This window comes from Pseudomonas sp. App30 (assembly GCF_047947025.1).
Lineage (GTDB): Bacteria > Pseudomonadota > Gammaproteobacteria > Pseudomonadales > Pseudomonadaceae > Aquipseudomonas.
This window is the reverse complement of the sequence record NZ_CP133165.1, coordinates 1,195,783-1,251,618: the sequence shown is the minus strand read 5'-3', so window position 1 is coordinate 1,251,618 and position 55,836 is coordinate 1,195,783. Positions and strand designations below refer to the sequence as shown.

53 protein-coding genes and 1 tRNA gene (2 of these 54 cut by a window edge) are annotated in these 55,836 nt (G+C 61.4%); 12 read left to right on the top strand and 42 right to left on the bottom strand.

Annotation, left to right across the window (positions count from 1 at the left end; all coding sequences use genetic code 11):
* Positions 1–2,180, bottom strand: partial view of an NADP-dependent isocitrate dehydrogenase gene (locus tag RAM80_RS05530; RefSeq protein WP_416425226.1) — the 5' portion only. The gene continues 49 nt to the left of window position 1, outside the view; 2,180 of the gene's 2,229 nt are visible here — the first part of the coding sequence; it begins with the start codon at positions 2,178–2,180; its stop codon lies beyond the left edge, outside the window.
* Between the two features lie 376 nt (positions 2,181–2,556).
* Here RAM80_RS05530 and icd point away from each other — a divergent pair, with 376 nt between their 5' ends.
* On the top strand, positions 2,557–3,813 hold the full coding sequence (gene icd, locus RAM80_RS05525) for an NADP-dependent isocitrate dehydrogenase (RefSeq protein ID WP_416425225.1): 1,257 nt from the start codon (positions 2,557–2,559) through the stop codon (positions 3,811–3,813).
* Positions 3,814–3,952: 139 nt separating this feature from the next.
* On the opposite strand, the gene cspD is transcribed toward icd, so the two are convergent.
* Positions 3,953–4,213, bottom strand: coding sequence for a cold shock domain-containing protein CspD (gene cspD / locus RAM80_RS05520; protein WP_416425224.1), 261 nt, complete (start codon positions 4,211–4,213; stop codon positions 3,953–3,955).
* A 228-nt stretch (positions 4,214–4,441) separates the two neighbouring features.
* Here cspD and clpS point away from each other — a divergent pair, with 228 nt between their 5' ends.
* Both clpS and clpA read left to right on the top strand, forming a co-directional pair.
* Positions 4,442–4,804 carry an ATP-dependent Clp protease adapter ClpS gene (gene clpS, locus RAM80_RS05515; RefSeq protein WP_416425223.1) on the top strand — a complete coding sequence of 121 codons (363 nt, stop codon included), beginning with the start codon at positions 4,442–4,444 and terminating at the stop codon, positions 4,802–4,804.
* Positions 4,805–4,834: 30 nt separating this feature from the next.
* Complete coding sequence (gene clpA, locus RAM80_RS05510) at positions 4,835–7,105, top strand: ATP-dependent Clp protease ATP-binding subunit ClpA (RefSeq protein WP_416425222.1); 2,271 nt, start codon at positions 4,835–4,837, stop codon at positions 7,103–7,105.
* Between the two features lie 165 nt (positions 7,106–7,270).
* On the opposite strand, the gene infA is transcribed toward clpA, so the two are convergent.
* The 3 genes from infA to aat form a co-directional block, all read right to left on the bottom strand.
* Positions 7,271–7,489, bottom strand: a complete 219-nt coding sequence (infA, locus tag RAM80_RS05505) for a translation initiation factor IF-1 (protein ID WP_002553999.1) — start codon at positions 7,487–7,489, stop codon at positions 7,271–7,273.
* Positions 7,490–7,589: 100 nt separating this feature from the next.
* Positions 7,590–8,297: an arginyltransferase gene (locus tag RAM80_RS05500; RefSeq protein ID WP_416425221.1), complete on the bottom strand. Its 708-nt coding sequence runs from the start codon at positions 8,295–8,297 to the stop codon at positions 7,590–7,592.
* Positions 8,298–8,354: 57 nt separating this feature from the next.
* Entirely contained in the window at positions 8,355–9,035 is a 681-nt protein-coding gene (gene aat / locus RAM80_RS05495) for a leucyl/phenylalanyl-tRNA--protein transferase (RefSeq protein ID WP_416425220.1), read from the bottom strand.
* Positions 9,036–9,325: 290 nt separating this feature from the next.
* Between aat and RAM80_RS05490 the strand changes: the two genes are divergently transcribed.
* From RAM80_RS05490 to cysG, 5 genes are all read left to right on the top strand, one after another.
* Positions 9,326–11,740 carry a DNA translocase FtsK gene (locus RAM80_RS05490; RefSeq protein ID WP_416425219.1) on the top strand — a complete coding sequence of 805 codons (2,415 nt, stop codon included), beginning with the start codon at positions 9,326–9,328 and terminating at the stop codon, positions 11,738–11,740.
* A 59-nt stretch (positions 11,741–11,799) separates the two neighbouring features.
* Positions 11,800–12,423: an outer membrane lipoprotein chaperone LolA gene (gene lolA, locus RAM80_RS05485; protein WP_416425218.1), complete on the top strand. Its 624-nt coding sequence runs from the start codon at positions 11,800–11,802 to the stop codon at positions 12,421–12,423.
* Positions 12,424–12,441: 18 nt separating this feature from the next.
* The gene (locus RAM80_RS05480) at positions 12,442–13,767 is read left to right on the top strand and encodes a replication-associated recombination protein A (protein WP_416425217.1); all 1,326 of its coding nucleotides are present in this window, start codon (positions 12,442–12,444) and stop codon (positions 13,765–13,767) included.
* A gap of 316 nt (positions 13,768–14,083) precedes the next feature.
* Positions 14,084–15,364: a serine--tRNA ligase gene (gene serS, locus RAM80_RS05475; protein WP_416425216.1), complete on the top strand. Its 1,281-nt coding sequence runs from the start codon at positions 14,084–14,086 to the stop codon at positions 15,362–15,364.
* Complete coding sequence (cysG, locus tag RAM80_RS05470; protein ID WP_416425215.1) at positions 15,365–16,759, top strand: siroheme synthase CysG; 1,395 nt, start codon at positions 15,365–15,367, stop codon at positions 16,757–16,759.
* 132 nt (positions 16,760–16,891) lie between these two features.
* On the opposite strand, the gene RAM80_RS05465 is transcribed toward cysG, so the two are convergent.
* The 8 genes from RAM80_RS05465 to RAM80_RS05430 all read right to left on the bottom strand — a co-directional run bounded on the left by RAM80_RS05465 (position 16,892) and on the right by RAM80_RS05430 (position 22,775).
* Entirely contained in the window at positions 16,892–17,884 is a 993-nt protein-coding gene (locus RAM80_RS05465; protein ID WP_416425214.1) for a glutathione S-transferase family protein, read from the bottom strand.
* 94 nt (positions 17,885–17,978) lie between these two features.
* The gene (locus RAM80_RS05460) at positions 17,979–18,980 is read right to left on the bottom strand and encodes a glycosyl transferase family protein (RefSeq protein WP_416425213.1); all 1,002 of its coding nucleotides are present in this window, start codon (positions 18,978–18,980) and stop codon (positions 17,979–17,981) included.
* The gene (locus tag RAM80_RS05455; protein ID WP_416425212.1) at positions 18,977–19,312 is read right to left on the bottom strand and encodes a TusE/DsrC/DsvC family sulfur relay protein; all 336 of its coding nucleotides are present in this window, start codon (positions 19,310–19,312) and stop codon (positions 18,977–18,979) included. The genes RAM80_RS05460 and RAM80_RS05455 overlap by 4 nt, the downstream gene beginning before the upstream one ends.
* Positions 19,309–19,581, bottom strand: coding sequence for a sulfurtransferase complex subunit TusB (gene tusB, locus RAM80_RS05450; protein WP_416425211.1), 273 nt, complete (start codon positions 19,579–19,581; stop codon positions 19,309–19,311). The genes RAM80_RS05455 and tusB overlap by 4 nt, the downstream gene beginning before the upstream one ends.
* Positions 19,581–19,940, bottom strand: coding sequence for a sulfurtransferase complex subunit TusC (gene tusC / locus RAM80_RS05445; RefSeq protein WP_416425210.1), 360 nt, complete (start codon positions 19,938–19,940; stop codon positions 19,581–19,583). The genes tusB and tusC overlap by 1 nt, the downstream gene beginning before the upstream one ends.
* Before the next feature lies 1 nt (position 19,941).
* Positions 19,942–20,334 (bottom strand): sulfurtransferase complex subunit TusD, encoded by a 393-nt coding sequence (gene tusD / locus RAM80_RS05440; protein WP_416425209.1) that lies wholly within the window; start codon positions 20,332–20,334, stop codon positions 19,942–19,944.
* A 70-nt stretch (positions 20,335–20,404) separates the two neighbouring features.
* Positions 20,405–21,784: a nucleobase:cation symporter-2 family protein gene (locus RAM80_RS05435; RefSeq protein WP_416425208.1), complete on the bottom strand. Its 1,380-nt coding sequence runs from the start codon at positions 21,782–21,784 to the stop codon at positions 20,405–20,407.
* Positions 21,785–22,103: 319 nt separating this feature from the next.
* The gene (locus RAM80_RS05430; protein WP_416425207.1) at positions 22,104–22,775 is read right to left on the bottom strand and encodes a Bax inhibitor-1/YccA family protein; all 672 of its coding nucleotides are present in this window, start codon (positions 22,773–22,775) and stop codon (positions 22,104–22,106) included.
* Positions 22,776–22,909: 134 nt separating this feature from the next.
* On the opposite strand from RAM80_RS05430, the gene RAM80_RS05425 reads away from it, so the two are divergent.
* Positions 22,910–22,997, top strand: a tRNA-Ser gene (locus RAM80_RS05425).
* A 527-nt stretch (positions 22,998–23,524) separates the two neighbouring features.
* Here the strand turns inward: RAM80_RS05425 and RAM80_RS05420 are convergent.
* From RAM80_RS05420 to RAM80_RS05410, 3 genes are all read right to left on the bottom strand, one after another.
* Positions 23,525–24,403 carry a hypothetical protein gene (locus tag RAM80_RS05420; RefSeq protein ID WP_416425206.1) on the bottom strand — a complete coding sequence of 293 codons (879 nt, stop codon included), beginning with the start codon at positions 24,401–24,403 and terminating at the stop codon, positions 23,525–23,527.
* Positions 24,404–24,784: 381 nt separating this feature from the next.
* Complete coding sequence (gene mobH, locus RAM80_RS05415; RefSeq protein ID WP_416425205.1) at positions 24,785–26,533, bottom strand: MobH family relaxase; 1,749 nt, start codon at positions 26,531–26,533, stop codon at positions 24,785–24,787.
* A gap of 273 nt (positions 26,534–26,806) precedes the next feature.
* The gene (locus RAM80_RS05410) at positions 26,807–27,103 is read right to left on the bottom strand and encodes a hypothetical protein (RefSeq protein WP_416425204.1); all 297 of its coding nucleotides are present in this window, start codon (positions 27,101–27,103) and stop codon (positions 26,807–26,809) included.
* Positions 27,104–27,412: 309 nt separating this feature from the next.
* Between RAM80_RS05410 and RAM80_RS05405 the strand changes: the two genes are divergently transcribed.
* Together RAM80_RS05405 and RAM80_RS05400 are read left to right on the top strand one after the other, a co-directional pair.
* Positions 27,413–27,748 carry a hypothetical protein gene (locus RAM80_RS05405; protein WP_416425203.1) on the top strand — a complete coding sequence of 112 codons (336 nt, stop codon included), beginning with the start codon at positions 27,413–27,415 and terminating at the stop codon, positions 27,746–27,748.
* 167 nt (positions 27,749–27,915) lie between these two features.
* On the top strand, positions 27,916–28,281 hold the full coding sequence (locus tag RAM80_RS05400; protein WP_416425202.1) for a histone-like nucleoid-structuring protein, MvaT/MvaU family: 366 nt from the start codon (positions 27,916–27,918) through the stop codon (positions 28,279–28,281).
* An 83-nt stretch (positions 28,282–28,364) separates the two neighbouring features.
* Here RAM80_RS05400 and RAM80_RS05395 read toward each other — a convergent pair whose 3' ends face one another.
* On the bottom strand, positions 28,365–29,303 hold the full coding sequence (locus RAM80_RS05395) for an ArdC family protein (RefSeq protein ID WP_416425201.1): 939 nt from the start codon (positions 29,301–29,303) through the stop codon (positions 28,365–28,367).
* Between the two features lie 679 nt (positions 29,304–29,982).
* Complete coding sequence (locus RAM80_RS05390) at positions 29,983–30,345, bottom strand: DUF3085 domain-containing protein (protein ID WP_416425200.1); 363 nt, start codon at positions 30,343–30,345, stop codon at positions 29,983–29,985.
* Between the two features lie 418 nt (positions 30,346–30,763).
* On the opposite strand from RAM80_RS05390, the gene RAM80_RS05385 reads away from it, so the two are divergent.
* Positions 30,764–31,117, top strand: a complete 354-nt coding sequence (locus tag RAM80_RS05385) for a hypothetical protein (RefSeq protein ID WP_416425199.1) — start codon at positions 30,764–30,766, stop codon at positions 31,115–31,117.
* A 14-nt stretch (positions 31,118–31,131) separates the two neighbouring features.
* On the opposite strand, the gene RAM80_RS05380 is transcribed toward RAM80_RS05385, so the two are convergent.
* The 24 genes from RAM80_RS05380 to RAM80_RS05265 form a co-directional block, all read right to left on the bottom strand.
* A complete protein-coding gene (locus tag RAM80_RS05380) occupies positions 31,132–32,670 on the bottom strand; it encodes a conjugal transfer protein TraG N-terminal domain-containing protein (protein ID WP_416425198.1) in 1,539 nt (512 codons plus the stop codon).
* 8 nt (positions 32,671–32,678) lie between these two features.
* Positions 32,679–32,984 carry a hypothetical protein gene (locus tag RAM80_RS05375; protein ID WP_416425197.1) on the bottom strand — a complete coding sequence of 102 codons (306 nt, stop codon included), beginning with the start codon at positions 32,982–32,984 and terminating at the stop codon, positions 32,679–32,681.
* Positions 32,981–34,327, bottom strand: coding sequence for an integrating conjugative element protein (locus tag RAM80_RS05370; protein ID WP_416425196.1), 1,347 nt, complete (start codon positions 34,325–34,327; stop codon positions 32,981–32,983). Before RAM80_RS05370 ends, RAM80_RS05375 begins: the two co-directional genes overlap by 4 nt.
* A gap of 32 nt (positions 34,328–34,359) precedes the next feature.
* Positions 34,360–35,358 (bottom strand): TIGR03756 family integrating conjugative element protein, encoded by a 999-nt coding sequence (locus RAM80_RS05365; protein WP_416425195.1) that lies wholly within the window; start codon positions 35,356–35,358, stop codon positions 34,360–34,362.
* Positions 35,359–35,910: 552 nt separating this feature from the next.
* On the bottom strand, positions 35,911–39,192 hold the full coding sequence (locus RAM80_RS05360) for a metallophosphoesterase (protein WP_416425194.1): 3,282 nt from the start codon (positions 39,190–39,192) through the stop codon (positions 35,911–35,913).
* A 1,008-nt stretch (positions 39,193–40,200) separates the two neighbouring features.
* Positions 40,201–42,939 (bottom strand): conjugative transfer ATPase, encoded by a 2,739-nt coding sequence (locus RAM80_RS05355; RefSeq protein ID WP_416425193.1) that lies wholly within the window; start codon positions 42,937–42,939, stop codon positions 40,201–40,203.
* Complete coding sequence (locus RAM80_RS05350; RefSeq protein ID WP_416425192.1) at positions 42,939–43,355, bottom strand: TIGR03751 family conjugal transfer lipoprotein; 417 nt, start codon at positions 43,353–43,355, stop codon at positions 42,939–42,941. The genes RAM80_RS05355 and RAM80_RS05350 overlap by 1 nt, the downstream gene beginning before the upstream one ends.
* The gene (locus RAM80_RS05345) at positions 43,318–44,826 is read right to left on the bottom strand and encodes a TIGR03752 family integrating conjugative element protein (RefSeq protein WP_416425191.1); all 1,509 of its coding nucleotides are present in this window, start codon (positions 44,824–44,826) and stop codon (positions 43,318–43,320) included. Before RAM80_RS05345 ends, RAM80_RS05350 begins: the two co-directional genes overlap by 38 nt.
* Positions 44,816–45,628 carry a TIGR03749 family integrating conjugative element protein gene (locus RAM80_RS05340; protein WP_416425190.1) on the bottom strand — a complete coding sequence of 271 codons (813 nt, stop codon included), beginning with the start codon at positions 45,626–45,628 and terminating at the stop codon, positions 44,816–44,818. Before RAM80_RS05340 ends, RAM80_RS05345 begins: the two co-directional genes overlap by 11 nt.
* A complete protein-coding gene (locus RAM80_RS05335; RefSeq protein ID WP_416425189.1) occupies positions 45,625–46,266 on the bottom strand; it encodes a PFL_4703 family integrating conjugative element protein in 642 nt (213 codons plus the stop codon). Before RAM80_RS05335 ends, RAM80_RS05340 begins: the two co-directional genes overlap by 4 nt.
* Positions 46,263–46,664, bottom strand: coding sequence for a TIGR03750 family conjugal transfer protein (locus RAM80_RS05330; RefSeq protein ID WP_416425188.1), 402 nt, complete (start codon positions 46,662–46,664; stop codon positions 46,263–46,265). The genes RAM80_RS05335 and RAM80_RS05330 overlap by 4 nt, the downstream gene beginning before the upstream one ends.
* A 7-nt stretch (positions 46,665–46,671) precedes the next feature.
* Complete coding sequence (locus tag RAM80_RS05325) at positions 46,672–47,049, bottom strand: TIGR03745 family integrating conjugative element membrane protein (RefSeq protein ID WP_416425187.1); 378 nt, start codon at positions 47,047–47,049, stop codon at positions 46,672–46,674.
* Between the two features lie 18 nt (positions 47,050–47,067).
* Positions 47,068–47,307: a TIGR03758 family integrating conjugative element protein gene (locus RAM80_RS05320; protein WP_416425186.1), complete on the bottom strand. Its 240-nt coding sequence runs from the start codon at positions 47,305–47,307 to the stop codon at positions 47,068–47,070.
* Positions 47,294–47,635, bottom strand: a complete 342-nt coding sequence (locus RAM80_RS05315) for an RAQPRD family integrative conjugative element protein (protein WP_416425185.1) — start codon at positions 47,633–47,635, stop codon at positions 47,294–47,296. The genes RAM80_RS05320 and RAM80_RS05315 overlap by 14 nt, the downstream gene beginning before the upstream one ends.
* 119 nt (positions 47,636–47,754) lie before the next feature.
* Positions 47,755–48,450, bottom strand: coding sequence for a GIY-YIG nuclease family protein (locus tag RAM80_RS05310; protein WP_416425184.1), 696 nt, complete (start codon positions 48,448–48,450; stop codon positions 47,755–47,757).
* Positions 48,451–48,754: 304 nt separating this feature from the next.
* Positions 48,755–49,483, bottom strand: a complete 729-nt coding sequence (locus tag RAM80_RS05305) for a TIGR03747 family integrating conjugative element membrane protein (RefSeq protein WP_416425183.1) — start codon at positions 49,481–49,483, stop codon at positions 48,755–48,757.
* Positions 49,484–49,519: 36 nt separating this feature from the next.
* On the bottom strand, positions 49,520–51,646 hold the full coding sequence (gene traD, locus RAM80_RS05300) for a type IV conjugative transfer system coupling protein TraD (RefSeq protein WP_416425182.1): 2,127 nt from the start codon (positions 51,644–51,646) through the stop codon (positions 49,520–49,522).
* 9 nt (positions 51,647–51,655) lie between these two features.
* A complete protein-coding gene (locus tag RAM80_RS05295; protein ID WP_416427418.1) occupies positions 51,656–52,006 on the bottom strand; it encodes an integrating conjugative element protein in 351 nt (116 codons plus the stop codon).
* Between the two features lie 77 nt (positions 52,007–52,083).
* Positions 52,084–52,638 (bottom strand): transglycosylase, encoded by a 555-nt coding sequence (locus tag RAM80_RS05290; RefSeq protein ID WP_416425181.1) that lies wholly within the window; start codon positions 52,636–52,638, stop codon positions 52,084–52,086.
* Positions 52,620–53,336 carry a TIGR03759 family integrating conjugative element protein gene (locus RAM80_RS05285; protein WP_416425180.1) on the bottom strand — a complete coding sequence of 239 codons (717 nt, stop codon included), beginning with the start codon at positions 53,334–53,336 and terminating at the stop codon, positions 52,620–52,622. Before RAM80_RS05285 ends, RAM80_RS05290 begins: the two co-directional genes overlap by 19 nt.
* A gap of 10 nt (positions 53,337–53,346) precedes the next feature.
* Positions 53,347–54,030, bottom strand: coding sequence for a hypothetical protein (locus RAM80_RS05280; RefSeq protein WP_416425179.1), 684 nt, complete (start codon positions 54,028–54,030; stop codon positions 53,347–53,349).
* Complete coding sequence (locus RAM80_RS05275; RefSeq protein WP_416425178.1) at positions 54,027–54,548, bottom strand: PilL N-terminal domain-containing protein; 522 nt, start codon at positions 54,546–54,548, stop codon at positions 54,027–54,029. Before RAM80_RS05275 ends, RAM80_RS05280 begins: the two co-directional genes overlap by 4 nt.
* A 108-nt stretch (positions 54,549–54,656) precedes the next feature.
* Positions 54,657–55,373 carry a hypothetical protein gene (locus RAM80_RS05270; protein WP_416425177.1) on the bottom strand — a complete coding sequence of 239 codons (717 nt, stop codon included), beginning with the start codon at positions 55,371–55,373 and terminating at the stop codon, positions 54,657–54,659.
* Between the two features lie 60 nt (positions 55,374–55,433).
* Positions 55,434–55,836, bottom strand: the 3' portion of a protein-coding gene (locus RAM80_RS05265) for a JAB domain-containing protein (RefSeq protein ID WP_416425176.1). Its footprint extends 92 nt past the window's final position; the window shows 403 of its 495 coding nt (coding positions 93–495); its start codon lies off the right edge, out of view; the stop codon is at positions 55,434–55,436.

The window sequence follows — 55,836 nt, the reverse complement described above, 5'->3', positions numbered from 1 at the left end:
ACCTTGGCAGCCAGCTCGGCGTTGGCGTGGTAGTAGCCGGCGATGTCGACCGGCTTGCCTTGCACGGCGTTCAGTTCAGCGACGATGGTCGCTTCCTGTTCGGTCAGTGCAGCGGCCAGCGGGGCGAAGCGCGCCTGCAGGGTGGTGTCTTCGGTCTGGGCGGCCAGGGCTTGTGCCCAGTACAGCGCCAGGTAGAAGTGGCTGCCGCGGTTGTCGATGTTGCCGACTTTGCGCGATGGCGACTTGTTGTTGTCCAGGAACTGGCCGGTGGCCTGGTCCAGGGTGGCCGCCAGGACCTTGGCCTTGGCGTTGTCGGTGGTCACGCCCAGGTGTTCCAGGGAAGCGGCCAGGGCCAGGAATTCACCCAGCGAGTCCCAGCGCAGGAAGTTCTCTTCCACCAGTTGCTGCACGTGTTTCGGAGCCGAACCGCCGGCGCCGGTTTCGAACAGGCCACCGCCGTTCATCAGCGGCACGATGGACAGCATCTTGGCGCTGGTGCCCAGTTCCATGATCGGGAACAGGTCGGTCAGGTAGTCGCGCAGCACGTTGCCGGTCACCGAGATGGTGTCCTGGCCCTTGCGGATGCGCTCCAGGGAGAACTTCATGGCGTCGACCGGGGACATGATGCGGATGTCCAGGCCCGAGGTGTCGTGGTCTTTGAGGTAGACCTGGACTTTCTCGATCATCACGCCGTCGTGGGCGCGTGCCGGGTCCAGCCAGAAGATGGCCGGGGTGTTGGAAGCGCGGGCGCGGTTGACGGCCAGCTTGACCCAATCCTGGATCGGCGCGTCCTTGGTCTGGCACATGCGGAAGATGTCGCCAGCCTCGACTTTCTGTTCCAGCAGGGTGCGGCCCTTGCCATCGACCACGCGCACGGTGCCGTCGGCCTTGATGTGGAAGGTCTTGTCGTGCGAACCGTACTCTTCGGCTTTCTGCGCCATCAGGCCAACGTTTGGCACGCTGCCCATGGTGGTCGGATCGAAGGCGCCGTGCTTCTTGCAGTCTTCGATGGTGGCCTGGTAGATGGTGGCGTAGCAACGGTCCGGGATCACCGCCTTGGTGTCCTGCAGGTTGCCTTCGGCGTTCCACATCTTGCCCGAGTCACGGATCATGGCCGGCATCGAGGCGTCGACGATCACGTCGCTTGGCACGTGCAGGTTGGTGATGCCCTTGTCGGAGTTGACCATGGCCAGCGCTGGGCGGGTGGCGTACACGGCTTGCACGTCGGCTTCGATCTGCGCTTTCTGCTCGGCAGGCAGCGACTGGATGCGGGCGTACAGGTCGCCGATACCGTTGTTCAGGTTGAAGCCAACCTGCTCCAGCACGGTGGCGTGCTTGGCCAGGGCTTCTTTATAGAACTCGGCAACCACCTGGCCGAACATGATCGGGTCGGAAACTTTCATCATGGTGGCTTTCAGGTGCAGCGACAGCAGCACGCCCTTGGCCTTGGCGTCTTCGATTTCGGCGGCGATGAAGGCGCGCAGGGCCTTTTTGCTCATCACGGCGCAGTCGATGATCTCGCCGGCTTTTACCGAAGTCTTTTCCTTCAGGACGGTCACGGAACCGTCGGCGGCCAGCAGTTCGATGCGCACGGCGTCAGCGGCTTCGATCAGCGCGGCTTTCTCGCTGCCGTAGAAGTCGCCGTTGCTCATGTGAGCCACGTGGGACTTGGAGTCGGCAGCCCAGGCGCCCATCTTGTGCGGGTGCTTGCGCGCGTAGTTCTTCACCGACAGCGGTGCGCGGCGGTCGGAGTTGCCTTCGCGCAGCACCGGGTTCACGGCGCTGCCCTTGATCTTGTCGTAGCGCGACTTGGCTTCTTTCTCGGCGTCGTTGGCCGGGGTCTCCGGGTAGTCCGGGATGTTGAAGCCCTGGGCCTGCAGCTCGGCGATGGCGGCCTTGAGCTGGGGAACCGAGGCGCTGATGTTCGGCAGCTTGATGATGTTGGCTTCCGGCGTGGTGGCCAGGGTGCCCAGCTCGGCGAGGTCGTCAGCGATGACCTGGTCGGCTTTCAGTTGCTCAGGGAAGCTCGACAGGATGCGGCCAGCCAGGGAGATGTCCCGGGTTTCCACGGCAATATCAGCCGAGGCGGTGAAGGCCTCTACGATAGGGAGCAGGGAATAGGTGGCGAGGGCCGGAGCTTCGTCGGTGAAGGTGTAGATGATCTTTGAGCGGGTGGGCATATTCGGATTAACTCTCTTCTTTGCTAAGCGTGCACAGAATCTCGAGATGCGCAGGGTAGGCGCTTTCGTCCAATGTGATCAATGAGCCGAAAGTCGAGGATTCGTCGCGATGATGTGGGGTGCATCAGTAGAGCGTCAAGCGACCGAGTTGCGGTACAACCGGGTCTTTTCAAGCGTTTTCAAAGGCTTGGTGTCTGGTTGCAGACGCCTCGGCCCCCGGTGACTCGATGGTCACTGCGACAGTATACCACTGGTGATGCGGGATAAATGATGCTCTTCGGCAGATTCACCTGCCAATCGGGTGGTTGCGGTCTAGGGCAGGTGGGTTACGCTCAGGGATAGCCAGGATGTTCAACCCACAAAAACGGAGTCCAGCATGGGATACCAGAAGATTCAGGTACCGAGCGTCGGCCAGAAGATTACCGTCAATGCAGATCATTCCCTCAACGTGCCTGACCAACCGATCATTCCGTATATCGAAGGCGATGGCATTGGCGTGGACGTCACGCCGGTCATGATCAAGGTGGTGGACGCCGCGGTGGCCAAGGCCTACGGCGGCAAGCGCAAGATTTCGTGGATGGAAGTGTACGCGGGTGAGAAAGCCACCCAGGTCTACGACCAGGACACCTGGCTGCCCCAGGAGACCCTGGACGCCGTGAAGGACTACGTGGTGTCCATCAAGGGCCCGCTGACCACGCCGGTGGGTGGGGGCATCCGCTCGTTGAACGTGGCTCTGCGCCAGCAACTCGACCTTTATGTGTGCCTGCGCCCCGTGGTGTGGTTCGAAGGCGTGCCCAGCCCGGTGAAAAAGCCAGGCGACGTGGACATGGTGATCTTCCGCGAGAACTCCGAGGACATCTACGCCGGCATCGAGTGGAAGGCCGGCTCGCCGGAGGCGCAGAAGGTCATCAAGTTCCTCAAGGAGGAGATGGGCGTCACCAAGATCCGCTTCGACCAGGATTGCGGCATCGGGATCAAGCCGGTGTCCAAGGAAGGCACCCAGCGCCTGGTGCGCAAGGCCCTGCAATATGTAGTGGACAACGACCGCAAGTCGCTGACCCTGGTGCACAAGGGCAACATCATGAAGTTCACCGAGGGGGCCTTCAAGGACTGGGGCTACGAGATCGCCCGCGACGAGTTCGGCGCCACCTTGCTGGACGGCGGCCCGTGGATGCAGTTCAAGAACCCCAAGACCGGGCGCAACGTGATCGTCAAGGACGCCATCGCCGACGCCATGCTGCAGCAAATCCTGCTGCGGCCGGCCGAGTACGACGTGATCGCCACCCTCAACCTCAACGGTGACTACCTGTCCGACGCCCTGGCGGCCGAGGTGGGCGGCATCGGCATTGCGCCGGGCGCCAACCTGTCCGACACCGTGGCCATGTTCGAGGCCACCCACGGCACCGCGCCCAAGTACGCGGGCAAGGACCAGGTCAACCCGGGTTCGGTGATCCTCTCGGCCGAGATGATGCTGCGCCACCTGGGCTGGACCGAGGCGGCGGACCTGATCATCAAGGGCACCAACGGCGCCATTGGTGCCAAGACCGTGACCTACGACTTCGAGCGGCTGATGGACGGCGCCACCCTGGTGTCCAGTTCGGGCTTCGGCGAGGCGTTGATCAAGCACATGTAATGGCAGGCAACAAAAAAACCGGCCGTCCTGGCCGGTTTTTCTGTCCCTGACTAGTCAAGAACCTGTGGGAGCTGGCTTGCCAGCGAGCTTTTCAGGTCGCCCCAAAGCTCGCTGGCAAGCCAGCTCCCACAGGTGTCAGTCAGGCAGTAATGGTCTGCTGCACAGCCTGTGGGGCAGTGTGCTGGGCGGGGCTGTCGGTGGCAGCGGAAATGTCGACGGCGTGCAGGCCCTTGGGGCCTTGGATGATTTCGAATTTGACAGGCTGGCCGGCCTTGAGGGTCTTGTAGCCATCCATCTTGATGGCCGAGTAGTGGGCGAACAGGTCTTCGCTTTTGCCCTCTTCAACGATGAAGCCATAGCCCTTGGCGTTGTTGAACCACTTGACCTTACCGTTTGCCATGCTCATATCCCTCTGCAAAGGACTCCATCTCTGGAGTATCATCCACTTCATCCGGCATTCGGACCGATCAAAAAATTTGGTTGACTGCGCGGACCTTTATTCCCCAATGTGGGTTCTATTGTTTGTAACACCGTTTTGCCGATAGTCAAGGTCATGCGGCGGCCGAGCTTACAGTCGGTCACAAGGTCAACACACAACCCTATTCGCTCAACCATGAACCTTCTTTCCATGCATGCATTCAGCCAGATTCGACTAACATTCAATCAGGATCGCCCGGAATCGCATGAGGACGATTCCGCAGGCGTGGCCATACAGGAGGCCAAGCCGGCCTTGAAGGCGCCACCCATGTATAAGGTGGTTTTGTTTAACGATGACTACACACCGATGGATTTCGTCGTCGAAGTGCTCGAGGTGTTTTTCAACCTTAACCGCGAGCTGGCGACCAAGGTCATGCTCGCCGTCCACACGGAAGGGCGAGCCGTATGTGGATTGTTTACCCGCGACATCGCCGAGACAAAGGCCATGCAGGTCAATCAGTACGCCAGGGAAAGCCAGCATCCGCTACTCTGTGAAATCGAGAAGGACGGTTAATCGCCGACCACTTGGGTATGAGGTGAAGCTATGTTAAACCGCGAGCTCGAAGTCACCCTCAATCTCGCCTTCAAGGAGGCGCGTTCCAAACGTCATGAGTTCATGACCGTGGAGCACCTCCTGCTGGCATTATTGGATAATGAGGCCGCCGCCACCGTTTTGCGTGCTTGTGGCGCAAACCTCGACAAACTCAAGCACGACTTGCAGGAGTTCATCGACTCCACCACGCCGCTGATCCCCGTCCACGACGAGGACCGCGAGACCCAGCCAACCCTGGGCTTCCAGCGTGTGCTGCAACGTGCTGTCTTCCACGTGCAGAGCTCGGGCAAGCGTGAAGTCACCGGCGCCAACGTGCTGGTCGCCATCTTCAGCGAACAGGAAAGCCAGGCCGTGTTCCTGCTGAAACAGCAGAGCGTGGCCCGCATCGATGTGGTCAATTACATCGCCCACGGTATCTCCAAGGTGCCAGGGCACGGCGATCATTCCGAGGGTGAGCAGGATATGCAGGACGACGAGGGCGGTGAGTCTTCTTCTTCAGGCAACCCGCTGGATGCCTATGCCAGCAATCTCAACGAACTGGCTCGCCAGGGTCGCATCGACCCGCTGGTAGGGCGTGAGCACGAGGTGGAGCGCGTCGCGCAGATCCTCGCCCGCCGCCGCAAGAACAACCCGCTGCTGGTGGGTGAGGCTGGCGTGGGCAAGACCGCCATCGCCGAAGGCCTGGCCAAGCGCATCGTCGACAACCAGGTGCCGGACCTGCTGGCCAATAGCGTGGTCTACTCGCTGGACCTGGGCGCCTTGCTGGCCGGTACCAAATACCGCGGCGACTTCGAAAAACGCTTCAAGGCGCTGCTGGGCGAGCTGAAAAAACGCCCGCAAGCCATCCTGTTCATCGACGAGATCCACACCATCATCGGTGCGGGCGCGGCGTCGGGCGGGGTGATGGACGCCTCTAACCTGCTCAAGCCACTGCTGTCCTCGGGTGATATCCGTTGCATCGGCAGCACCACGTTCCAGGAATTCCGCGGCATCTTCGAGAAAGACCGGGCCCTGGCGCGGCGTTTCCAGAAAGTCGACGTCAGCGAGCCTTCGGTGGAAGACACCATCGGCATCTTGCGCGGCCTGAAAGGTCGTTTCGAACAGCACCACAGCATCGAGTACAGCGACGAAGCCCTGCGCGCCGCTGCCGAGCTGGCCTCGCGCTACATCAATGACCGGCACATGCCGGACAAGGCCATCGACGTGATCGACGAGGCGGGTGCCTACCAGCGCCTGCAACCGGTGGAAAACCGCGTCAAGCGCATCGAAGTGCCACAGGTCGAGGACATTGTCGCCAAGATCGCGCGCATTCCGCCAAAACACGTCACCAGTTCCGACAAGGAGCTGCTGCGTAACCTGGAGCGCGACCTGAAGCTGACCGTGTTCGGCCAGGACGCGGCCATCGACTCGCTGGCCACCGCCATCAAGCTGTCCCGTGCGGGCCTGAAATCGCCAGACAAGCCAGTGGGTTCGTTCCTGTTCGCCGGCCCCACCGGCGTGGGCAAGACCGAGGCTGCGCGGCAGTTGGCCAAGGCCCTGGGCGTGGAGCTGGTGCGTTTCGACATGTCCGAGTACATGGAGCGGCACACCGTCTCCCGTCTGATCGGCGCGCCTCCGGGCTACGTCGGTTTCGACCAGGGCGGCTTGCTGACCGAGGCCATCACCAAGCAACCGCACTGCGTGCTGCTGCTCGATGAAATCGAGAAGGCCCATCCAGAAGTCTTCAACCTGCTGCTGCAGGTGATGGACCACGGCACCCTGACCGACAACAACGGGCGCAAGGCGGACTTCCGCAACGTGATCCTGATCATGACCACCAACGCCGGTGCCGAGACCGCGGCGCGCGCTTCGATTGGCTTCACGCACCAGGACCACTCGTCCGATGCCATGGAAGTCATTAAGAAGAGCTTCACGCCGGAGTTCCGCAACCGCCTGGATACCATCATCCAGTTCGGCCGGCTCAGCCACGAAACCATCAAGAGCGTGGTCGACAAGTTCCTCACCGAACTGCAGGCCCAGCTCGAAGACAAGCGTGTGCTGCTGGAAGTGTCGGACGCGGCGCGCAGCTGGCTGGCAGCCGGTGGCTATGACGCCACCATGGGTGCCCGGCCAATGGCGCGGCTTATCCAGGACAAGATCAAGCGGCCGCTGGCCGAGGAGATCCTGTTCGGCGAGCTGGCCGAGCACGGCGGCGTGGTGCACATCGATGTGAAGGACGGCGAGATGACCTTCGACTTCGAAACCACGGCGGAAATGGCGTAACCGCTGTAGCCGCTGCCGGCAGGCTGCGCTGGCCCCTGTGTTCGCTGGAGATCTCCGGTGGGGCATAGGGCCAGCGCAGCCTGCGGCAGCGGCTACGGATTCGCTACAAATGTAGCGCCCACACAAAAACGCCCGGCATGCGCCGGGCGTTTTCGTTTGTGTCGCTTAGCGAGCGCGGTAAGTGATGCGCCCTTTGCTCAAATCGTAGGGCGTCAATTCAACGCGCACCTTGTCACCGGTCAGAATACGAATGTAGTTCTTGCGCATCTTGCCGGAGATATGCGCGGTAACGACGTGCCCATTTTCCAACTCCACGCGAAACATGGTGTTCGGCAGGGTGTCGACGACAGTGCCTTCCATTTCGAAGCTGTCTTCTTTCGACATGCAGTAAAGCCCTCGGTGTCCAGTTAATGGCCCGGTGCAACTGCGCCAGGCAAAAGCGGCGTGCATTGTGCCTGAAAAAGGGGCGTTACGCCAAGGCCCTTCAGTTGAGTGTCACCCAGCGCTGGTTAATCAGCAGTTCTATGGGCCGGTATTGGGTCTTGTAATTCATCTTTTTGCAGTTCTTGATCCAGTAGCCCAGGTACACCGCACCCAGTTCCAGGCGCAGCGCCTCGCCGATCTGCCACAAAATCGCGAAACGGCCCAGGCTGCGGCGCTCCTCCGCGGGTTCGTAGAAGGTGTACACCGCCGACAGGCCGTTGGGCAGCAGGTCGGTGACCGCCACCGCCAGCAACTGGCCATCGCGGCGGAATTCGTAGAAGCGCGAGAACGGCAGGTCGCGCACCAGGAAGGTGGAAAACTGATCGCGGCTGGGCGGGTACATGTCGCCGTCGGCATGGCGCTGCTCGATGTAGCGCTGGTACAGGTCGAAGTATTCCTCGCTGAACGCAGGCTTGGTGGAGGTCACCAGGATGTCGGCGTTGCGCTTGAGAATGCGTTTCTGCTGGCGGTTGGGGCTGAAGCTGGCCGCCGGGATGCGCGCCGGCACGCAGGCGTTGCAGCGCTGGCAGTGGGGGCGGTACAGGTGATCGCCGCTGCGCCGAAAACCCATTTCCGAGAGGTCGGCGTACACGTGCACGTCCATCGGCTGGCTGGGGTCGAGGAACAGGGTGGTGGCCTGCTCCTCGGGCAGGTAGCTGCACGAATGGGGTTGAGTGGCATAGAACTTCAACCGCGCCAACTCAGTCATGATCAACCCTCGGATCGAAACCTTTGAATAAGTGTAAGCCAGCTGCGCCCAACTCGCCTAACAAACCCAGGTGGCGGTGTTGGCCTGGTCGAGGTAGGTGCGCAGGTGCCAGGCGAAGTCTTCGCGGCTGATGGAGCGCGCGCCCAGGCTGAGCAGGTGCTCGGTAGGCATCTGGCAGTCGATCAGGGCGAAACCTGCAGCCTGCAGGTGGCCCACCAAGGCGGCGAAGCCGACCTTGGAGGCGTTGTCAGCGTGGCTGAACATGGATTCGCCGAAAAACAGCTTGCCCATGGCCAGGCCGTACAGGCCGCCGACCAGTTGCTCGCCTTGCCACACCTCCACCGAGTGGGCCAGGCCGTGCTCGTGCAGGTGGATGTAGGCCGCCTGCATGCTGCCGGTGATCCAGGTGCCGTCGGCATAGGCCCGCAGGCCTGCGCAGGCGCGGATTACCGCGGCGAAGTCGGTGTCGAAAGTGACCCGGTAGCGCTGCTGGCGAATCACCTTGGCCAGGCTGCGCGACACGTGCAGCTCGGCGGGGAACAGCACGGTGCGCGGGTCTGGCGACCACCACAGGATAGGTTGGCCGTCCTGGTACCAGGGGAAGCAGCCATGGCGGTAGGCCTGCACCAGCCGCTCGGCGCTCAGGTCGCCGCCAGCGGCCAGCAGGCCGTTGGGGTCGCGCAGGGCCTTGTCCAGCGGCGGGAAGGTGAGCTCGTTCTTTTTCAACCAGGTCAGCATGGGTTCTTTCTGGCAGGGGAGGGGAGGGCGGCGCTTCATCCAGTATTCAGGATAAAAACCCCGTCCTGCAACTCTACGGTCATGTCGCGGTCGTAAACCTTCGGGAATGTAATTGAAAAGCCTGCATAAGCCTTTGTCACAAAAGGCAATGCGTGCTCCAATTGAATCGTGCCAGACGCTCTGGGCTATGCTGTGGCGAACCCGTACAATGCTCCGTTCATTACCCTGATTTTTTATTGTTTGGTCCATCATCCGTTGTTGGCGCCCATGGGCGCAGGAAAAGACTTGTTTTGAAGAAATCCACCGCGACACCCAATCCCGTAGTGCCCCTGTGGCGTCAGCAAATGCACTACCGGCTCAAGGAAGGTGCCCTGATTGCCATGGGTGCCCTGTGCCTGTACCTGTGGATGGCGCTGCTCACCTACGACCAGGGCGACCCGGGCTGGAGCCACACCAGCACCGCCCATGAGGTGCAGAACGCGGCCGGCCGCGTGGGGGCCTTCGCCGCCGACATCCTGTTCATGGTGCTGGGTTATTTCGCCTACATCTTCCCGCTGCTGCTGGCGGTCAAGACCTGGCAGATCTTCCGCGAACGCCACCAGCCCTGGCAGTGGAGCGGCTGGCTGTTCTCGTGGCGACTGATCGGTCTGGTGTTCCTGGTGCTCTCGGGTGCCGCGTTGGCGCATATCCACTTCAAGTCCACCAGCCTGCCGGCCTCGGCGGGCGGCGCCCTGGGCGAAAGCCTCGGCGACCTGGCCTACAACGCGCTGAACGCCCAGGGCAGCACGCTGCTGTTCATCGCCCTGTTCCTGTTCGGCCTGACCGTGTTCACCGACCTGTCGTGGTTCAAGGTCATGGACCTGACCGGCAAGATCGTCCTCGACCTGCTGGAGCTGGTGCAAGGCGCCGCCGGCCGCTGGTGGGCGGCGCGCAACGAACGTCGCCAACTGGTGGCGCAACTGCGCGAGGTGGACGTGCGCGTGCACGACGTGGTCGCGCCCATTACCCCGGACCGCCGCGAGCAGGCCAAGGCCCGCGAGCGCATCATCGAGCGCGACCAGTCGCTGACCAAGCACACGGCCGAGCGCGAGAAGCAGGCGCCACCGGTGATCATGCCGGCCCCGGCCATGGCCAAGCCGCCAGAGCCGAGCAAGCGCGTGCAGAAGGAAAAACAGGTGCCGCTGTTCGTCGACAGCGCCGTGGAAGGCACGTTGCCGCCCATTTCCATCCTCGACCCGGCCGAAAAGAAGAAGGTCAACTATTCGCCTGAATCCCTGGCGGGCGTGGGCCACCTGCTGGAAATCAAGCTCAAGGAATTCGGCGTCGAAGTGTCGGTGGACTCCATCCACCCCGGCCCGGTCATTACCCGTTACGAAATCCAGCCGGCCGCCGGCGTCAAGGTCAGCCGCATCGCCAACCTGGCCAAGGACCTGGCGCGTTCGCTGGCCGTGACCAGCGTGCGCGTGGTGGAAGTGATTCCGGGCAAGACCACCGTGGGTATCGAGATCCCCAACGAGGACCGCCAGATCGTGCGGTTCTCCGAAGTGCTGTCGTCGCCGCAATACGACGAAGCCAAGTCGCCGGTCACCATGGCCCTGGGCCACGACATCGGCGGCAAGCCGGTCATCACCGACCTGGCGAAAATGCCGCACCTGCTGGTGGCCGGTACCACCGGTTCCGGTAAGTCGGTGGGCGTGAACGCCATGATCCTGTCGATCCTGTTCAAGTCCAGCCCCGAAGACGCCAAGCTGATCATGATCGACCCGAAGATGCTCGAGCTGTCGATCTACGAAGGCATCCCCCACCTGCTGTGCCCGGTGGTCACCGACATGAAGGACGCCGCCAACGCCCTGCGCTGGAGCGTGGCCGAGATGGAGCGCCGCTACAAGCTGATGGCGGCCATGGGCGTGCGCAACCTGGCCGGCTTCAACCGCAAGGTCAAGGACGCCGAGGAGGAGGGCACGCCGCTCACCGACCCGCTGTACCGCCGCGAGAGCATGGACGACGAGGCGCCGCTGCTCAAGACGCTGCCGACCATCGTGGTCATCGTCGACGAATTCGCCGACATGATGATGATCGTCGGCAAGAAGGTCGAAGAGCTGATCGCCCGTATTGCCCAGAAGGCCCGTGCTGCCGGTATCCACCTGATCCTGGCCACCCAGCGCCCGTCGGTGGACGTGATCACCGGCCTGATCAAGGCCAACATCCCCACCCGCATGGCGTTCCAGGTGTCGAGCAAGATCGACTCGCGCACCATCATCGACCAGGGCGGCGCCGAGCAGCTGCTGGGCCACGGTGACATGCTGTACATGCCGCCGGGCACCAGCCTGCCGATTCGCGTGCACGGCGCCTTCGTCTCCGACGAGGAAGTGCACCGCGTGGTGGAAGCCTGGAAACTGCGTGGCGTGCCGGACTACAACGAGGACATCCTCGCCGGCGTCGAAGAGGCCGGCAGCGGCTTCGAAGGCGGCGGCGGTGGCGGTGGTGGCGACGAGGACAGCGAGTCCGACGCGCTGTACGACGAGGCCGTCAACTTCGTGCTGGAAAGCCGCCGGGCGTCCATCTCCGCGGTGCAGCGCAAGCTCAAGATCGGCTACAACCGCGCCGCGCGCATGATCGAGGCGATGGAAATGGCCGGCGTGGTCACGCCGATGAACACCAACGGCTCGCGCGAAGTCATCGCGCCCGGGCCGATGCGCGACTGATTGAACTGCCGGCCGCCGAATCGTCGGTGGCCGGTCCCATTCTTTGTACGAGGATTCCCATGCGCCTGATTCGCATGCTGTTGGTTTCTGCCCTGGCCTTCTCCACGCTGCCGGCCCACGCCGACGACGCCGCCGTGAAAAGCCTGACCCAGTTGCTGGAAAAGTCCCAGACCCTGGCGGCGCACTTCTCGCAACTGACCCTGGACGGCAGCGGCACCCAGCTGCAGGAAACCTCCGGTGAAATGACCCTGCAGCGCCCGGGCCTGTTCTACTGGCACACCGCCGCGCCGAACGAGCAGACCATGGTTTCCGATGGCCAGAAGGTCAGCCTGTACGACCCGGACCTGCAACAGCTGACCGTCAAGAAGCTCGACCAGCGCCTGACCCAGACCCCGGCGCTGCTGCTGTCCGGTGACATCTCGAAGATCAGCCAGAGCTTCGACATCAGCGCCAAGGAAGCGGGCGACGTGATCGACTTCATGCTCAAGCCCAAGACCAAGGACACCTTGTTCGACTCGCTGCGCCTGTCGTTCCGCAAGGGCCTGATCAATGACATGCAACTGATCGACAGCGTCGGCCAGCGCACCAACATCCTGTTCACCGGCGTGAAAGCCAATGACCCGGTGGACAAGAGCAAATTCACCTTCGTGGCGCCCAAGGGCACCGACGTCATCCAGGAATAAGAGGTAGCCCCGCCCGTCATGGACCTGTTCCGCAGTGAGCCCATCGCCCAGCCCCTGGCCGCCCGCCTGCGGGCGCGCAACCTGGACGAATACGTTGGCCAGGAGCACCTGCTGGCCCGCGGCAAGCCGCTGCGCGAGGCGCTGGAGCAGGGTGCGCTGCACTCGATGATCTTCTGGGGGCCGCCTGGCGTGGGCAAGACCACGCTGGCGCGGCTGCTGGCGGAGGTTTCCGACGCCCATTTCGAGACCGTCTCGGCGGTGCTGGCCGGGGTCAAGGAGATTCGCCAGGCCGTCGAGGTGGCCAAGCAGCAGGCCGGCCAGTACGGCCGCCGCACCATCCTGTTCGTCGACGAAGTGCACCGCTTCAACAAGTCCCAGCAGGACGCCTTCCTGCCCTACGTGGAAGACGGCACGCTGATATTCATCGGTGCCACCACCGAAAACCCTTCGTTCGAGCTCAACAACGCACTGCTGTCGCGCGCCCGCGTGTACGTGCTCAAGAGCCTGGACGAGGCGGCGCTGCGGCGCCTGGTGGACCGCGCGCTGACCGAGGAGCGCGGCCTGGGCAAGCGCCAGCTGCGCCTGGGCGACGAGGCCTTCGGCATGCTGCTGGCGGCGGCCGACGGTGACGGCCGGCGCATGCTCAACCTGCTGGAAAACGCATCGGACCTGGCCGAAGACGGCGAGGAAATCGCCACCGAGCTGCTGCAAAGCCTGCTGGGTGACACCCGCCGGCGCTTCGACAAGGGCGGCGAAGCCTTCTACGACCAGATCTCGGCGCTGCACAAGTCCGTGCGTGGCTCCAACCCGGACGCCGCGTTGTACTGGTACGTGCGCATGATCGACGGTGGCTGCGACCCGCTGTACCTGGCCCGGCGCGTGGTGCGCATGGCCAGCGAAGACATCGGTAACGCCGACCCGCGCGCCCTGGGCCTGTGCCTATCGGCGTGGGACGTGCAGGAGCGCCTGGGCAGCCCCGAAGGCGAGCTGGCGGTGGCCCAGGCCATCGTCTACCTGGCCTGCGCGCCGAAAAGCAACGCCGTGTACATGGGCTTCAAGCAGGCCATGCGCGAAGCCACCGAGTACGGCTCGCTGGAAGTGCCGCTGCACCTGCGCAACGCCCCCACCAAGCTGATGAAACAGCTGGGCTACGGCGAGGAATACCGCTACGCCCACGACGAGCCCGACGCCTACGCTGCCGGCGAAGACTACTTCCCCGAACAGCTGGAGCCGCGCGCCTACTACCAGCCGGTGCCTAGAGGCCTGGAACTGAAAATCGGCGAAAAGCTCAAGCACCTGGCCCAACTGGACCGCCTCAGCCCGCGCCAGCGCCGCAAGCCCTGAAGGGCTGGCACGTTGCAACAGGCTGCGGCACCCATGACGCGGCCTGCGGCCGTTGCTACGGAGGGGACGTAGCCGCTGCCGCCAGGCTGCGCTGGCCGGTATGAACCCTGGAGATTTCCAGTGAGGCACGCGCATGTCTTGATTGTCAGGGTGTCGTCGAGATCTCGCGCTGCCAGCCTTGTTTGGCCGGTTCTGCAACACGCAACTGGAAACAGCCCTTCTATCCCGGTACGCTGGCCGTTAATATGGTCGGCTGCCCGGTGTCCTGCCCGCAACAAGGGCTGACCAAGACTTAATTTGATAACGAGAGACCGACATGCTCGATCCCCTGATTTTGCGTACCAAGCTCCACGAAACCGCGGATCGCCTCGCAGCCCGTGGCTACAGCCTGGACGTGGCGCGCCTGGAAGCGCTGGAAGCCCAGCGCAAGACCGTACAGACCCGCACCGAGCAACTGCAGGCCGAGCGTAACGCCCGCTCCAAATCCATTGGCCAGGCCAAGCAGCGCGGCGAAGACATCGCGCCGTTGATGGCTGACGTCGACCGCATGGCCGGTGAGCTGGCCGAAGGCAAGGCCGAGCTGGACAAGCTGCAGTCCGAGCTGGACGCCATCGTGCTGGGCATTCCCAACCTGCCGCACGAGTCGGTGCCGGTCGGTGAAGACGAAGAAGGCAACGTCGAAGTGCGCCGCTGGGGCACCCCGGCCGACTTCGGCTTTGCCGTGAAAGACCACGTGGCCCTGGGCGAGCAGTTCGGCTGGCTGGACTTCGAGACCGCCGCCAAGCTGTCCGGCGCACGCTTCGCCTTGCTGCGCGGCCCGATTGCCCGCCTGCACCGCGCCCTGGCGCAGTTCATGATCAACCTGCACGTCACCGAACACGGTTACGAAGAGGCCTACACCCCGTACCTGGTCCAGGCCCCGGCGCTCAAGGGCACCGGCCAGCTGCCCAAGTTCGAGGAAGACCTGTTCAAGATCAGCCGCGAAGGCGAGGCCGACCTGTACCTGATCCCGACCGCCGAAGTGTCGCTGACCAATATCGTGGCGGGCGAGATCCTCGACGCCAAGCAGCTGCCACTGAAACTGGTCGCCCACACCCCGTGCTTCCGCAGCGAAGCCGGCGCATCGGGCCGTGACACCCGCGGGATGATCCGCCAACACCAGTTCGACAAGGTCGAGATGGTGCAAGTGGTCGAGCCGTCGAAATCCATGGAAGCCCTGGAAAGCCTGACCGCCAACGCCGAGCGCGTGCTGCAGGCCCTGGAGTTGCCGTACCGCGTGCTGGCCCTGTGCACCGGCGACATGGGCTTCAGCGCCGTGAAGACCTACGACCTGGAAGTGTGGATCCCCAGCCAGGACAAGTACCGCGAAATCTCCTCGTGCTCCAACACCGGTGATTTCCAGGCCCGCCGCATGCAAGCGCGTTTCCGCAACCCGGAAACCGGCAAGCCGGAGCTGGTGCACACCCTCAACGGTTCGGGCCTGGCCGTGGGCCGCACCCTGGTGGCCGTGCTGGAAAACTACCAGCAGGCCGATGGTTCCATCCGCGTGCCGGAAGTGCTGAAGCCGTACATGGGCGGCATCGAGGTCATCGGCTAAATGGAATTCCTGCCGCTGTTTCACAAGCTCAAGGGCAGCCACGTGCTGGTCGTGGGCGGTGGCGAGATTGCCTTGCGCAAGTCGCGCCTGCTGGCCGATGCCGGCGCGCTGCTGCGCGTGGTGGCCCCGGCCATCGAAGCGCAGTTGGATGAACTGGTGCGCAGCAGCGGCGGTGAAGCGGTGCGCCGCGGTTATCAGGAGAGCGACCTGGACGGTTGCCAACTGATCATCGCCGCCACCGACGACGAAGCCCTCAACGCCCAGGTGTCGGCCGATGCCAAGCGTCGTTGCGTGCCGGTCAACGTGGTGGATGCGCCGGCCCTGTGCAGCGTGATCTTCCCGGCCATCGTCGACCGCTCGCCCCTGGTGGTGGCGGTGTCCAGCGGCGGCGATGCGCCGGTGCTGGCACGCCTGATCCGCGCCAAGATGGAAGCCTGGATTCCGGCCGCCTACGGCGAGCTGGCCGGCTTGGCGGCGCGCTTCCGTGCCCAGGTCAAAGGCCTCTACCCCGACGTGCAGCAGCGCCGCGCGTTCTGGGAAGAGGTGTTCCAGGGCCCGATTGCCGACCGCCAACTGGCCGGGCAGGGCGCCGAAGCCGAGCGGCTGCTGGTGGAGAAAATCAACGGCCAGCCGCCCCACGCACCGGGTGAAGTCTACCTGGTGGGGGCCGGCCCCGGTGACCCCGACCTGCTGACCTTCAAGGCCCTGCGCCTGATGCAGCAGGCCGACGTGGTGCTGTACGACCGCCTGGTGGCCCCGGCCATCATCGAGCTGTGCCGCCGCGACGCCGAGCGCATCTACGTCGGCAAGCGCCGCGCCGACCATGCCGTGCCGCAGGACCAGATCAACCAGCAACTGGTGACCCTGGCCAAGCAAGGCAAGCGCGTGGTGCGGCTCAAGGGTGGCGATCCGTTCATCTTTGGCCGTGGTGGCGAGGAAATCGAGGAGCTGGCGGCCCATGGCATCCCGTTCCAGGTGGTGCCGGGCATTACCGCGGCCAGTGGTTGCGCGGCCTACGCCGGCATCCCGCTGACCCACCGCGACTACGCCCAGTCGGTGCGCTTTATCACCGGCCACCTCAAGGACGGCACCAGCGACCTGCCTTGGGCAGACCTGGTGGCGCCAGCCCAGACCCTGGTGTTCTACATGGGCCTGGTGGGCCTGCCGAGCATCTGCGAGCAGCTGATCAAGCACGGCCGCGCCGCCGATACCCCGGCAGCGCTGGTGCAGCAGGGCACCACCGTCAACCAGCGGGTCTTCACCGGCACCCTGGCTGACCTGCCGCGGCTGGTGGCGGAGCATGAAGTGCATGCGCCGACGCTGGTCATCGTGGGTGAAGTGGTGCAACTGCGCGAGAAGCTCGCCTGGTTCGAAGGCGCCCAGCAAACCGTGTAACCCCTGCCCGTAACGGCGGCCCATGTGGGAGCGGGCTCTGCCCGCGAAAAGAACGCCGCGGAACCTCTGGAACCGCGGCGTTCTTTTCGCGGGTAGAACCCGCTCCCACCACTGGCGGCCGCTGCTACAGGTTTACGCGATGCCTTTGCCGGGCAGGCGCGCGCGGTCGTGGGGCAGGGTGAAATCCTGCGCCGGGCCTTTCGGCACCACTCCCGTCGGGTTGATGGTGGCGTGGCTGGCATAGTAATGATGCTTGATGTGCTGGAAATCCACCGTCTGCGCCACACCCGGCCACTGGTACAGCTCGCGCAGCCAGTTCGACAGGTTCGGGTAGTCGGCAATGCGCCGCAGGTTGCACTTGAAGTGCCCGTGGTACACAGCGTCAAAGCGAATGATCGTGGTAAACAGGCGCACGTCCGCTTCGGTCAGGTACTCGCCGGCCAGGTAACGCTGCTCGCCCAGCAAGCGCTCCAACCGATCCAATTCAGCGAACACATCATCGAACGCCGCCTCATAGGCTGATTGCGACGTGGCAAAGCCTGCGCGGTAGACGCCGTTGTTCACCGCCGGGTAGATCGCCTCGTTCAGCGCGTCGATGGTGCCGCGCAGCGCCTCGGGGTACAGGTCCAACGTGTTGCCGGTCAGGTCGTTGAACGCGCTGTTGAACATGCGGATGATCTCCGCCGATTCATTGCTGACGATGCGCCCCAGCTTCTTGTCCCACAGCACCGGCACGGTGACGCGCCCGGTGTAGTCCGGCGTCTCGGCGGTGTAGCGTTGGTGCATGAATTGCAGGCCGTCGAGCTTGTCGCCAGTGGAGCCGAGCGTTGTGTCGAAGGTCCAGCCGTTCTCGCGCATCAGCCAGCTGACCACCGACACGTCGATCAGGCTTTCCAGGCCCTTGAGCTGGCGCACGATGAGTGTGCGGTGCGCCCAGGGGCAGGCCAGTGACACGTACAGGTGGTAGCGGCCGGCCTCGGCCTGGAAGCCGCCTTCGCCGCTGGGGCCCGGGCGGCCGTCGGCGGTCACCCAGTTGCGACGCTTGGCCGCTTCGCGCTGGAACGCGCCGTCTTTGGCGCTTTCGTACCACTGGTCATGCCAGCGTCCTTCAATCAACAGGCCCATGGGCTGGACTCCTCGCAAACTCTATAAGCGTTGGAGCCCAGTGTACGGCCATCAGTTCGAATAAATAGCGCAAAAACCCCGACCAACCTATCGGTTAAATCGATCTGTCACGGGCGGCCCAGTATTCACGGGCGGTGGCAAAGGCCTCGTCACGGGGCTGGCCCAGGCCGCGCAGGGCCAGGGCCATGGTCGAGATCAGGGCCATTTCGCCGTAGCTGTCCTGGGCCTCGCCGCGCCACACCGCCAGCAGGTGCGCAGGCGCAAGGCTGGCTGGTTTCACGTGGCGTTGCGCTGCCAGCTGCGGCCACTCTTCATCCCAGCTCTGGCCGCCGGTGGTGCCGTACAGGTGGCTGGGGCTGTCGGGATTGACCTCGATCTCGCCGCCGTCACCCTTGATGACGATGGCGTGGTCGCCCAGCAGGCCGCTGGCATCGCGGTGCACCGCCTGGTAACCGGGGTGGAAGATGCTCTGCAGGCCGCAGCGCGCGCCCAACGGATTGAGGATGCGCGCCAGGGAGTGGATCGGCGAGCGCAGCCCCAAGGTGTTGCGCAGGTCGATCATTCGCTGCAGTTGCGGCGCCCAGTCCACCAGCGGCGCGAACGCCAGGCCGTGGCTGTCCAGCGCCGTACCCACCGCCTGCCAGCCGCGCGCCAGGGGAATGCCCAGGGTGCCCAGCAGCTGCTCGGTGTACAGCCGGCCCGCGGTGTGCGCGCCACCGCCGTGCATCAGAATGCGCAGGCCGTTGCCGGCCAGGCACTTGGCCGCCAGCAGGTACCAGGGCAGGTGGCGTTTCTTGCCGGCGTAGCTGGGCCAGTCGATGTCCACGGCCAGGGCCGGGGGCTTGAGCCGCGCGCGCAGGGCTTCGGTGAAACCGGCCAGTTCCTCGGCGCTTTCCTCTTTATGCCGCAGCAGCATCAGGAACGCGCCCAGTTGGGCTTCCTCCACCTGCTCATCCAGCAGCATGCCCATGGCCTCGCGGGCTTCTTCGCGGGTCAGGTTGCGCGCGCCGCGCTTGCCCTTGCCCAAGGCGCGGACGAATTGAGCGAACGGGTGTTCGGCAGGGGTTTCCAGCAGCAGGGCGGGGTAGTCGGTCATATGCAATTGGTCGGCTTGGGCAGGCCCGCCAGCTTGGCGGCAAGTTTGGCGGGAGTGCCGTTGAACAGGCGGTTCAGGTGCGGGCTGTTGCCTTTCTCGGCGCCCAGCTTCAGCGCCGTGTATTTGATCAGCGGCCGCGTGGCCGGGGACAGCTGGAACTCCTGGTAGAACTGACGCAACACCTCCAGCACCTCCCAGTGTTCGGCGGTCAGCACGATCTCCTCGCGCGTGGCCAGGGCCTCGGCAACGGGTTTAGACCACTCGGTCAAATCTTCCAGAAAGCCGTTCTGGTCCAGCGCAATCGCACGGCCTTCAACCATCAGTTCACTCATAGCCAGGTGTTGACCTTGTCAAAATCGAGGGTGAGCTGCACAAAGCCCGGGTAATCCACCACCGGCGCCGCGCCATTGATGGCGCGCGCCTGCACGTCCTCGTCCAGGGCGTAAACCCGGCCCGCCAGGTGCGCCAGGCTGTCATTGAGCAGCGCGTACACGGCATCGCCGGTCAGCAGCAGGGCATCATCAGCACCCAGCAGGCGCAGGCAGCTGGCCAGGCGGTTGTCGCCGAAGGGCGAGTGGGACAGCACATGCAAAGTAGCCATCAGAGGGTAATCACCTGATCAAAGCGGTCGACAAGGGCGGCCAGGGCGGCGTCTTCCAGCACCTGGGCGGCAAGGCTCAAGCCGTCGGCGGCCAGGCCGCGTTCGCGCAGGCTGCTGGCCGCCACGAACAGCTCGTCCACGCCGAACATCGGCAGCGCCTGCAGGTTGGCCGTCAGGTCTTTCTGCTGCACCTGGGCAGGCTGTTGGCCTGTCGCCAACTGAAACACGCCGTCATCGAGGAACAGCATGCCCAGCGGCAAATCGAAGGCACCGCCTGCCAGGGCGATGTCCAGTGCCTCGCGTGGGCCGGGGCCCGACCACGGCGCCTGTCGGCTGATAATCAACAGGGATTTGGCCATGTCACTGCCCTCCAAAGGTCACGAGGCGGTCGGCCAGCTGGGCGGCTTCATGCAGCTGGCCCAGCCCGGACAGGTCCCACGGCGCCGGCAGGTTGGCCGCCGGGCGGTTCCAGCGCTTGGCTTCGGCCTCATTCAGCACGCCACGGCGCAGGGCGGCGGCAATGCACACCACCGCGTCCAGCTGGCGCTCGGTAATAAAGGCGCGCCACTGGGCGGCCACGTCCGGCTCATCCTGCGGGGCAACCACGTTGCCCGAGGCGCTGTGCACCCCGTCCTGATAAAAGAACAGGCGGACGATTTCATGGCCGCCCGCCAGCGCCGCCTCGGCAAACCGCAGGGCGCGGCGCGAGGAGGGCGCATGGGCGGGGGAAAATACAGCGATGGCGAACTTCATGGCGCGGCTCTATCAGCAAATCTGCCGGAATGATAAAGCCTGCACGCGAAAAAAGCCCGCCGCACCCGCGTCAGCGGGCGCTGTTATCGCGCAGCTCCGGCAGGAACCAGTTCAGCACCAGGGCGCAGATGCCACCGGTGGCCACGCCCGACTCCAGCACGTTGCGCAGGGCCGACGGCATGTGCGCCAGGAACTCCGGCACCTGCGCCACGCCCAGGCCCAGGGCCAGGGACACGGCAATGATCAGCAGCGCACGACGGTCCAGGTGAATGCTGGCCAGGATATTGATGCCCGACGCCGCCACGGCACCGAACATGACCATGGCCGCGCCACCCAGCACCGGCTCCGGCACCGCTTGAATCACACCGGCCACCGTCGGGAACAGGCCCAGGATCACCAGCATGCCGGCAATCCACACGCCAATGTGGCGGCTGGCGATGCCCGTCAGCTGAATCACGCCGTTGTTCTGGGCAAAGATCGAGCTGGGGAAGGTGTTGAACACGCCGGCCAGCAACGAGTTCGCGCCGTTCACCAGCACGCCGCCCTTGATGCGTTGCATCCACACCGGGCCTTCCACCGGCTGCTTAGACACCTTGCTGGTGGCTGTCACGTCACCGATGGACTCCAGCGAAGTCACCAGGTAAATCACCAGCATCGGAATGAACAGCGCCCACGAGAAGCCCAGGCCGAAGTGCAGCGGCACCGGCACCTGGAACACCGCGGCTTCATGCATGCCGGTGAAGTTCAAGCGGCCCATGTAGCCGGCCAGGGCATAACCCACCGCCAGGGCGATGACGATGGCGCAGCTGCGCATCCACACCACCGGCACGCGGTTCAGCACCACGATAATCGCCAGCACCACGCCCGACAGCAGCAGGTTGTCGCCGTTGGCGAAGGTGCCGTTGGCCATGGCCGAGAAACCGCCGCCCATGCTGATCAGGCCGACCTTGATCAGCGTCAGGCCAATCATCAGCACCACGATGCCAGTCACCAGCGGCGTGATCAGCCGCTTCACGAACGGCAGAATGCGCGAAATGCCCATCTCCACGAACGAGCCGGCAATCACCACGCCGAAAATCGCCGCCATCACGCCTTCAACCGGCGTGCCCTGCTTCACCATCAGCGCGCCACCGGCAATCAGCGGCCCGACGAAGTTGAAACTGGTGCCCTGCACAATCAGCAAACCCGCGCCAAACGGCCCGAAGCGCTTGCACTGCACAAAGGTGGCGATACCGGAAATCACCAGCGACATCGACACGATCAGGTTGGTGTCATGGGGCGAAACGCCCAGTGCCTGGCAAATCAACAGCCCCGGCGTCACGATGGGAACAATGATCGCCAGCAGATGCTGCAGTGCAGCCAGCAGGGCAATCACCGGGCGGGGACGGTCTTCCAGCCCCAGCACCAGGTCTTGGCTAGGGGGCGGGGAGGGCTGTTGATGAACAGTCATGGCAGGGCCTTGGCGAAAAAAAGAGCGCAATTCTACGGATAAGCACCCCACAAGGCCACTACCGTTGCGCCGCACATCGCCACCCGTGCCACCGCGCGGTATACCTGCCCCAACGCGGCGCCAAAGACGCGGCCTACAGGTCTGCGCGATATCCGCTCTCGCGTAGCAGCTGCCGAAGGCCGCGTCCCGTCACCGCGCGGTGTACCCGCCCCAATGCGGCGCCTAAGACGCGGCCATGCGGCCGCTGCTACAGGTTTGTGCGGTATTCGCGCCCACAAAAAAGCCCGCCGAAGCGGGCTTTTCCAACACAACCATCTAATCAGTCATCACGACCCATCAGGCCAAACAACTGCAGCAGGCTGACAAACAGGTTGTAGATCGAAACATACAGGCTGATGGTCGCCATGATGTAGTTCCGCTCACCACCCTGGATGATCGCGCTGGTCTGGAACAGGATGCACACCGACGAGAACAGCACGAAGCCCGCGCTGATCGCCAGTTGCAGCCCGCTGATCTGGAAGAACATACCCGCCACGGTGGCACCCAGCAGCACAAAGAAGCCCGCAGTGATGAAGCCACCCAGGAAGCTCATGTCCTTGCGCGTGATCAACACGTAGGCCGACAGGCCGCCGAACACCAGCGCCGTCATGGCAAACGCCGAGCTGACCACCTCGGCACCGCCCTGCATGTGCAGGTAACGGTTGAGGATAGGGCCCAGCAGGTAACCCATGAAACCGGTCAGGGCAAAGGTGGACACCAGGCCCCAGGCCGAGTCACGCAGCTTGGTGGTGAGGAAGAACAGGCCGTAGAAGCCGATCAGCACCACGAAAATGTTCGGGTAGCCCACGTGCATCTGCTGCGACACGTAGGCGGTCACGGCGCTGAAGGCCAGGGTCATGGCCAGCAAGCCGTAGGTGTTGCGCAGGACCTTGCTGACCTCTAGCTGGTCGGCCTGCTGCCTGCTATTGACTGCGTAATCCTGTTCGCGCATGGCGAGACTCCTTTGGGTTGAAAACCGCGTTTGAAACGTTCAGATGCAAAGATCATAACAGACATGCTGCAAGGGGAAATGAAGAGAGTTTGACAGTGTGTTTCAATCGGGTATTATGCACGCCGCAACAAGCTGGAAGCGTGGCCGAGTGGTTTAAGGCAACGGTCTTGAAAACCGTCGATGGGCAACTATCCTAGAGTTCGAATCTCTACGCTTCCGCCAATAATTCTCATTAAAGCCCTGAAAATTCAGGGCTTTTTTGTCACTGGGGTTTGCCAGCCCATACTCCAGCCCATACTTTGGACGATGGCTTTCCCTGGTTCGCCATGGAATTTTCTGCCGAACGGGCACTCTGGTCACCTCAGGCGCTGGTGCGGGACTGGTCTTGGCCGGCCATCAAGCGCTCCATTCGATCTCCTACCTCAGGAAGGCGAGGGCATGCAAAGCTCGGTAGTCGGCTCTTTCGTCCTAGGCGTTCAGCCATGTCACCTTGCGTGATTTCACCAGATATCAACTGATATGCGAGCAGTTTGGTCGGTACTGTTCGCCGCTCGCCTCCCCTTTTCATCGCCAGGCGGGAGCAGAATGTGTCCGGGATCAGTGAGATCTCGGCTACCGGGTCAATTCGACTTCGGCGCCAACAGTTTTCACACAGCCTGGAGCCAATGCAGCCGGTCGGCACCACCAGAAATCGGCGAATATCTGGCCTTCGTTTCGCCTATCGGCCACAACCCCAGTCATCATGGCTACTAGCCCTTGAAGCTTTTCGGAAATTTACGGTTGAGCCTGTTAGGACTGGTGATGGCTTTGGACAGTTTCGTGCCGCTGCCGATTCGTTTGAAGTAGCTAATATCCCGTTTCATAAACTTGTCCAAATCATCCCAGTCCGGTGCACGTCCCAACGAGCGCGCGGAAAAATTGTTCTCCTCCAGTACCCCCAGCATCTCGGGGTAGCGTTGCTTGTAGAAATCCCAAGCGGCCAAGAACTTGGTGCGGACATGCGGCACTTGATGGTTGCGCATTTGATTGTATATATCTTGGAGAAAACGAACCTGCCATGTGACGTAAGGGGCAATATCCCCCATATGCATCTCGTAGTCCTCAACAGGAAAATGGCCACCGGTATGTTTATTCAGCTGCTCCAATGAGCGGTTGAGATAGACAAAGGAATAGTCAGCATTGAACGGTGCCAAGCGGAAAAATTGGTTATACTTTGCGCACTCGTGGTCCATGAACAATCCAAGCGATGGAATATCTTTTTCAGCCAGATATGCTGAGATCAAGGCTGTGCCATAGAAACACTCAACGTGCTTCAGATCGTAGTGGGAGAAATCACCGGCCACGAGGGCCGCGCGGAAGTATATATCCTGACCGGTAAGTCGGTGGTGTAAGTCCTCGGCAAACTCCGTGAGGTACCAGACTAGATATTCCCTCTCGGCGTCGTTGGAGGCCGGCTCAATGTTGTAGACCAAAACCGTGTCTGAGAATACGATGGTCTTGAAGCTGTTATGTTTGTGTACATTCAGGCTATCTAAAATAGAATAGATACGCGCTACCTTCCTTGGCTCTTTGCGCACCATATCGGTAAAGCCCAGGATATCTATGTAAAGGAGAAAACGGTCCGTCATCCCAAGGTTCCCTGTCTTACTGGAGGCGAGCATCATCGCCAGTGTTGAGCCGTTTTAATAGCCCACCGCGCCGCTCATTATGGCTCGGTGATTTAACAGAATCGGCTCGATCTGAGTGCCAGTTTTGGGTTGGCACCTGGCAGCAATTGACCGACTCCCGTCCGACGCGGAGTGCCGCCTTGGGTCGATTCCTGCCGGTCAAGACCCAGCCAGTGCGCTGGTCAGATCTGACGCAAACAACTGGCCAGGTCGATACAAATGGGAGGTCAGGTCCATGCAATTACGCACCTAACCAAGCAGTTGCAAGAGCAATGGCGGATCCTGGTGTGGAACGCATCAGTAATGAGCAGGCTCCGCACCGTTGCCGATGACACCGGATATTCAGCTTTCGGTCAACCTCAGAAACGGGTTGTCCGGCAGACTATTTTCGCTGAGCGCCTGGGGCTCCCTGATCAGGTACCCGTTTAGTTTTCCGCGCTTCCGAGGACCTCGTACCTGGCATGACCAGATGTTCTGGCCGTCGGGCCTGCGCAGGTGAAGGTTCAGTTTTTCAAAGCATTTCTGCACGCTTAACCAAGCTTCCGAGCTTTCAATATGGCTCCCTTCCGGTTGGCGCTCCGAGGTGTAGCGCTGGAAGATTCCCGGGGTCACCAGGAAGAACGTGCCGTTCACGGTATGCACCTTCGCTTGGCTGTCATTGATGATCAGCGAGTGGGTCTGCAATCCAGTTCGCAGCCAGTCCACGAACTGGTGGCCGAGATCGTTGTTGTTCTCTGGAGTCGTCTTCGGCTCGCTGGAAGAGGTGACACTAGGCTCGAACTCGGGCGTTTCGAATAGCTCCAGAAGGGGCCCTAGGTAGTCGCTGTCGTCCATGTCGGAAGGGTAGAGCTTGGTAGGGGTGGGCCGGTCCGCATTGGCTGATGCAGGGTCGGTCGCTGTCGGTGTGGGGTTACCGGTACCGGGCGAGGTTGGCGGTTCCGCGGACTCGGAGGTGACTTCAAGGACTGTCTCGAGGGCGCCGGTGAAACTGGGCGGCCGGGTTTCATCCGCCCAGATCAATGAGGGGTGCAGGCGCAGGAAGGTGAACTGCTGCTGCCAGTCCTCATCGGTGACCGCGGCCGTCCAGATGGCCTTGCCGTCGGGCGTGGCCTCGACCAACCCGTGCGACTGCAGCTCATCGAATAGGGCGATGTTGGAGGAGGGGATGCCATCCACGGACTGGGCCAGCAGGTAGGCGCGCAGCTTGTCGGTGGCGGTCTTGCTGACCAACCACAGGTGTTCATTGGTAAGCCAGCCGGCGGCGCCGGGCTGGTTGAGCTTGAACTCGTTCTTCACCAGGTGGCGCAGACCGGTGAGCAGGTGGTGCTGCAGCGAGTGCGTGGGCGCCTGCAAGGCTTTGCTGGGATTGGCACCGATATTTTGCGCCGTCGAGACGCGATCGGCCTGCAGGACCACCTCACCAAGGATGCCGGCATGCTCGTAGTGGTTGGCCAGCAGGTACAGCAGCTTGCCCCACAGCGCTGGGTAGCCGCTGAGCCAGTCGAGGATGGCGCGGTCCAGCACCTGGGTGTATAGCAGGCCAGCCGCAGCACCGTGCAGCTGGTAATCGCGGCCTTTCAGGTAGCGAAAGCGATAGGGTTGATCCAGGAGCCCATGCCAAGGGTGCCAGGGCTGGCCGTCCTGGTCTTCGACCTGCAGGTCGACGGCGATCTTGCCGATGTCGTGGAGCAGGGCGCCGTAGGCAATGCCGGCGCTCCAGGCATCGGCCTGGGCTGCCTGGTCTTCCGGAGCGGCACCGCTGGGCAGGAGATGGGACTGGCGCAGCTTGAGGCTGCAGGCTACCAGCTCCAGGCCATGATCGAGCATGCCGCCGGGGTAGGCATGGTGGTGGCTTTCACTGGCTGGCAGCTGCTGGACATAATCGGCGTAGCGGCGGATCGGTCTCAGGTAGAGCTGCTCGAACTGCGGCTGGGACAGCGCAGTGTATTGCCAGATGCGCTCGAGCAGCTTCTGTCGGTGCTCCGCGGCGAGCAGCGCCTCGGCCGTCATCGGCGCGTAATAGCCCTCGGCAATGGGGACAGCTGAGGGCGTGGGGACTTTGGCCTTTTCATGCGTGAACCAACTCGGCATCGTCGCCACCTCCGTTGAGTGCCCATGAGGTCCTTTTGCCTTTTCGGATAAGCCTCTTACCCTTGCCGGCCCTTCCTTTGCCGCCCTTACCTTTACCCCGTTTCCTTTTGGCTCGCGCGCGGGAATGTGAAAGTGCGGGTATCGAGTACGGGCTCAGGGTGATCAGCCGAAGGTGTCGGTGCTGGCGCCTGTTCGCGGGGTGCAGGCCAGGGTGCTCATTCCTGGCGGCAGTGGTGATCGGCACGCGGAGAGAGTACCAGGACGCAACATGGGCTATTCGGTCTCGGTGATACGCGTCTGGGTCATGGAGCGGATGGCAACCTCCCGGGCGCGTTCTGCCCCCATCGCCAAGGCTTTGCCGACGGAGGCGCCCGGCAAGTCGGCATAGCTTTCTTCGGCAAGCATGCGTCCGTCTCCTACATAGACACTCAAGAACATTTCCGTCGCGCCGCTGTGCGCAATCCTGGCCCTGACATTAATCTCGGTACTGTCGTCCGGGGTCTCCGCGTGAACCACGGCGTAGATCCTGTGATCCTCCCACGCGGTGAAGCATGAGCATCGTTGACGCATGACACCCTTCTCCTCTCCAGCGCCTGTGTGACCGGGTGGACACCATGGCTGCACCTAGGATAGGAGCAGATGATTGAAATGGGGGCGCTGCGGCAGGCAATAAAGTGTGTGACGGTATGTCTGAATCAACTACGTAGTCGAGGCCGCCTGTGCTGTATTGTTCGAGGCACACTGTCCCAGTTTCGTCCAGAACTGACTTGATCTACGCTTGCCAGGTCGATTAGTCTATTTTCCCTCCCTTTTACAAGTTATTGCGCACCATCCGTGGCGTGCAGCCTGTGCTGTTGAAACACCCTAGAGTATTTGAAGATGCATGATTCGCTGACAGAACAACAAATGCGTGAAGCATTATTCGGCCCTTCTGCTGCAGCTGCGCCTGCGGAGGCTGTGGACTCGACAGAGCTCCAGTTCGTGCCTACCAAGCGCGCGGCGTCTACACCAATCGCGAAGAAGGCGAAGCCCACGTCATTGTTCCCGAAACTGCGGGTCACGATGCAGGTGACCAAGACCTTCGAGGGTGAAGTTGAAACCCTGGTTCACGAAGCACGGACATTGAGCTCGCTGCTGGCGGAGCAAGAGGCGCGGGACCTGGCCAAGAAAAAGAAATTCAAGTACATCGACATTGTCTCAATCGAGCAGGTATAGCCAGCGCTAGAATGCATTGCTGATCTCAGCCTAGTGGTTGTCCACGAGATCTCGGCTATCGGTTGTTCTAGTTGCGTATCCTGTGTGAAATAGTTCTGAACCTTTCGGCTATTATTTTTCCTAAACTACTTCAGACAATCATTCTCACTCTTGCAAAAGGAATTCCCATGTCAAAACTTGCAGAATTCAAAGCCCTGGAGGCCCAACTGGCCGCGCAGATTCAGCAGTTGGATGCCTTGAAAAATGATGCCGAGCTGAAGCGGGAGATCGAGTTCGAGAGCAAGCTCAAGGCGTTGCTGGAGGAGTACGGTGTCAGCCTGAAACACATCATCGCGATCCTTGACCCCGTCAAAGCTGGCGGATACTCGGCCGCGAAGTTTGCCGCTACCCCGCAGCGCAAGCCGCGCGAGCTCAAGCGCTACAAGCACCCTGATAGCGGCGAAGTGGTGGAAACCAAAGGCGGCAATCACAAAATTCTCAAGCAGTGGAAGCAGGAGCACGGGGCTGACACGGTGGAGAGCTGGCTGCAGTAATCGACGCTGGACCATCGGCATCCATGCTTGAGCGTGAACAAAACAAAGGCCCTATGGGGGCCTTTGTGGTTTTCTCTGCTGAGTCATGCGGTGAGTCGGTGAAGTGGCTCGGTGCTGCCTTGATCGTGCAGCGTCATGAGGTACTCCGACGCTTCGCGTGCCTGGCCGCTGGCGCGGAAGATGGCCCGCTTGTCCTCCCGAAGGATGCTCAGCCATGAGGCCAGGTACTCCTCGTGGCGCAGCTCGCCCTGGATACCAGTGAGGGCGCATAAGAACGCTGCGCCCATCTCTGCCACTAGTTCTTCGAACGCATATTCCGCAGAACCGAAGCGGTGTCCGCCGGTAATGCCGTCGCGCTTGAGGCGCGATTGATGGCCGGACCAATGCGTCAGCTCGTGCAGGGCCGTGGCGTAGTAGCTGCCGACGTCCTCGAACTGGGCCTTGGTGGGCAGCTGTATCAGGTCGCGCAGGGGATGGTAGAAAGCATCATCTCCAAAGCGATGTTCGATGCGCGCACCTGATAGCTCCAAGACTCGCTCGGCTGGCCCATGGTCGATGCAGGGGGCGGCGGGCCCTGCCTCACCTGTATCCTCAGGCTCGCTGGCCAGGCCCTCGGTCTGTTCGATGTTGAACAGGCAATGGGTACGCAGCAGTGCGAACTGCACCATCTTGATGTTGCCCTGTTCATCCCGGACAACCTCGCCGTGCTCGTTCTGGGCTTCCTTGCTCATGGGTTTGTACAGCACCGCCAGTGTCGATTGCTCGCCTTTGCGGATATGCCCGCCGGCCTTGCGTGCCTGGTTGAAGGTAAGCCATCGGTCCTGACGATAGCCGCGCAAGCGAGCTTCCGCCCACAGCAGGGGGATGTTGATGCCGGCGTAGGCTCGTCGGGTGATGGCATTGGTGGGGAAGGGTGAGTCCACACCAATGCCAGGTGTGGACCAAGGCTTGATCCAGGGAACCACGCCTTGATCAAGCGCGGTGATGATTTTGTTGGTGACGTCGAGGTAGATGTCGGACATGACGTTCTCCTGAGGTGGGAGGGAACGCCGCCCGACCGGGAGGGGTTCCCGGTGGGGTGAAAGGAGTGTTGCAAAGTGGTGTTGGTCGACTGCTTTCAGGGGCCGACTGTTGCCTCGCTGGGTAGGTGAATCAACAGAAACGCAGGTTCTCCAGCAGGGTTCATCTTGTTGACCTGCACCTGCTGCAGCGAGCTCACTGAGAGGTCAGCGTCGAGCTCAAGGTCGACTGCACCGCCGTGTAAGCCGGTACTGGCCAGCGATAGGGTGGTGCTCAACAGGCGTGAAAGCCGCCGGCTCGAAAGCCCAGATAGTGGACTTCCACCGTCGGCTTCCATGACGTATTGCCATACGCCGGGACTCAGTACGATCGCAGTGGACAAGGGGGTGGGGTTAAGCATCGCTACCTCCCAATTCACGGTTGAGCACGGCACCTGGCAGATAAACAGGTGGCTGCTCGCCGCAGGTTTGATTCGAAAAACACTGCTGGTGACTGTGGTTTAAACCCAGCTGGGCGAAGGGTCAATCCGGGCTCGCGCAGCCAAATGGCATGCGGGGTCCAGCGAATTCCAGGGAAGACAGTGCAGCGCATTAACCAGATGAATGGTTGATGTTGCCTCGGCCGTTGCTGCCGGCGCCCCTCGGAATGAGGGGCTGTCGGCACAGGTAGTGGTGGACTGGCTCAACGCTTGCCAGGAACGGTAACTTCCGCTGCCAGGCACAGATGTGTAGGAGTGGCCTCTAGCAGCAAAGAACCCGAGGTACCGCGAAGCGCGGCCAGCACGGGATCGTCGACGTTGAAGTATTCGACAAAGTCGTCACCACCAAACTCATCCCGAGCGCGGTGCCACCACGACTCGAAGTCTTCAATTTCAGGATTGCAGCCGATTGCGTAAGCAACCCGCTTGCGCCCACCTTCAGGTTTGGACTCGCCGATCTCGGACATGAGGTAAACGCCTTGATCCTTGACCAGGATGACTCGGCAGCTATTGATGCCGGCCTCAGCCAGCACTGCTTGCAGTTCAGTTCCCGCGAATCGAAGCATGATAAGTTCCTCGAGCAATAGCGCTGAGGAATGCCGCCCGGCTGGGAGGAATTCCCAGCATTGGAGCGGTTGGTATGAAGGCCGAGGATGAGCAGGGCCGGGTGATGGGGCGTTCATTGCCGCGGGAGCGGCGATCGTGTGAGCTGCCGAACGCGAATCACACTTGGGAGAACCATCGTCGAAGCGACGTAGCCTTCAAGGTTCTGGCCACCTGGGTGCTGGAGAACCAGCGGTTGCAACTCACAAATATCCCACCTTCCGAATGCGTTTCAAGAGGCAAGAATGGACGTTGTTCCAAGTTGTGCCGGTGGAGAGTTCTGCTTCGCAATGACCTGATGGATGGTCATCTGCGTGCAGATGGGAGGAGTAGCATAAAGAGGATCCGAAAATTTCACTCGGTGAATGTATGGTGGTTGCTATGAAGCGCCAATTCAAAACTGCACCCAATCTTCCTTATTCGGTAGGAGTATCAGTAGGGCATATTTGGCGCGCTCTGCTTAAAACGCAGGAGTGGGTAATGCAGGCTCCGCAGCTCTCCCTGCTGCCCCTATCGATCCGGCGTGGGATCGTGATGATCGCAAAGGCGACATTATTCGTCTTGTTGATTGCAGTCACGTTTTTCATCTCGATATTGTATTTTGGCTTGCTCACTTTTGGGCGGATGCCCCTAGCGCCGACCCCAGATCCGCAACCCGGTATTAATGAGCTAAATCACCCAATGCATCAATACTACTATCCCGAGCTTTATGATGAGTTTGGTGATCTCAGGTAGGCTTGATGCCATGATCATTTCTTCTTCGGTATTGCACCGTAAATCTGGGATGCTCCTTTAGACGCTGCTGTTTCTGCTGCCAATGACCCTCTGGATATCATGCTTTGGATGCCTGATCCCACCACGTAGCCAGCCCAACTCATAGCCCCTAGGAACATCATTGGCAGCACAACGAACATCGCACCCATCACGTACTCGATAACTTGCGCTGTGACAGTCCCATCCATGAAGCCGGAGGTTGGAAGCGACAATAGCGTCTGGTCAGTCGCCGACACCTGGTTGTACAAAGTGTCCAACATGCTCGAGTCCATCCACCGAGCCAGCTCCCACCAAAACGTCAGCATGTGCAACGTGAACAGTGCGAAGGTCACGGTCATCAAGGCCTTCAACTGATAAGTGCTGATCAGCAGCACCAGCGGCAGGCTGATGATTGCACCCAGGATCAGGAACGCCTGCACCATCGGCAGTGCTGCCCGCAGCGCATTCATCGCCGGGAAATTGCTGAATGAGCCAAGCGCCAGCCCGGTGTTGGTGGCCAGGTTGTTCAACCCCTGCGTGATCGAACCGCCTCGGGCGCTGCTGCCATAGTCCTGGAACACTTGGCCGGGGGACATGCTGATGGACTGCTGCCGCGGGCTAACCAGTTCGCGTAGCGTGGCATCTTCGACCTCGGTGTTGGTATGGCCCGTCAACCAGCCCTCCAGGCGAGAGATCAGCGAGGGATCGACCTCGGCCAGCAGGCGCGCGCGCAGGCCAACATCGGCATCGCTCCACCATTGCTTGCAGTTGGGATAGCCCGCGCCGTTGGCCAACTGAGGCAACGACGTGTCGCGAGCCTCGTCGTAGGGCCATGCGACCCTCGGCGTCCGTGAGCGGTCGATATCGTAGTAGCCCGGCGTATTGAGGAAGTAGCTCGAGCCAATCCAGGAGGCGTCGTAGCTTTGCGCCTTGTCGAGCTCTGGTCGATTGGTAAACAGACGCGACCGTGAGTAGCCGTAGCAATCCCGCGTGAAGTCCGCAACCTCCTGCAGCAAAACATGGTTGCTGATGCGTGAGCTGTCGATCTCCATGCGCATTTCGCGGATATCGGGTGCGCAGGGGATGGCGGCCGTGGCCGCCGCAGTGATGCCCTTGCTCAACGCATGCACGAGAAACCACCACACCGGTACGTTCGCCGACTTGTCGCCGATCGTGTTAAACGTTGTGCCCCAGGACGTATCAGCCGGCTTGGCCAGTGAGACGCCGCAGCGCTGGCTGGCCGCGTCATCGAAGGTAATCGACGACAGGTTCAGCGGGAAAAACGGGATGCAGGCGAACAGGATCACCACGTAGGCCATCCATGAACGGTTTTCGACTCTGGGGATCGACAGCAGACCCTTGTTACCCTCATCAGCGCCTTGCTGTCGTGCAGACAGCCACTCCTGCAGGATGATGGCCCCGAAGGGAGCTGCGAATAGCCCCGTGTCGACCAGGGTGTTCCATATGCCGTTGTTGATGATCCAGGCCAGCAATGACAGGTAGAACTCCAGGTAGCTGTTGGTGCTCAGGGTCATGGTTCACCTCACAGGCGTGTCAGTTCAACCAACGCAATTGCATTGAAGCCGATCATCGCCCGGCACTGTAGGCGGCGCAGGCCTTCTGTAGAACCCTGCATTCGGAATGCACGCCACCAGGCGGCGCTGATCAGGCTATAGAGCAAAACGCGCCAGCACGCGAGGTAGCCGCTTAGGGCGCGTGGGATCGTTGGCCATTCAGGCCACAAATTCAGGGAGTGAATGGCCAACCAAGCGATCGACAGCAGGGCCACGCAAGCACCACTACCGAGCAGCACGCCTGTGAAGCCTGCCTTGAGGGTCGCGATCGTCATGGCGTGCTCCTGCCTTGATCAGCACGCTGGAGCCTGCCAGGTTCCGGGTCGCGCTGATCGATGATGCGCGAGGCGTCTGCACCGCCGGCATGGCGGTCCAGCACCAGGCTGGCGGTATTGGTGGCCAGGGATTGCCGCACCTGCAACTCGGTCTGCAGCAGGCGGATTTCTCGATCCAGGGTTTCGACGTTGTTGTTCAGCGCGTTGGTTGCGGGCTGCGCCGATACCACGTTGGGCTCGTGACTGCCTGCCAGCAGGGTGCGCTGTAGCAACATGGCCTTGTAGATGATGCTCGACAGTGCGGTCTCGCTGGCGAGACGCCGTGCGAGCAAGTCCTGGTCGGGGTCATCGCGCAAGCCCTCGATCACGCCGCGCGATACCGGCAGCAGCGGGCTGGATACCTTGCTCAGGTTCTCGGGCGTAGGTTGATCTGTGCCCGCTACCAGCCGCTGCAGCCCGGCCAACTGCTCGGTGTAGGCTTCCTGGATCAGAGGCGAAAGACCGGTTCCTGCTGTCGCACGCAGCGTCTCGCAGTCATCACAGGTCTCCACCTCGGTCTCGCCTAGTACCCGGGTAGCCCAGTCGGAGGCTTCACCCGGGCTGGACCAGGCTTGGCAGATGGCACCGTTCTGGCAGGCAGCGCCCACAGCGGAGCTGTCGCCCAACGAGCGGTTGTGCAGCAGGTTATACCCAGCTTTGACGACGTCGGCAGTCACCCGGATGGGCGCTTGGGCTCGTCCACCAGCTTTCTGCCCACCGACCCAGCTGACGCCATTGTTGCCGTTGTTGGCCTCGGTGTTTTTCACCGCGGTTACCGCGTCCCCGCCGGACTGCTCAAGGTTGGCCTGCATCTCCTGGTTCTTTGCCATGTCGCCCCAGCCGGCCTGATCGACCTTGTCGGCCATCTTGGCGGCCATGGCCTGACAGGTGAGCTTGGAGCGGTCGAAATCGAGCCGCCCCTGCAGCACCCCGTTGCTGAGCAATTCGTAGAGGCCGGGGTTGGCACGCTGGATGATCATCGCCGGCAAGGACATCACCGCCTGCGTGGCATTCTGGATGACGTTGCCCATGATCTGCTGGAAGCCCTGGGTGGCGCCGTTCAACTGGTTCTGCAGCGTGTTGGCGAGGTTCATGTTTCCGCACATCATGTTGGCGCGCCATGACAGCCCTACGCCCAGGCCGCTGGGGCGGTACAAGGAGGAGGGGGCTCCAGCGGCCGAGCCACCACCGATGGTATACATCACCCGGTCATCGAGCACCTGACCTTGATCCCCAAGGCGGTACTCGCCATCCGCTGCAGCGCTGGTAGCGCAGGTCAGTGCAGCCATCAGGCTGAGCAGCATGGCGATCGAGTAATGCCATTTGCGGGCACTCATCAGTGACCTCCGTCGAAGTCGACGCTGAACAGGAAGGTCTGGCCCATGCGCTGGCAACAGCGATAGGGCCGCCACAGTGACCAGGCGTAGGCAGCGTCGTCGCTTTCCACCGCAAGGCTCGGAAACACCGCACACGTGGTCTGCAGTTGCGGGTAAAGCAGCTGCCAGCGATGGTTGCTGACGTCGTTTTCCATCACCGGCAACGGCGGCCAGTAACCGTCATAGGGCATCGGCTGCAGTGGCAGGTAGACATGAGGTTGGCCCACCCGTGTGATGAAGTCGCTGGCGCGTTGGGCCATGACGGCGGCGGCTTTGAAGTCGTCTGGCTGCACCAGGAAACCTTGGCGGGGATAGACATTGCCCCACATCTCGCCCAGCGCCTGGCTGCCGATTTCACGTACGCCGGGCACCAGCGCCTGGGGGTAGACAGATTCGGGAATGCCGTGGCGCCAAGCAAGTGGGTCAAGGGTGCTGAGGTAATAGGGAAGAAGCGGGGTTGCGCCGGTCGGGCAACTGTAGCCAAAGCGCTGGGCGAGGGCTGTCAGTGCCAGCCCGCCGGGATGGCCGATGGCGTCGACATTCTTGAAGCGGGGTTGGTTGTCGCGTCGCGGGGAGGGGGTAATGAGGTTACCCCCTCCCTCCGAACCGGGAACAGGCATCGACAGGGGCGACATTTCCAGCCAAGGGTTGGCCCCGGTGTCGGCGTAGCTCGATACCACCAGTTCGGGAATGAAGTGGCGGACTTTGGGGGAGGTGCGGACGGTGCATCCGAAGGGGGTGCACAACAGCCAGTAGCAGATGCCTACGACCCGGTACTCCAGACATTGCAGTGAGCTGACTGATGTAACGATGGCCGGCGTCGTCAACGCGAAGCATTGTGTGGAAACGATGATGGATGCGAGGGCAACTGCAAGCCGACGTAGGCTACAAACAAGTCGCTGGCAGAAGGCTATCGACCTTGGAGGCTTGGGGATGCATTTGAAGATATTTAGGTTCATAGGAAGCGCTCAGCCAGCTCAACCGTTTTGCATCCATTGCGCCGACCTTCAGCATCGTGGATTGCAACCCCGTAAGCGCCTTGCAAATTGAGGTGCGGGTGATCGTATTTGCGTGCTAGCTGCAGGCGGTGGTGGGCGAGTCAAAGAGCTGCTGAAAAACGTGATGGAGTACAGATGTATTTCTTGCCATCAATCACGACATGTAAACGAGTTTGGTGAAGCAGCAGGGCGAGCTTTGGTAGGAGTCGTGCGTAGCTGGCCCTCCGCGCGCAGTCGTTTTGCTCAACGCATGGGGTGGCGCCCGCCAAGCTTCGGAGTCCCTAAAACAAAGCGGTTGGGTTGGGCTGATGGGAGTGCAAGCGGAAACGCCTGATTTTCAGGACTGATTGAAGGCTTGATTTCCATGGGACTCATCCAGGCCGTTCAGGGCGCTCTTTACATTAATCGCGGAGTGCCCACAGCGCCAGCTTCTCCACCTCCGCGCCGAGGGCTGTGGCGGGCCTACACTGAAATCGAGCGGTCTATGACCGCTCGCTATGTTGTTCAGTCACATTATTTTAGGAGTAACTGTTTTCCAGACCTTGAAAGGAAATAGGCAGTATCCGCATTGGAGCGCAGAATGTTTGCCTTTAGCAGCTTTCGCTCTAGTGTGAGAAGTCTGGAAGTATATGTTTTTTCTTTTTGTTCTTTGTTGTCTAGTCGCCAGTTGAAAGAGCTGTGCTTGAAGAGGGTTAGTAGGTTTGGGATGTCGTGAGTGTTTTCGAACTGATCCCAGAGCAGCGCGTGCGCCGAGTCGAATAATCCCGAAATCCGCTGTCCAAATAAATACTGATAAGCCTTGATTAAATTCGATAGGACTTCGGCGGGCATCGTTTCGCCATTAATGGTGTGTATCTTCGCGAGCTGAATCGCGGCCCGGGCTGAGTTGTAGAAATCTTGTTCCGCTTCGGCGGTTTCGCGGACCTCAATGAGTGCCATTGTAAGTTTTTCAGGGTCTGTCGCCGACTTGGCCATCGATAGCACGATATTATTGGCCGCAACGTTGGCACCGCGCTTGCGAGCATCACGCTCAATTTTGGCGAGTTTGGAAGCTAAATTTTCCGCAGCTTCCACCTCCACGATCAGCGTTTGAGCTTGCAATGCCTGGTGTGAATGCTTGGCTATTTTTAATATCTCACGCGCCATGGTTACAGCTTTGGCCGGCTCAGGATCGCGTATGCATAGCGCATGATTTATGAGTAACGATACCCGATCACTATTTGACCAGTTGTGCTCGTGTAACTTTTCGTATAGCTGAGTCGCCTCAGGTCCGTCGCCTGTCATCCTTAAGGAATTTGCCAGGGTAAGTTCAAAATATGCTTTCTCGCTTCCGTCGACGGTGGAGGGCGGCAAGACGCTCAAAATGTCTCGAATGACGGAGATGATGTCACGATAATGCTTGTGGGAATATCCGTGGTGGCAATAGCATCGACAGACCAGTATCGCCTGACGGATTGAGTGGGGGTTCTCTGTGGTGACTGCTGAAGCAAGCAAGCGCAGAGTGAGCACTCCGGCATTCATGAGGGTAGACGAATCATCAGACTTCCCATCGTCTGAGTATGTACGAAGTCTCGCGGTACCACCTCGCCAGTTGTCACCAAAGTATAACGTTATGGCGCGCGCAGTTAGGGTCTCTAACTCAGTGGGCGGCATGAGGCTTAAAACGTGATCACGAACCTGTCTCGGGGTGTAGAGAATCTTGAAACTTTCTTTTGCCGAGCGGTTGCCGGACATAAGGGTTGAAGCGATACGCACGCCAATTAGATTCAGTTCAAGTAATTCCTCCGCGTGTTCGGAGCGAAGGGTGCATCTCGGGATCAAATATTTTATGCGCTGCAATACTTCGCCGCTTGGAAATGTGGATAATAGCTTTAAGAGTGACCAAGTTTTTTTCGAATGATCATCCTTAGAAAACCTCAGCCGGTCGACCGCTTGGGTCAGGGAAACGGGTATGGATTCGCTGGGTATCCCCGAGTGATGTGCGTCCGTAACCATCTCACTGGTGAGGTCGGATAGGCTTACCACCCTCAGCTGTTTTATAGTACGGTCGATTTTCCCCGGTACACCTTCGGTGTGCCGATAAATATCGCTGACGGCATTCTTGGTCAGTAGTTCCGGGCCAACATCAGGGTGGGCTACCAAGTAGGCTCGAGTGTCTGCCTCATCTAGCGGTGCTAAGCGAATACAAGTGCTGGCAATTAATTTGGGAACCGATCTGCTTACTACTAGGACGAAGGTGTCGGTGCAGAAGTCGGTAACCAACTCAGCAAGCTTCATGGCGTCGCTGATGAAACCGCCGATATCCGAGAATACTGGGGCTTCATCCAAAATCAGCACGGACGGGCCGGTTGCAGCAAGCGCTTTGCAATACTCAGTAAACGAACAGCCTGTACGAGAAGTGAATTCGGTGAAAAACGCATCCCTCGAAGAGTAGTTCCCGAGGTCGACTTTGAATAGCGGCAGGGACGATGCGCCGAGTCTATCCAGTGTAGAAGACAAAAAATTATCCGTCCCTAGACCCCAATCCGATACCACCCAAGAAATTTTCTTCGATTCAAGCTCAAAGCTACAGGTCTGTTGTTCTAATCCACGTATTACTGCATGGGAAGGGGGGGTGGAAATTCTATAAGCCGTACTTTCTAAAATCTGAAGTACCGGCAGGAGGCGGTCCGCAGCGGGTGAAGCAAGGTTTGTCACCAGATCGGCAGACGAAGTGACGGTTTTTGACTCCACCGCTTTGTCGCGGATTCGGAGCCGCTCCGTGAGATATTCCTTACCTTTTTTGAGTGGCAAGTCATGGTCGGGAATAAATTTTCGTGAGTTGTCTTTGCCGACGTGAGATTTTCGCGGCCAGAGCTTCCATGAGGCACCGTCATCATCGAGCTCGATCGTCCCTGCTGAATACCCATGAGCGCGAACCATTGTCTCGGAATCATTGATGTATTCAAGGCCAAATAAGGAGGCTGCGGGTACTTGTTTACGACCCTGGCCCCCGCGGGAGACAGTTACGTCATCGGGATCATGAATGTGTCCGAAAAGATGCGCTGTAAAACGATTTGGTTGATAAATGTGTTCGTCGAAATGCGATAGGTCCTTCAACCAAGAGCAAGGATGATGTGTAACGAGAAAGTTAACGTCGTGTTGTAAACACCACTCATTCGGTGCGTCGTCAGTGACAGCTAACACCTGCTTAACGTTCAAGTCGAGCTTTCCTTCGTATTCACCCGCACCTAAGTGAAGGAAGGCGCTATTGAGGCCGATCAAACCAACCTTGATACCATCTAGGTTGAGCGTCAGTGACTGGTCACCCGGGAGGAAACCAAGTGCAGGCTCCCCCATACGAATAGAGGGATGCTCGCGCAAACTTTGGATCCATGCTTCGTAGTTCGAAAACGCGCCACAAATGTGGGGGTAATAATGTGGGTCTTTACTCCAAAATGCTTCTCTTGCTTTCGGTTTGTCCCACCAATCTTTAAGTACTTCGCCCGTCGGGCTCTCGGCTGGGCGGGTCAGATCATGATTGCCGGGTACAGTAAATAAAATTGGGTCGCTACCCGTCTGCAGTAACAACTCCCAGATTTCTTCAAGAATCCTCGTCAGTTCGGTATACTCATCAGCAGAACCTCGCTGCGTCAGGTCGCCTGAAAAAATGACCGCGTCAATGTTTCCGGTTTCTTGCAGCAGCGCCTCGAGATCCTCGATAAATATGCTTTTAAAGTTCGGCCACAACCATGATTGATTTTTTTGGCCGACGTGCAGGTCGCTTAAGTGAAGCCACGTGAAGGTTTTGCTCATTAAAAAAATCCTTTGGAAGCAGCACAGGTTATGCGCAAGTAGTCCAGTGTTACGACCAGGAAGAAATTGGTGCCTCGGCCGTGCGAATCAGGATAATGTCTCGCCGTGTCAGATAATTACGGTGGCGTTTGCTGATGCGAGCCTTATTTCGGGAAGCATGACGGAACATTGGCCAATGCCTTGGGTTTTGTTTCCCAGCAGTCTGGGATTGGCCGACACTGCTCCGGGCGTATCTACGCGATGGATTGTCGCACCTTGTAAGAACTTTTGGCACTCCCAACCTGGGTGTAGTTGCCGGCGCCGCCCCCGACCTATTCGTTGGGTCGCTCGCCTTCCGCTACTTCTATGCCCGACGCTTACCCTTCGTAATCGAAAGCGTGACCGTGCAGGCCGCGACCTGGCAGACGCAGGGCCCGGTAGCGCCCGTGAAATATTGGCTGCCAGGCACCCGAAAAGCGGTGTTGGTCTTCGCCCAGGCTGGATGTTGTGGTTGTCTAAGTACCTACCGTTCCCGACACATCGCAGACAGTGCCGAACCTGATACAACTGGGGGAATTGGTGCGGGTTGCCCTCATCGCAGGTTTTCTACTTCCATCTCGATACGAGACAGCCACCGCAGTATTCCGGGCCTAGGGTTCTGGATGGCCGGTACCACGGCCGAAGCAACCGCGTTGGCCGAGGGCCGCTTCGACCACACGGCTCGTTGATCTTTGCCAGCGTGAGAAGCTGCCTGCCTGTAAGGCGCCGGCGGTGGCCAGCGCGCGCACCACGGTCAGCGCCGCCGCCGACCAACGCCCGCTCGAGGCACAACTGCCGCAGTTCTTCCTGCTTGCCCAGGCGGTGCGTCTACGTCACGCGCTTCCTGCTGCCACTGTTGCCGTTGCGCGTCGTGGCGGCGTTGGTCCTGCTCGCGCTGGTCCAGGGGGACCTGGAGGAAGTGGACGAGGACCTCGCGGGCATGGCGCAGCTGCCCCTTCCACACTCTGCAACTGGCAAGCGGCGGATGCATTAGATGCCACGCAGGCGGTCGATCTCGGCGGCCACCAGCAGCGCGGCCTCCAACTCGGACATTTGCTGTTCTTCCATCAGTCGCCAGCGTTCGGCTTTTTCCTCGGGCTCGGTCATGGCCAAGGCCAGGTAGAGGCTCGGGGGCACGGCACGAAACAGTGTTTCCATGTTCTTGGCCAGCACCACTCCCTCCGTGTATTTACCCGAAGCCTTGCTTGCCGATAACAGCAACGTCTTCTGCGCCGGCGTCAGCTTCTTGAAGCGGGCGATCTCCTCGATTTCCGCCGGTGGCATGTTCAGGCAGATCCACCACTCGATCATGTTGAGCATGGTCTGCGCGGCGGTGGGGAAGTCGGCCAAATTTTGCGTGGCCAGCCAGAACCACGCCCCCAACTTGCGCCACATTTTCGTGCCCTTGACCACGAACGGCGCCAGCAAGGGGTTCTTGGTGATGATGTGGCCTTCGTCCGTCACCATGATCAAGGGCCGCCCCAGGTACTGCTCCCGTTCGGCCAGGTTGTTCACGGTGTTCATCAGGCTAATGTAGCTGATCGACATCTGCGCCTCGTAGCCCTCGCGGGCGTAGGTCGCCAGATCGACGATGGTGACGTCACTCTCAGGCCACGGCGTGCCGGTCCGGTCAAACAGCGTGCCCTCGAAGCCCTGGCAGAAGAGGTCGATGGACTCGGCCATCTCCTGGGCGCGTTCACGGCGCTTGTCGGGCAGATGAGCATCACTGGCCACCCGCAACAACGCATCTCGCACGTCATGGGTCATGACCTGCTGCTGGACATCCGCGCACGCCTTGGCGGCATCGAGGATGCACTCTCGGATCAGGCTGCGGTCCGCGCGGGTCAGGCGCGCTTCTTCCTTGGCTTCGCCACCGGTGATCATCAATCGTGCAGTAATTTCCAGTTCGCCCAAGACGTCGCGTTGCTCATCGTTGTCCGTGTTGCTGTCGTCAAGGTCATCGGTGGCCAGGCTGGCGACCTGATCGGGGCGCTCGACCAGCCGCCGGGCGTCGGCGAACGGCGCCAGGCTCAACCCGCTGCCAGGCTTGAGTTGAACCTTGTTGACCGAAAGCCCCAGGGTGGCGAAATAGTCACCCTGCAAGCCAAACGAGTTGCCGGCTTCGACGATGAACAGCCTCGGCCGGTAGACGGCCATGACCTGCATCAGGATCGAGACCAGAGTGGCCGACTTGCCCGCGCCGGTAGGGCCGAACAACAACAGATGGCCGTTCATGGATCGGTCAAACCGCGACAGCGGGTCGAAGGACAGCGGAGCACCGCCGCGGTTGAAGAACGTGATGCCTGGATTGCCGGTGCCGACACTGCGCCCCCACAGCGGCAAGAGGTTGGCAACGTGCTGCACGAATAGCAGCCGGGTGTACCAGTTTCGTTTGTCGCGGTTGGCGTTGTACACCATAGGTAGCCAGCGCAGGTAGCTGTTGCACGCGGCAACTTCATCGCCGTCGCGTACCGGCTGCAGGCCGGCACCGAGCAGGACGTTGGCGGCCTGAATGGAGCGCTGGCGCAGCTCTGGCTCGTCCTTGCCGCACAAGTAGAACGCCAAGGTGCCGCGGTAGAGCTTGTGCTGGCGGCCGATCAGCGAGCGCGCTTCCTCGACATCCTGACGGGTCTGGGTCGAGGCCAGGTTTTCGCCAATGGCCTTGCGGGCGAGTCGGTTCAGCTGTTCCTCGAGTACGTCCTGCGGCGTCACCACCAGCGTCAGGCTCATAACCGTCGCTTCCGGCATCTGGTCGAACAGCGCATTGAGCGCCTCGCCCTTGCGCGTCTCTCCGGTGAGTTGCCCGATGTGAGGCGGCTTGCGCAGCTTGTCGACCACCATCACCCGGTGGGGTTGCTGGTCGAAGTACCACAGCCCCTGCTCAACGTCGGAGCGCGGTTCCTGGTAAAACAGGCGCTCGGCAAAATCGTGGTCGAAGGGGAGTTGCAGAGAGTCTGTTTCCTCGTCTTCGGGATAGGGCACTCGCCGGTAGAACTCGGCAGGTGATTCGCCGGTCAGGGCTGGGGCAGGATTGAACCAGGGCAGAAGCCAAGCGTAGAAGTCGCGTCCGTTCAACCGCCGAGGGCTGACACCGCAAGCTTGCAGGGATGCAGTGATGCGGTCGCAGGCCCTGGCCAGCAGTTGGGTGGGCGGCTGTTCCTGGCTGTCGGGTGGGGTATCCAGCCAACGATAGACGACCAAGCGAATCCGTCGATTGCTGCCGCGCCACGGCAAATGCGATACCACGTGGTCGTCAAACAAACCCCCGGGCTTGGCCACGGCGGCCAGATGTCGGCGCATCAAACCGAGAAATGCCTCGGTGAATGGCGTGCCCGCCGCCCGGGGAGCGATATAGCGCTCCAAACGCTCCAGATAAGGCGAGAAGTCGCTGTCGTCCTGGCAGTAAAACTGCACCACCCACGGCGCCTGGTCGAGCTCGTCGAAGCTGTCCTGCAGGGCGTCCTCCAACGCGTCACGGGCGGCCAGCAGCCACTCGGGCTCACGGCCTTCGGTGCCGATCGGCACCAGCTCGAACGCCGCACCGACCGAGCGGTTGTCGTCGAGCAGGAAGCAGCGCTCGGCCTCTATGTACTCCACCCAGGGTAAGTGGTCGGTGAAGCTGGGGTTGTGCGCGTAGTGCGCGGTTTCATCGGCCTGCGTTACACGTCGGCGCTGGGCGGCGCGCCAGGCTTTCCAGCGTCGTTGCCCCTGATCGCGCTCCTCGGTCATCAGAGATCATCCAGGCGTTCGCCCGGCAGCGCGTACTGCACCTTTTCATACAGCGGAAACACCGTCGAGTAGCCCGGGACCGGCGCCTGCTGGGTGCCGCTCAGATGCGGGTAGACGTACATCACCAGATCGGGGTTAGGCAGGCGCGGAAACTGCGCACGGATCTCGTTGGCTGCGGTGCGTGTGTAGGACGCCTGGTCACTGATCAGCCGCTCGGGTTCGAGCACTGGCCGGCGCAGTTCGCTGCGAGCCTCCTGCAGTTGTACCTGAGTGCCCGTGGAGCCGGCATCGTTCCAGATGTCGAGCATCGTCTGATCACCGTGGGGCAGCAGTTTGTCCTTGTCGGTGCTGCAGCCAAGCAGCGAGAGGCAGAGCAGGCTAATCCAGGTCCAGCGTCGAAACGGATGAGTTTTCATGTTGGACTCTCCGGCCTTTGGGGTCGTAGTCGATGGTGATCTCGTGGTCCAGGTGCAGCGCGACCTTGGCGGAGGGGGGCACGTAGATGGCGGCGAAGGCTTCGCCATATAGCTTGTTGATCCAGTCACGGATATCCCCGATGCCACCGCTGATGACCGAGTTCAGTGCGCTATTGCCGCTGCTCTGGCTGACCCCCAGCGAGCTGCTGCTTGAACTGATGAAGGAGGCGCTGTTCTGCTCGCTGCCCAAGGCTGCGGCGAAGCCGGCACCGGCGGCGGTGATCAGACTCTGGCTGCCCAGGTACTGCTGGGCGTTGGAGCGACGCTCGCCGGAAATGCACGGAATACCATAGGGGTCGGATATGTAGCCGAGGCCGCCACGGATCTTCTCGGTGTTCGAGGACTGGTTGGTGGCGCTGTTGCGGCTGACGACGGCCTGTGGCTGCGGCACGGTGCGCACCGTGCCGTCGGCGAACACGAAGGTGATCGACTCGACCTGGCCCCGCACGCAGGACAGTGTCCAGTCGCCGGAGGCGGTACCGCTCATGACCGCGCCCACGACTTCGGGCAGGTCAATGCCGTTGGCCGTGAGGTTATCCGGTCCGACCAGGACCTTGAAGGGGTAGGGGTCGTTGACCGTGCCATCCACGGGGACTCGGCCGATCAGCGCGGTCATGGCCACCGAGCCCATCAGTGTGGCGTTCTCAGGGATGGTGTAGACGGGCTTGGCGCCTTCGTTGCGATCATGCTGAGCCGCGAGATCGCGCTCGCCCTTGGACACGGCACGCAGCTGTTTCTGGCCACGGTCAATGGCGTTGTCCTGCAGCCCCTCCAGGCCATCGAACTTCGAGGACAGCTTGGACAGCGGGCTGTCAGCTTTCGGCGCGCCGTCGCTCTCCGTGCGTCCCGACGCAGGCTCTATCCATTGCAGTGTATCCGCCGGTGGCTGCGCGCCCTTGATGGCCTGCTCATCACCGGGCTGTAGGCCGAAACCCACGGGTAAGTCGGACTTTGGTCCTGACATCCCAGCAATCTGGTCCTTGAGCTTCGACAGCAGCCCTTGGGTTTCCCGGTGCTGTTGTTCGGCTTTCTGCCGAGCATCATTGGCTTGCTGGCGCTGCTCGGTCACCTGCAGGGTGACGCTACCCAGGGTGCTCTGGATGCGGGTGTCGATGCTGCTCTCGCGCGTACGCAGCCGATTGTTCTCGGTCTGCAGCGACTCGTTGCTTTTTTTCAGCGTCAGCATATCGCTGCGCATGGCTTTGACCTGGCCGACCAAGGTGGCCACGGTGTCGCGCGGGGTATCGCCGGCGATGCCCAGGGACTTGGCCTGCTCGGCAGTGAGGGTGGCGTTGTCCTGGGGTTGAGGATGCTTTTCACCCTGCGGTGCAATCCACGACCTGAAAATGATCAGCACGACGGCGACCAGCAGGCCAGGTACCAGCCACTTCAGCAGCACGTTAGCTTTCATGGTCGGCACCCTCTGGCTTGGGCGGGGGCAGCAGTGCCTGTTTCAGGCTACCACCCCGCGTGACCAGATAGGCCACCGTAGTGTCTTCGGGGGTACCGGAGCGCCCCAGCGAGTTGTGCTGGAAGGTCGCCGCGAACAGCGTCGCCTGCAGATGACGCGGATCCAGCAATACCTCGCCTGGCCCTTGGTTGACCAGCTTCACCGCGGTAACCCAGTAGTCGCCTAGACGCCAGGCGGCCAGGGCTTTGACGGTAACGTGTTCGGTGGGCAGCAGGGAACTGAGTGCAGCGGATTTACCAACCGGCACGCGGCGAACACCAGGCAGCGGCGCGACTGTACGCAACGGCGCATAGAGGGTTTGCGCGGCATAGCGAGTGAGCACCACCGGGATCGGCGTAGCCGGTACCGTAGACATAGCGCCTGGGGCAGCCTCCGCTTCAGGTGCCTTGGCGTCCGCGACAATCTTGATCGGTTCCAGCGCGGCAGTGCCGGCCACCGCTTCAATGTCGATCAGCACCATATCGCCGGACTTCACCGACTGCAGTTGCAGGCGTGTCGGCGGAATCGTGTCGGACGCCAGCAAATACACGGTGCTGCCCACCGATTGCACGCGCAGCTTTGCGCTGATCGCATTGGGTACGCCCACGCGAACGTCCTCGTCGAGCATCAGGATGCGTTCTTGACCAACCACCAGTGGCACGGCCAAGGGCAGGCGATCCCAATGCTTGATCTCTAAAGCTTCCGTGCTCGCGCACCAGACGCTTGTCCCTGCGAGGGCCAGGATCAGCAAGCGCTTATTCATGACGCACCTCCCGGTAAAGACAGTTTTTGAGGCGTGCCTTCGTAGCAGTCCAGGGCCAGGCCCCACTTGTTGTGCTCGGGGTCGACATCGAAGCGCACCACGCGCAGCGGGTACCGCACGACAACGCGCTTGACCGGTTCGGCGGCGTAGTACTCATCGGCGTTGAGATCGAGCTGCACCAGCCAGCTGTGCGTATCCAACTGCTTCACCCGCAGGCCGGGGTCATCGCTGTACCCGCGGCCGAGTACTTCATAGACGCCTCGTACGCGACCGCGCAGCTCCCCGGCGACCTTGCGGTACTCGAAGTCACCGTCGAGGAAGGTCTTGCACGCTGGGGTGAGGTACGGTTGCAGCGCGTAGATCGCGCGGGGGTAATCTGCCTCACCATCGGTCGGCCAGCGATTGAGCTGGCCGAAGATGTACAGGGCGAAGGAATAGATGTTTTCCGGCGGCACATCCCACCATTTTCGAGTGCTCCCCGAGCGAAGATCTGGCGGTACATGGATGGTCAGCTGGGTGGGAGCGGTCTGCCAGCCATACCAGAGCCCGGCACTGAGTAGAGCCAACGCTCCTACTGCCAGGCGCAGGCTGAAAATATGCGCCTGTTGCGCATCGACCTTGTTGCGGAAGCGGCTCATGGGTTGCCCTCCCGATGACGACGGGTGCGCCTGACCGTCCAGGGGCCTGAGTGCAGGATCAGGTGCTGGGCGCCGACGCCCCAGTGCAGGGCCAGATCCCATTGCAACCTTCGGTACAACCAGGTCTCGGGCCGGGCGCGTTTGGCGCGGCGCAGCAGCTTGCCGCCGGCAAACAGCACCAGTGCCATGCTGGCGATCATGCAGGTGGGCAGCATGGCGATGGAGGCGGTGGCCAGCGCCAGGGGCGCGCCGACGATGAGGCCAACACTGGCGCCAATGGCTAGGGCGACCCACATCTCGTCGTTGGTCAGGCCACGCAATACGGCCGGGTCACGATTGAGCCGTTCGGGCAGGAAGGTTAGGGTGCCGTCGGGTAGGGTCGCGATGGGATCGGGCATAGCGACCTCACAGGATGGCGGCGGCTTTGGTCAGGAACCAGATGATGACCACCACCAGCAGCGCACCGACCCCAACGACCGCACCCAGATCCTTCCAGGTCTTGCGCTGGTTCTGTACGTCGGCGTAGACCGTCAGTGAGTGCCAAGCCACGCCGAGAAAGGCGAGGAGGGCGATCAGCAGGCCGAGCAGGATGCCACCGTCGTAGGCGTAATTTTTGATGGTCTCGATCAGGCCGGTGCCCTCGCCGCGGGAGGGCGCTTCCATGGTAGGAAGGTCAGCAAGGGCCAGGCTCGACATCAAAATCAGCAGGCTACCCACAAAGCCTTGCTGCAGGCGCTGGCGTAGGTGGATGAAGCGGACGGGACGAAATAGGCGAAGGGGCATGGCTAGGGTCTCCTGTGATCAGGACAGCATGAAAAACATCAGCACGATCAGGGCAAGCGCGAGACGGGCCGTGCTCCCGCCGAGTGCACCAAAGCTGAGGTTGCCGGCCGCCCAACCCCGGTAGCCGGTCCACAGCGCCCAGGCACACCACAGCAATGCCACCACCAGGACGGTCGAACGCCAGAGCACTGAGCTGAGTTGCGGCGCAAAGCCGGCAGCCGCAGTGAATGCGGTGATCTGGGTGTCAGTCATGCTCATGGCTTGTGCCTGCCGTTGGCTCGTTGGCGCGATAAGATCCAGATAACTGTGTGAGCTGGTTGGGTTGGGCACGTAAGGGCGCTAGGTAGTCGTGAATGCCCCGGCGTACTTGTTGAAGGTCTTGGGCGAACTGCCTGTAGTCGAAGCGATAGCGAGATTCGCCAGAGATGCGTGTGGCAAGCTCTGATCGGTTGGCCAACTGATCGATGGCGTCAAGTTGCTTGATGATCAAGCCCAGCTCGCGGGCTTCTAACCCTTCTTGGGCCAGCACCGGGAGCGGGAGCAAGACAGCGAGAAGGATGAGTCTCGGCATTGAGGAAAATGTCATCACAAATAGTCCACGGCATGTCTGGCATCACCGTGACTGACTTATGAAGTTTTCGCTTGATGAATAGTGATCAGAACCTAGTCGCTTTCGATGTCCGAATGGAGGGGTAGCGATGCGAGCTACGTGCTGCGAATGGACTTGCTGCGTGTCTTTTGCCCCTCCATCAAGACTGCCTTCGCTTCCGCTCTATCACCGGATTGGCAATGCAGGATGTACTGCCCAAGCGTCCTCTGGTTCTCGTAATCAATTTCCAGCCAATCCAGCTCCGTGTGGACATACTGAACAATGTCTTCGAGTTTCGCACTGAACCACTCACCGTTCGTACGACACTGAGCAAAATGTTCGTGGCATTTCGCTTCGGCTGCAAGGCAGTCTGCAACTTTGGCATTTACTACGTTGGCCAAAATGCTTCCATGGCTGCCCATCTGAGCACGCTGGCGATTCCCCCGTCCCTTGGTATGTCCAATTTTGCTGAGCCCCGTCATCCCATCGAACAGGACGTAAACGTAGCCGATCAACCGATCAGGCGGACTTGTGGGCGTTTCAGGCGCTCGAGAAGCCAGGTGTGGAAAAAATATTTTTGCGGCTTGTACGATATGCGCCCAGGTTGGCGTTACCTGGAGATCTTGGACACTATTTACAACCCGTCGCTGCCCAATGTTGCGATCAAAGTCGTCCGCCTGCGCTAAGCGGGTGGCTTCATCGACAATTATTCGCCAACCAAGAAGCGCCAGCTCCTGCTCAAAGCGGGACGCAGGGAGGTTGAAGGTGGCAGCTAGGTCAGCGGGTTCAACGCTCATAAATTGCTCTGTCATGGAAGTGTCCTACAAGTTTTATCCAGCTCTTTCGAGCTTAGTATGCAGTGAGCGGCTGGCAATTAACTCTTGAGCTGAAATCCGGCAAGTCGAAATTAAGACGAGGGAGCCTGGACGCAATGCAGCGCCGCATCACTTCATTGGACAACCAGCGGAATAATTCGCTGTCATGCAAGCCCCATGGCGATTTTCCGAGAAGGTCGAGCGATTGAGGAATTCGTCTTCCAGAACTAGCGGACGAGTAGCATGCGCACCATCAATTCCGGGTCGATCAAGGGGCGGCAGGGCGCCTTGGCCGGAGCTCTCAGAGGTATTTTTTGAACGTCGACACAGTGATCGCGATCATCCAACCCAACACCCAAGCGCAGGGCACTAGTACCCAGGTTGGGTCAATCGACCAAGGCAGGGAAAGATAAATAATCCAGGGCGTGAGCAGCAGGGGAATGAGCAGTCGTTTGGCACGGTGATAGACAAAGCTGCTTTCACGGCTAGCACTGAATCTCCGCAGGTCGCGGCGCATCAACCCATCCACCCCCCCAGTCACCGCCGCTAGGAGGAACAGGGGCATCGACAGCACCAGCACTGCGACGCGGACTACGAACGTGAGGACGGTGAAAAGGGCTGCTACCAGATAGTCCTGCAACCCAACGTACAGTTGCGCCGCGGCTCCCTGAATGCTGTCCTCCTGGCTTAGCTTCGTCATATGCACCTGGAGTTCGCCCCAACCGATGCTGACGAACAACCAATCATTGATCGCCCCGAGGATTCGGCTAACGGCCTCAGCAGGTTGCGCAACGATCAAAGACTGTTTGAAGTTCGCGCTCAACCACCCCAGCTCGTTCTGCCACATGACCTGGCTGTGGTGCCATCCTTGGTCAGGCCAAAACCACACCATGCCGGCAAACTCCAGCACGATCGAAAACAGCATCGAGCCAAACAACACGCCCAGCAGCCGTAGGCACAGTTCGATGGTGGCGAGGATGAGCCCGGGTTTTCGCGGTGCAGGTGCTTGGTTGACCGGAGTGGTCGGCATGGATACCTCGGCACACGTGGCATTTCATCCGGTGATTCAGGATTGGCGCTTGCGCGTTGGGGGTGGCGATTCGGGGGTGAAATCAACCGTGGGCGCGCCGCCAGCGCTGGTCCACCAACTGCCCGCGTTGGCGTTGTAGGATTCACGCATGTGGTTGGCCAACTCTTGCAGGTCCTTGGGCATGGCGTCATCATGGGACGGTTGTGGAAGCGGCATGCGCACCTTCCACAACTGGCCGCCTTCCTGGAAAGAAAACATCTGCCCCTTCGGCAGGCTGACGATATGCGCGGGCTCAATTAGCGGCACGGCGGTACTGCTGACACGGTCCTGGGAGGAGGAGGTGAAGTCGGTATGGGCGTCCGGGTCGGCGGTGTCGGTGGCGCCAGACACCAGTGTGCGCGTCTGCACGTTGACCTTGGGCAACTGGTTAGTCAGCAGCTCTGCCGTCGCGGTCTCCCGCACCCGCAGCATCTGCAGGGTATTGAAGTTGCCGATGACCTGGCCGGCCTTGGCGCGGTTGCCGATGCGCGCTTCGATATCACTGAGCGTCTGGGTGTAGGCGGTCACTTGGATGCCCGCGCCGCCGCCCTTGTTGATCAGCGGGATGAATTCGTCGCCCATCAACTCATTGAACTCGTCGGCATGCAGGTTTATCGGCAGCTTCTCTGCTGAGCTGTAGACGCTTGGCAGGCCATGGTCCACCCCATGTTTGTAGATATGCCCGGCCACTGATACCAGGTCGGCGAACATCGAATTGCCCACGGCGGCGGCCACCTCTGCATCGGTCAGTGCATCGAGACCGACGTACACGATGCCGCGTTTGCGGATCACCTGCAGCCAGTCGAAGATCGGCCGCGGATCCTCCAGATCGGTGTAGTTGGGAGCCAGCAATTGTGCGGTCTTGCCGCTGGTGAGCTTTTCCAGCAATGGCAGCAGGGAGGCGACGATCTTGTCGAAGTAGGTGCGATCGTAGCGCACCGCCGAGCGCAGCCCATCCATCACCGGATCGAAGATGCGCTTGGCGGCCAAGTATTGTTCGATGGCGACCACACGTTTTTCGCGGCCGATCATATGCCGGGGGATGTTTTTCTCGTTGAGTCGCCCCTCAATCTGCACGATGGCCTCCCAGGCCTGGGGATCGTGGCGGGCGAAAAACTGCTGCGCATACTCGATGAACAGGGCGTCGATGTTGACCACGTGGCGCTGGATCTGCAGATAGTCCGGGCGCCGGCCCAGCTCGATCAGCGCGCGGGCAATGATGTTGACGAAGCGCCAGGCGAATTCGCGGAATGCGGCCGAATTGCCTTCGCCGCTCAACTGCCCGGCGATACGGGTGGCGACCTCGGAGATACGCCCGAAGCGGCCGATGGCGTTGTAGCGCGCGGAAATCTCTGGCCAGCCGAGGTGGAACACGTAGAACTCTTTTTCGCGTCCGGCCCGACGCGCTTCGACGTACATGCGCTTGAGCAAGTCAGCATCGCCCTTGGGATCGAAGACCACCACCACTTCCGGTTTTTGTCGATGGATGTCCTGGGTGATGTACACCTCGGCTAGGCGTGTCTTGCCGACTCGCGTGGTACCCAGCACCAGGGTATGGCCGACGCGCTCACCCAGCGGCAGGCTGGCCTCGCACTCATGGGGCTCGACGCCGTGCAGCAGCGGGGAACCGCCCACCGGGGGCAATGGCCTTACTGGGTTGAAGGGACTATCCCAGGCGGTGACCTGGGCCAGGCGTGAAAGGACAAAAGGTGCTTTTTCCAACGCCCGCTCCAGCCGGCGAGCGCACTGGTAGGCGGCGGACTGATTCACATAACGAGCAAGGGCAGGGTCCTGGGCTTCGACCAGGCGTTGGGTGTGCAGGCGCGTCCAGCGGAAGCCGCGGCCCATGAACAGGCGCTTGTTGCTGATCGGGATTTGCCGGCTGGTGAGTGAGTAGCGTGGCAGGCGGCGAATGTTGCGCCGATAGCGCAGCACGACGCGGGCTTCATTCAGGCGTTTGAGGCCAAAGGCGGTGTAGGCCACCGCCATGCCGGCGCCAATCTCGGGCGAGAGCGCCACCGCCCAGGGCGAGTGCAGGCACAGCGCCGCGGCGCCCGCGCACACGCCGACGGTGTAAAGCTCCACGGCGGGTCGCAGCAGGGACTCCATCGCGTGATCGGTCATGGGTAGCCCTCACTGTTCCAAGGCGGTTGGCGTAATCAGCACGGGGTAATGCTCCAGTTGCAGGCGCGTGGCGATGTCATCACCGCTGACCGGCCAGATCGGTAGCTCCGGCGCCGTTGCCTGGATGTGCTGCAGCGCGTCGCTGTTTGCGGCTTCCACGGCCAGACCGCTGGCGCCAAGCGCCTGCAGGGCTTGGGCATGTTCAGCCAGCCATTGCAGGGACAGCGGGTCCTGCCCGACCAGAAACAAGGGCGTCATTCCCGGTATATCCAGCACTCGGGGCGTAACAGGACCAGGGCTTAACCGAGCGCTGTGGATGGGCAGTACCCAGCTCAGTCGGCGTGGGTCGAGGCGCGGCATCGTTGGCTCGTCGGCCTGGGCTGTCACGCCGTACCACAGCCAGCACAAAGTGATCAGAGCAATGATCCGCAACCGTGTCATGGCTGGCTCTCCAGAGTTAGGGCAGCCGATGCGTCGACCCGCTGCCAATGGCGAATGAACTGGGCACGGTAGCGGGCGGCCGGCGCGCCTCCGGTTGGCCGGTGATAGCGACCAGCGGCTTGCACCCAGTCGCCTGCGGCCTCGTAATGTTCCTTCAGCAGGTCGGCGGTGACCGCCAGGTTGGTCCGCGGGTCAAGGGCTTCACAGGCGCTGGCATAGCGCTCGGGGTGGTAGCCAAGGTTGGTTTGGCCCAGGCCAACGTCGATACGCCGTGGGTCTTGGCGGGTGAGTTCGAGCATGAGGGCGGCGCACGCCTGCTGACGATTGGCGAAGCGCTGCGGATTGCCGGCGACATTCAACGTCCAGGGCCAGGGGATGGTCTGGCCGCGCAGGCGGGTACCGCTTTCCTGCAAGGCAATGGCGAACAGCACCGAGGAGGGAATGCCGGCCTGCGCGGCGATCACCTGGTAGGCAGGAGGGGGTATCACGTCTGCGCCAGCCCCAGTGGCGAGGCCCAGCGCCAGGGCGCAGATCAGTCGACGCGCTGCCATTGTCCGTCCACCTGTTGATAGCGTGCCGGCAGAGGGCGGCTGGCGCCGAGGCCGAACCAGCGCCCGCGGTCGTGGTTGAGGGTGATCTGCCCGCTGCTGACCTGTGCGGCGGTGATGCCCGCTTGGCGCGCCCAATGCCGGATCACGTCATCCTTGCCCTGGCTGCCGACCAGGTACACATCCAGCAGTACGCCCTGTTTCGCCAGTTGCAAGGCCCGGGTTTGGCAGGCCGAACACTGCTCTTCGACGAACAGCGCATAGCGGGGGCTGGTTGACGTATTGTCCGCGCTGCTCATGCCCTGTACGGGCTGCAGGCCGGGGAACAGCCGCGCCCACGCGGCGGTGTACGCCTGCTGGTAAGCCAACTCGCGCTCGGCCCGCTTGGCCTCCAGACGCACTTGCAGCTCGGCGTAGCGCTGCCGCTCCTGATCGGACTCCGCCTCCACGCCCAGGGTAGTCAGCGGGTCCAGCTGCGGCGACCAGTAGTGGCGGGGGCCGCTTTGCAGTTTTTCAAACTTGGCCCATTCATCGTCGGTCAGTCCCCACGCCTGCGCGGCAATGGTCTGTTTCTGCTGTAGCGGCGAGACATCGATATCCCGTCGAGTGGATTCGGCGACCTCTTGGCCCGCCGCCGCAACAACGGCAGCGTGCAGGCTGATGGGCAGCAGGAGCAGGTTGAGAAGAGCGAAAAGGCGCATGACAGCGTCCTCACGGCAGGGGCAGGCTACTATCGGCATGCCCCGCGACCTGGAACACGGCTTGGTCGCGCTGGATCTCATGCAACTGCCAGCCGTTCAAGCTATCGCCCGGCTGCAGCAGTTGCACGGCAGACAGCGAGCGCTGACCGGCCGGCAGCACCGACAGGAGCCGGGCGCGGCCACGCGTCTCGATGCCGAGCACCGAGAATGGCGGTTGGGCAGGGCGCAGTGATTTCACCTTGGGCTTCGGCATCGGGGCGGGTTCAGCGCGGGGACGGGGTTGAGCCTTTGCCGCGAGCTGGGCCTGCACATGGGCAAGCCCACCCTCGGCTTTGTTGAGTCGTTGCTGCCAAGCGGTAAATACCTCGCTGCTGGGGACATTGGCTGTTGATCTGATCTGCTCAGCGACGATAGTGGCGAGCTGATCAAGCTGCTGCCGGGGTGCCGCCTGGCTGGCTGTGACTGCCTCCTGCTGGCTGTTCAGGTCGCGGAACTGTGCCTGCAGCTTTGCCTGACCATCGCGGAGCAGATCCAGATCCCGCCGCAGGGCCGGAGCAGGATCGGGCTGGGCTTGGGCGGCCACTGCGACCATGGCCGCGAGTTGCTGATGATGGTTGTAGGTCACCGCCGCCAGCAAGGTCGCGGCGATGCACAGGGCACCGATCAACAGGTCATGGAAGGTCTGTATTTTCATGGGACGAGCCCCAGCGTGCCGACCGGTGCAGCAGGTGATGGCGACCGCAACGCATAGCAGACCGAGCGATTGAGTGGGTCGACGCTGAGTTCCCAGGCCGGCCCACCCAGGATGGTCAGCGCATCGATCAGGGCCATCGGGCCGATCTGATAGTGCACCGCCGGCAGCGGCCGGCTGAACAGCAGCGCCGGCGGCGGGACATCCGGACACAACGAATAGCCCGAGCGCTGCAGCACATGGCGCAATGCCTCGCCGACATAACTGTGCAGCGCCGGCGGGATACTGACCTCGACCATCTGCAGCAGCGGTTGGCGTTGCTCCAGCGTCGGCTGCGTACTGACCAGCGTATAGCGACCCTGTCGCACCCAGTCAGGTGCCTGGAGTGTTTCTGGCACCCGCGGTTTGGCGGGCGTCGCGGGCTCGTCGGCGGATAGTGTTGGGCGGGGTGGGGTCGCAGCATGGCTGCAGCCCACCAGCAGGGCGGCAATGACCAGCGTGAGCATGAATGGGCGATGCATGGCGATGTCTCAGGGAAGGTTGCCGCTACCATGGCGAAAAGGGCGGCTGTTCCCCCACCGATAAAGCGATTCCCGCCCAATAAAAAAGGCGCCCGTAGGCGCCTTGCATCAATCATCGGGAAAAATAGGGAGCTCGGGCAGCCGCCGGGCATCTGGATCAAACACCAGGAAACGCACGTCCGCTTGCCCGGCCAGCAGCAACAGTTCGGTCAGCACGGGCGGGATTTGGTCGTCATGCAGGCGCGCCAGAACTTCTGCGCGGCTGGCGCCGCACTCAGAAGCGTTGCCGCCATCCTGCCAAGGCGTCGAATACAGCTTGCAGCCGATGGCATGGCTGTCGAACAGCTCGAAACACTCGAAGAAGCCGAACGCGATGCCGCGCCAGGTACGCTCCTCCAGCAGTTTGAACTCCGCAGGCGGCAGATGCGCCGAGCTGATCTCCCAGCTGCGGCTGTAGTGCCCTGTGGCAAAGGTCAACTGCGTGATCACCGCTTGCGCTGCCTCTTCGCTGGGATAGTCCCCCAAATGGGCAGACTGGCCAAAATGATCGCCGATGACCGTGTAGACCACCGCCACCACTGTGCCATCGTCAGTGCATTGTCCAACGGCTTCTCTGACTAGGGTTTGCCCTCGGGTGATCAGCACGAAGTCATCGTTGAATATGCAAGGCTGGCGGTTGATGTCATGGTCCAGCAACCGCACCTGTGAATCGTGCAGGGGCCGGTAGCAGGGCTCACAGTAGTCCTCGTAGAGGATCTGGATAAGGCGTTCACAGCGAAAGGATTGGTAGCCGCGAACGAAGGGAGTGGACGTAAGAGGATGCATGGCTGCTCTCCAGGGAAAGTTGAGGCCACCCCATGCAGGCGGTGGCGTCGGGACGACGGTTCAGATCCAGCCGAATTCAGCCAGGGACAACGGACGGCCTTCGCCAATGATGATGTGGTCCAGGACGCGGACCTCAACCAGGGCCAGCGCCTCGGTCAGGCGCTGGGTCAGCACGCGGTCGGCGTTGCTGGGTTCCGGGCAGCCGGAAGGGTGGTTGTGGCTGAAGATCACGCTGGCGGCGTTATGCTCCAGGGCCTTGATGACCACCTGCCGCGGGTAGACGCTGGCGCCATCGATGCTGCCGAAGAACAGCTCGTCGAAGCCGAGCACGCGGTTGCGCGAGTCCAGGCAGAGCAGGGCGAAGACTTCCTGCCGGTAGGGGGCCAGGCGCAGCTTGAGGTAGGCCGCGGCATCGGCAGGCTGGATCAGCAGTTCGCCGCGCTGGAAATAGCGGTGGTCGAGC

Coding starts and splice junctions, on each gene's coding strand:
- RAM80_RS05500 (WP_416425221.1), bottom strand. CDS start 8,297: ATGACTGAGTTGGCGCGGTTGAAGTTCTATGCCACTCAACCCCATTCG.
- RAM80_RS05325 (WP_416425187.1), bottom strand. CDS start 47,049: ATGCCCCTTCGCCTATTTCGTCCCGTCCGCTTCATCCACCTACGCCAG.
- RAM80_RS05410 (WP_416425204.1), bottom strand. CDS start 27,103: ATGCGTCAACGATGCTCATGCTTCACCGCGTGGGAGGATCACAGGATC.
- RAM80_RS05350 (WP_416425192.1), bottom strand. CDS start 43,355: ATGAAAACTCATCCGTTTCGACGCTGGACCTGGATTAGCCTGCTCTGC.
- RAM80_RS05430 (WP_416425207.1), bottom strand. CDS start 22,775: ATGCGCGAACAGGATTACGCAGTCAATAGCAGGCAGCAGGCCGACCAG.
- cspD (WP_416425224.1), bottom strand. CDS start 4,213: ATGGCAAACGGTAAGGTCAAGTGGTTCAACAACGCCAAGGGCTATGGC.
- RAM80_RS05465 (WP_416425214.1), bottom strand. CDS start 17,884: ATGGGCCTGTTGATTGAAGGACGCTGGCATGACCAGTGGTACGAAAGC.
- RAM80_RS05295 (WP_416427418.1), bottom strand. CDS start 52,006: ATGCCGCGCCTCGACCCACGCCGACTGAGCTGGGTACTGCCCATCCAC.
- RAM80_RS05340 (WP_416425190.1), bottom strand. CDS start 45,628: ATGAATAAGCGCTTGCTGATCCTGGCCCTCGCAGGGACAAGCGTCTGG.
- tusB (WP_416425211.1), bottom strand. CDS start 19,581: ATGGCTACTTTGCATGTGCTGTCCCACTCGCCCTTCGGCGACAACCGC.
- RAM80_RS05370 (WP_416425196.1), bottom strand. CDS start 34,327: ATGCTGCTCAGCCTGATGGCTGCACTGACCTGCGCTACCAGCGCTGCA.
- RAM80_RS05320 (WP_416425186.1), bottom strand. CDS start 47,307: ATGAGCATGACTGACACCCAGATCACCGCATTCACTGCGGCTGCCGGC.
- lolA (WP_416425218.1), top strand. CDS start 11,800: ATGCGCCTGATTCGCATGCTGTTGGTTTCTGCCCTGGCCTTCTCCACG.
- RAM80_RS05400 (WP_416425202.1), top strand. CDS start 27,916: ATGTCAAAACTTGCAGAATTCAAAGCCCTGGAGGCCCAACTGGCCGCG.
- tusC (WP_416425210.1), bottom strand. CDS start 19,940: ATGGCCAAATCCCTGTTGATTATCAGCCGACAGGCGCCGTGGTCGGGC.
- RAM80_RS05335 (WP_416425189.1), bottom strand. CDS start 46,266: ATGAGCCGCTTCCGCAACAAGGTCGATGCGCAACAGGCGCATATTTTC.
- clpS (WP_416425223.1), top strand. CDS start 4,442: ATGCATGCATTCAGCCAGATTCGACTAACATTCAATCAGGATCGCCCG.
- RAM80_RS05315 (WP_416425185.1), bottom strand. CDS start 47,635: ATGACATTTTCCTCAATGCCGAGACTCATCCTTCTCGCTGTCTTGCTC.
- infA (WP_002553999.1), bottom strand. CDS start 7,489: ATGTCGAAAGAAGACAGCTTCGAAATGGAAGGCACTGTCGTCGACACC.
- RAM80_RS05305 (WP_416425183.1), bottom strand. CDS start 49,483: ATGCCGACCACTCCGGTCAACCAAGCACCTGCACCGCGAAAACCCGGG.
- RAM80_RS05385 (WP_416425199.1), top strand. CDS start 30,764: ATGAAGCGCCAATTCAAAACTGCACCCAATCTTCCTTATTCGGTAGGA.
- RAM80_RS05355 (WP_416425193.1), bottom strand. CDS start 42,939: ATGACCGAGGAGCGCGATCAGGGGCAACGACGCTGGAAAGCCTGGCGC.
- RAM80_RS05375 (WP_416425197.1), bottom strand. CDS start 32,984: ATGACGATCGCGACCCTCAAGGCAGGCTTCACAGGCGTGCTGCTCGGT.
- RAM80_RS05330 (WP_416425188.1), bottom strand. CDS start 46,664: ATGCCCGATCCCATCGCGACCCTACCCGACGGCACCCTAACCTTCCTG.
- RAM80_RS05460 (WP_416425213.1), bottom strand. CDS start 18,980: ATGACCGACTACCCCGCCCTGCTGCTGGAAACCCCTGCCGAACACCCG.
- RAM80_RS05405 (WP_416425203.1), top strand. CDS start 27,413: ATGCATGATTCGCTGACAGAACAACAAATGCGTGAAGCATTATTCGGC.
- cysG (WP_416425215.1), top strand. CDS start 15,365: ATGGAATTCCTGCCGCTGTTTCACAAGCTCAAGGGCAGCCACGTGCTG.
- RAM80_RS05290 (WP_416425181.1), bottom strand. CDS start 52,638: ATGGCAGCGCGTCGACTGATCTGCGCCCTGGCGCTGGGCCTCGCCACT.
- RAM80_RS05380 (WP_416425198.1), bottom strand. CDS start 32,670: ATGACCCTGAGCACCAACAGCTACCTGGAGTTCTACCTGTCATTGCTG.
- RAM80_RS05275 (WP_416425178.1), bottom strand. CDS start 54,548: ATGCATCGCCCATTCATGCTCACGCTGGTCATTGCCGCCCTGCTGGTG.
- serS (WP_416425216.1), top strand. CDS start 14,084: ATGCTCGATCCCCTGATTTTGCGTACCAAGCTCCACGAAACCGCGGAT.
- RAM80_RS05310 (WP_416425184.1), bottom strand. CDS start 48,450: ATGACAGAGCAATTTATGAGCGTTGAACCCGCTGACCTAGCTGCCACC.
- RAM80_RS05270 (WP_416425177.1), bottom strand. CDS start 55,373: ATGCATCCTCTTACGTCCACTCCCTTCGTTCGCGGCTACCAATCCTTT.
- RAM80_RS05285 (WP_416425180.1), bottom strand. CDS start 53,336: ATGCGCCTTTTCGCTCTTCTCAACCTGCTCCTGCTGCCCATCAGCCTG.
- RAM80_RS05420 (WP_416425206.1), bottom strand. CDS start 24,403: ATGACGGACCGTTTTCTCCTTTACATAGATATCCTGGGCTTTACCGAT.
- RAM80_RS05390 (WP_416425200.1), bottom strand. CDS start 30,345: ATGCTTCGATTCGCGGGAACTGAACTGCAAGCAGTGCTGGCTGAGGCC.
- RAM80_RS05395 (WP_416425201.1), bottom strand. CDS start 29,303: ATGTCCGACATCTACCTCGACGTCACCAACAAAATCATCACCGCGCTT.
- RAM80_RS05360 (WP_416425194.1), bottom strand. CDS start 39,192: ATGAGCAAAACCTTCACGTGGCTTCACTTAAGCGACCTGCACGTCGGC.
- RAM80_RS05345 (WP_416425191.1), bottom strand. CDS start 44,826: ATGAAAGCTAACGTGCTGCTGAAGTGGCTGGTACCTGGCCTGCTGGTC.
- mobH (WP_416425205.1), bottom strand. CDS start 26,533: ATGCCGAGTTGGTTCACGCATGAAAAGGCCAAAGTCCCCACGCCCTCA.
- RAM80_RS05455 (WP_416425212.1), bottom strand. CDS start 19,312: ATGAGTGAACTGATGGTTGAAGGCCGTGCGATTGCGCTGGACCAGAAC.
- RAM80_RS05365 (WP_416425195.1), bottom strand. CDS start 35,358: ATGAACCTAAATATCTTCAAATGCATCCCCAAGCCTCCAAGGTCGATA.
- tusD (WP_416425209.1), bottom strand. CDS start 20,334: ATGAAGTTCGCCATCGCTGTATTTTCCCCCGCCCATGCGCCCTCCTCG.
- RAM80_RS05435 (WP_416425208.1), bottom strand. CDS start 21,784: ATGACTGTTCATCAACAGCCCTCCCCGCCCCCTAGCCAAGACCTGGTG.
- clpA (WP_416425222.1), top strand. CDS start 4,835: ATGTTAAACCGCGAGCTCGAAGTCACCCTCAATCTCGCCTTCAAGGAG.
- traD (WP_416425182.1), bottom strand. CDS start 51,646: ATGACCGATCACGCGATGGAGTCCCTGCTGCGACCCGCCGTGGAGCTT.
- aat (WP_416425220.1), bottom strand. CDS start 9,035: ATGCTGACCTGGTTGAAAAAGAACGAGCTCACCTTCCCGCCGCTGGAC.
- icd (WP_416425225.1), top strand. CDS start 2,557: ATGGGATACCAGAAGATTCAGGTACCGAGCGTCGGCCAGAAGATTACC.
- RAM80_RS05280 (WP_416425179.1), bottom strand. CDS start 54,030: ATGAAAATACAGACCTTCCATGACCTGTTGATCGGTGCCCTGTGCATC.
- RAM80_RS05480 (WP_416425217.1), top strand. CDS start 12,442: ATGGACCTGTTCCGCAGTGAGCCCATCGCCCAGCCCCTGGCCGCCCGC.